At 51.6% G+C, this 57671-nt stretch carries 44 protein-coding genes and 2 pseudogenes (1 of these 46 running past the window's edge); 5 read left to right on the top strand and 41 right to left on the bottom strand.

Translation table 11 applies throughout. The features are described from left to right. Window positions 1-327: 327 nt before the first annotated feature. From P1S59_00005 to P1S59_00025, 5 genes and pseudogenes are all read right to left on the bottom strand, one after another. Window positions 328-825 (bottom strand): redoxin domain-containing protein, encoded by a 498-nt coding sequence (locus P1S59_00005; protein ID MDF1524648.1) that lies wholly within the window; start codon window positions 823-825, stop codon window positions 328-330. Between the two features lie 623 nt (window positions 826-1448). Continuing rightward, window positions 1449-1544, bottom strand: a pseudogene (locus P1S59_00010) (glutamate synthase-related protein). Window positions 1545-1620: 76 nt separating this feature from the next. After that, window positions 1621-1770: a glutamate synthase-related protein gene (locus tag P1S59_00015; protein ID MDF1524649.1), complete on the bottom strand. Its 150-nt coding sequence runs from the start codon at window positions 1768-1770 to the stop codon at window positions 1621-1623. Further along, a complete protein-coding gene (locus P1S59_00020; GenBank protein MDF1524650.1) occupies window positions 1701-2414 on the bottom strand; it encodes a glutamate synthase-related protein in 714 nt (237 codons plus the stop codon). The genes P1S59_00015 and P1S59_00020 overlap by 70 nt, the downstream gene beginning before the upstream one ends. Further along, a pseudogene (locus tag P1S59_00025) lies at window positions 2414-3145 on the bottom strand (glutamine amidotransferase family protein). The gene P1S59_00020 and the pseudogene P1S59_00025 overlap by 1 nt, the downstream one beginning before the upstream one ends. A 1165-nt stretch (window positions 3146-4310) precedes the next feature. On the opposite strand from P1S59_00025, the gene P1S59_00030 reads away from it, so the two are divergent. The 4 genes from P1S59_00030 (at window position 4311) to P1S59_00045 (ending at window position 11321) form a co-directional block, all read left to right on the top strand. Further along, window positions 4311-5993 carry an NAD+ synthase gene (locus P1S59_00030; protein ID MDF1524651.1) on the top strand — a complete coding sequence of 561 codons (1683 nt, stop codon included), beginning with the start codon at window positions 4311-4313 and terminating at the stop codon, window positions 5991-5993. 69 nt (window positions 5994-6062) lie between these two features. Next, complete coding sequence (locus P1S59_00035) at window positions 6063-7118, top strand: peptidylprolyl isomerase (GenBank protein MDF1524652.1); 1056 nt, start codon at window positions 6063-6065, stop codon at window positions 7116-7118. A 155-nt stretch (window positions 7119-7273) separates the two neighbouring features. Further along, window positions 7274-8320, top strand: coding sequence for a peptidylprolyl isomerase (locus tag P1S59_00040; protein MDF1524653.1), 1047 nt, complete (start codon window positions 7274-7276; stop codon window positions 8318-8320). 394 nt (window positions 8321-8714) lie between these two features. Continuing rightward, on the top strand, window positions 8715-11321 hold the full coding sequence (locus tag P1S59_00045; GenBank protein MDF1524654.1) for a bifunctional aconitate hydratase 2/2-methylisocitrate dehydratase: 2607 nt from the start codon (window positions 8715-8717) through the stop codon (window positions 11319-11321). A 2510-nt stretch (window positions 11322-13831) separates the two neighbouring features. Here the strand turns inward: P1S59_00045 and P1S59_00050 are convergent. The 8 genes from P1S59_00050 to murJ all read right to left on the bottom strand — a co-directional run bounded on the left by P1S59_00050 (window position 13832) and on the right by murJ (window position 26472). Further along, on the bottom strand, window positions 13832-16573 hold the full coding sequence (locus P1S59_00050; protein MDF1524655.1) for a BamA/TamA family outer membrane protein: 2742 nt from the start codon (window positions 16571-16573) through the stop codon (window positions 13832-13834). After that, window positions 16573-20475, bottom strand: coding sequence for a translocation/assembly module TamB domain-containing protein (locus P1S59_00055; protein MDF1524656.1), 3903 nt, complete (start codon window positions 20473-20475; stop codon window positions 16573-16575). The genes P1S59_00050 and P1S59_00055 overlap by 1 nt, the downstream gene beginning before the upstream one ends. 63 nt (window positions 20476-20538) lie before the next feature. Continuing rightward, window positions 20539-21213, bottom strand: coding sequence for a uracil-DNA glycosylase (locus P1S59_00060; GenBank protein MDF1524657.1), 675 nt, complete (start codon window positions 21211-21213; stop codon window positions 20539-20541). Window positions 21214-21923: 710 nt separating this feature from the next. After that, entirely contained in the window at window positions 21924-23150 is a 1227-nt protein-coding gene (gene coaBC / locus P1S59_00065) for a bifunctional phosphopantothenoylcysteine decarboxylase/phosphopantothenate--cysteine ligase CoaBC (protein ID MDF1524658.1), read from the bottom strand. A gap of 39 nt (window positions 23151-23189) precedes the next feature. Next, entirely contained in the window at window positions 23190-23822 is a 633-nt protein-coding gene (locus tag P1S59_00070; GenBank protein MDF1524659.1) for an MBL fold metallo-hydrolase, read from the bottom strand. A 106-nt stretch (window positions 23823-23928) separates the two neighbouring features. Continuing rightward, window positions 23929-24369, bottom strand: a complete 441-nt coding sequence (gene dtd, locus P1S59_00075) for a D-aminoacyl-tRNA deacylase (protein MDF1524660.1) — start codon at window positions 24367-24369, stop codon at window positions 23929-23931. Continuing rightward, window positions 24366-24830 (bottom strand): MGMT family protein, encoded by a 465-nt coding sequence (locus tag P1S59_00080; protein ID MDF1524661.1) that lies wholly within the window; start codon window positions 24828-24830, stop codon window positions 24366-24368. The genes dtd and P1S59_00080 overlap by 4 nt, the downstream gene beginning before the upstream one ends. A gap of 106 nt (window positions 24831-24936) precedes the next feature. Beyond that, window positions 24937-26472 carry a murein biosynthesis integral membrane protein MurJ gene (gene murJ, locus P1S59_00085; GenBank protein MDF1524662.1) on the bottom strand — a complete coding sequence of 512 codons (1536 nt, stop codon included), beginning with the start codon at window positions 26470-26472 and terminating at the stop codon, window positions 24937-24939. A gap of 157 nt (window positions 26473-26629) precedes the next feature. On the opposite strand from murJ, the gene rpsT reads away from it, so the two are divergent. Beyond that, entirely contained in the window at window positions 26630-26911 is a 282-nt protein-coding gene (rpsT, locus tag P1S59_00090; protein ID MDF1524663.1) for a 30S ribosomal protein S20, read from the top strand. Here the strand turns inward: rpsT and holA are convergent. The 28 genes from holA to P1S59_00230 all read right to left on the bottom strand — a co-directional run. Further along, window positions 26900-27823, bottom strand: a complete 924-nt coding sequence (gene holA, locus P1S59_00095; GenBank protein ID MDF1524664.1) for a DNA polymerase III subunit delta — start codon at window positions 27821-27823, stop codon at window positions 26900-26902. The genes rpsT and holA overlap by 12 nt on opposite strands. Before the next feature lie 47 nt (window positions 27824-27870). Continuing rightward, window positions 27871-28344: a hypothetical protein gene (locus P1S59_00100; protein MDF1524665.1), complete on the bottom strand. Its 474-nt coding sequence runs from the start codon at window positions 28342-28344 to the stop codon at window positions 27871-27873. A gap of 64 nt (window positions 28345-28408) precedes the next feature. Then, complete coding sequence (gene leuS / locus P1S59_00105) at window positions 28409-30892, bottom strand: leucine--tRNA ligase (protein ID MDF1524666.1); 2484 nt, start codon at window positions 30890-30892, stop codon at window positions 28409-28411. Between the two features lie 217 nt (window positions 30893-31109). Further along, window positions 31110-31484: a response regulator gene (locus P1S59_00110; protein MDF1524667.1), complete on the bottom strand. Its 375-nt coding sequence runs from the start codon at window positions 31482-31484 to the stop codon at window positions 31110-31112. Window positions 31485-31519: 35 nt separating this feature from the next. Further along, on the bottom strand, window positions 31520-32374 hold the full coding sequence (locus tag P1S59_00115; protein ID MDF1524668.1) for a GAF domain-containing protein: 855 nt from the start codon (window positions 32372-32374) through the stop codon (window positions 31520-31522). Between the two features lie 55 nt (window positions 32375-32429). Next, window positions 32430-33557 carry a chemotaxis-specific protein-glutamate methyltransferase CheB gene (cheB, locus tag P1S59_00120; GenBank protein ID MDF1524669.1) on the bottom strand — a complete coding sequence of 376 codons (1128 nt, stop codon included), beginning with the start codon at window positions 33555-33557 and terminating at the stop codon, window positions 32430-32432. Next, on the bottom strand, window positions 33554-34420 hold the full coding sequence (locus P1S59_00125) for a protein-glutamate O-methyltransferase CheR (protein MDF1524670.1): 867 nt from the start codon (window positions 34418-34420) through the stop codon (window positions 33554-33556). Before P1S59_00125 ends, cheB begins: the two co-directional genes overlap by 4 nt. Then, entirely contained in the window at window positions 34421-36457 is a 2037-nt protein-coding gene (locus P1S59_00130; GenBank protein ID MDF1524671.1) for a HEAT repeat domain-containing protein, read from the bottom strand. It abuts the gene before it with no gap. A 192-nt stretch (window positions 36458-36649) separates the two neighbouring features. Further along, window positions 36650-37555 carry a response regulator gene (locus tag P1S59_00135; protein MDF1524672.1) on the bottom strand — a complete coding sequence of 302 codons (906 nt, stop codon included), beginning with the start codon at window positions 37553-37555 and terminating at the stop codon, window positions 36650-36652. A gap of 5 nt (window positions 37556-37560) precedes the next feature. Continuing rightward, window positions 37561-38334, bottom strand: coding sequence for a chemotaxis protein CheW (locus tag P1S59_00140; protein ID MDF1524673.1), 774 nt, complete (start codon window positions 38332-38334; stop codon window positions 37561-37563). Window positions 38335-38535: 201 nt separating this feature from the next. Further along, window positions 38536-39348, bottom strand: a complete 813-nt coding sequence (locus tag P1S59_00145) for an AAA family ATPase (GenBank protein MDF1524674.1) — start codon at window positions 39346-39348, stop codon at window positions 38536-38538. After that, on the bottom strand, window positions 39348-41387 hold the full coding sequence (locus P1S59_00150; GenBank protein MDF1524675.1) for a chemotaxis protein CheA: 2040 nt from the start codon (window positions 41385-41387) through the stop codon (window positions 39348-39350). The genes P1S59_00145 and P1S59_00150 overlap by 1 nt, the downstream gene beginning before the upstream one ends. A gap of 13 nt (window positions 41388-41400) precedes the next feature. Further along, window positions 41401-41769, bottom strand: a complete 369-nt coding sequence (locus tag P1S59_00155; protein ID MDF1524676.1) for a response regulator — start codon at window positions 41767-41769, stop codon at window positions 41401-41403. Between the two features lie 15 nt (window positions 41770-41784). Then, window positions 41785-43782, bottom strand: a complete 1998-nt coding sequence (locus tag P1S59_00160) for a DUF4388 domain-containing protein (protein ID MDF1524677.1) — start codon at window positions 43780-43782, stop codon at window positions 41785-41787. Beyond that, complete coding sequence (locus P1S59_00165; GenBank protein ID MDF1524678.1) at window positions 43779-44507, bottom strand: metallophosphoesterase family protein; 729 nt, start codon at window positions 44505-44507, stop codon at window positions 43779-43781. The genes P1S59_00160 and P1S59_00165 overlap by 4 nt, the downstream gene beginning before the upstream one ends. Before the next feature lie 3 nt (window positions 44508-44510). Beyond that, the gene (locus P1S59_00170; GenBank protein ID MDF1524679.1) at window positions 44511-45014 is read right to left on the bottom strand and encodes a M17 family peptidase N-terminal domain-containing protein; all 504 of its coding nucleotides are present in this window, start codon (window positions 45012-45014) and stop codon (window positions 44511-44513) included. After that, on the bottom strand, window positions 45014-45427 hold the full coding sequence (gene nusB / locus P1S59_00175; GenBank protein ID MDF1524680.1) for a transcription antitermination factor NusB: 414 nt from the start codon (window positions 45425-45427) through the stop codon (window positions 45014-45016). The genes P1S59_00170 and nusB overlap by 1 nt, the downstream gene beginning before the upstream one ends. Before the next feature lie 10 nt (window positions 45428-45437). Beyond that, window positions 45438-45908, bottom strand: coding sequence for a 6,7-dimethyl-8-ribityllumazine synthase (gene ribE / locus P1S59_00180; protein ID MDF1524681.1), 471 nt, complete (start codon window positions 45906-45908; stop codon window positions 45438-45440). A 139-nt stretch (window positions 45909-46047) separates the two neighbouring features. Further along, window positions 46048-47250: a bifunctional 3,4-dihydroxy-2-butanone-4-phosphate synthase/GTP cyclohydrolase II gene (locus tag P1S59_00185; GenBank protein MDF1524682.1), complete on the bottom strand. Its 1203-nt coding sequence runs from the start codon at window positions 47248-47250 to the stop codon at window positions 46048-46050. A gap of 10 nt (window positions 47251-47260) precedes the next feature. Further along, window positions 47261-47917 (bottom strand): riboflavin synthase, encoded by a 657-nt coding sequence (locus P1S59_00190; protein ID MDF1524683.1) that lies wholly within the window; start codon window positions 47915-47917, stop codon window positions 47261-47263. A gap of 7 nt (window positions 47918-47924) precedes the next feature. Next, window positions 47925-49022 carry a bifunctional diaminohydroxyphosphoribosylaminopyrimidine deaminase/5-amino-6-(5-phosphoribosylamino)uracil reductase RibD gene (gene ribD / locus P1S59_00195; GenBank protein ID MDF1524684.1) on the bottom strand — a complete coding sequence of 366 codons (1098 nt, stop codon included), beginning with the start codon at window positions 49020-49022 and terminating at the stop codon, window positions 47925-47927. Next, window positions 49019-50132, bottom strand: a protein-coding gene (gene prfB / locus P1S59_00200) for a peptide chain release factor 2 (protein MDF1524685.1) whose coding sequence is annotated in 2 segments (ribosomal slippage) — window positions 49019-50056 and window positions 50058-50132 — 1113 coding nt in all. Because the reading frame shifts where the segments join, the coding sequence is not laid out codon by codon here. The genes ribD and prfB overlap by 4 nt, the downstream gene beginning before the upstream one ends. Before the next feature lie 130 nt (window positions 50133-50262). Next, window positions 50263-51918 carry an apolipoprotein N-acyltransferase gene (gene lnt, locus P1S59_00205; GenBank protein MDF1524686.1) on the bottom strand — a complete coding sequence of 552 codons (1656 nt, stop codon included), beginning with the start codon at window positions 51916-51918 and terminating at the stop codon, window positions 50263-50265. A 7-nt stretch (window positions 51919-51925) separates the two neighbouring features. Continuing rightward, window positions 51926-52753, bottom strand: coding sequence for a hemolysin family protein (locus P1S59_00210; protein ID MDF1524687.1), 828 nt, complete (start codon window positions 52751-52753; stop codon window positions 51926-51928). Window positions 52754-52903: 150 nt separating this feature from the next. Further along, window positions 52904-53278: an rRNA maturation RNase YbeY gene (gene ybeY / locus P1S59_00215; GenBank protein ID MDF1524688.1), complete on the bottom strand. Its 375-nt coding sequence runs from the start codon at window positions 53276-53278 to the stop codon at window positions 52904-52906. Next, window positions 53235-55727: an HDIG domain-containing protein gene (locus P1S59_00220; protein ID MDF1524689.1), complete on the bottom strand. Its 2493-nt coding sequence runs from the start codon at window positions 55725-55727 to the stop codon at window positions 53235-53237. The genes ybeY and P1S59_00220 overlap by 44 nt, the downstream gene beginning before the upstream one ends. Next, window positions 55728-56672: a PhoH family protein gene (locus tag P1S59_00225; protein ID MDF1524690.1), complete on the bottom strand. Its 945-nt coding sequence runs from the start codon at window positions 56670-56672 to the stop codon at window positions 55728-55730. A gap of 2 nt (window positions 56673-56674) precedes the next feature. Then, window positions 56675-57671, bottom strand: partial view of a DUF4388 domain-containing protein gene (locus tag P1S59_00230; protein MDF1524691.1) — the 3' portion only. The gene runs 212 nt beyond the window's last position; only the last 997 of its 1209 coding nucleotides appear in the window; its start codon lies off the right edge, out of view; the stop codon is at window positions 56675-56677.

The following is a 57671-nucleotide window of genomic DNA, read 5'->3' on the forward strand; positions in this document are numbered from 1 at the left end:
GGCCCGTGGATTCCGCCGGTTCAGCTTCCGCGGGTTGGATCATTGTCAGGCCGAGTGGGATCTGGTGTGCCTGACCCACAATCTGTTGAAGCTCTTCAGGCATGGGGATTGGAAACCGCGATTAGCCTAAAGAAGCCCATCGGGTCGTTCACCGTGACGGTTCCCGGGATAATAACCCGGGTTGCAAATTACGAAACAGGAAAAGCGCGTCTTCCGACAAACCAGCTAGCAGCGTGCGCAGGTTTCCCGACACGCTGCTAGTAAAAAGAAAAAAGGGGCAGCCTCAAGGCTGCCCCGTAATATCCAGGCACGGTCAATTAGTCAATTTCATTGATCCTTTCGCTCCTGCAGAAAGGAAACGGAAACGGCTCTATCCAGTGAAGCGCTCACCCCATCTGTATCGCCGTTGAAGAAGTTAGGCTGACGGTAAGTGATCGTTCCCGAATAATCGATCAACAGGCTTGTGGGTAGTGCGGTAACATTATATAGCTCCGTGACTTCAAGGTCCCTGTCGATGAGAATCTTCGCATCAATATGCCACTCTTCAAGAGACCTTGCGATCCTTGTGAGGGACCTGATGCTTGGAGTTCCTGTTTCCGAGTCCACTATGGCGATAACAACCTCCGGGTAGTGGTCGCTTACCCTCTTGAGGAAGGTCAGTTCCTGTCGTTCCGATGAACACCAGTCGGACCAGAAGCTCAGGAGAACATTTTTGCCTTCGATCCCCGAAAGGTTAAAAAAGCGCCCTGATGTTGAAAGGGAAGAAAAATCAGGTGCCGTATCGCCAACCGAGGTTCCACCAGCGAAACAGGGTGCCGCGATCATAAAACATCCAAGGACAAAGCCTGTCAGTTTCAATGTTTTCCATAAATTGAGGGTTTTTGCGATAATCATCAGGGGCTTTCCTCCGGGCATCAATTTTCGTTAAGAGTCTTTGTCGATCAACTAAATATTTTGCGTCTCATTGACGGAATCTGTAACATTTGTAATTTACAATCTGCAACATCAATGCCACAAATAACATTCATGCAACCTTAAATTAATCATACATATCAGTATGTTGTGGGTTTATGAATATTCAGGACGTTTCTGAAGTGCTTAGTTATTTCAAGAATTTGCGTCATAAGACTATTTTTGAGCTATTTGATGCAAATTGGAGCATAACAATTTGTGCATTTTTGTTTTGCGATGACCTTGTCAAGAAGTTCGCATACCTTCTGATAGGTTAATTTCTTGTCCTCAGGGAAATCAGGGTCCGTCATCCCATACTTCAGGCCAAGGACAAGCATACCTACTGAAATAGCACCACATATGTGCCCTGATCTTCCCATCCCCGATCCGAGTCCACACGCGACCTTCATAGCTGTGTCCCTGTCCATTCCGAACTGCGGGGCGAACTCGGAAAGGACACTCTGCGCACAATTAAACTCGGTACTGCTATACATTTCAACAGGAATCATCCTGGTCTGGGATATGTGCTCCGAAACCTTTTCCCCGGGAAGGTGCCCGCCAATGCCGGGCTTGGCGCCCTGTCCAATTTTGATAGAGTCGCAAAAAGTCCAATCCGGGACTTTTCGTTCCACGGAAAGGGAAAAGCGTCGTTTTCCCTTTCCTTACAAATCAATGACTTACGGAGTGAGTCATTGATTTGGGCGCCCCGCGCGGGGCGCATTGATGACTTTTTGCGAAGTCATCAATTTTTATTTCCACAACAGACGCATCGTTAAAGTAATCCAGATCGATCCCGAACCGTCCAGAGGCACACTGCACGATGGTGGCTTTGCCGTACTTCCTGAGCTCCTTGGGCCAGCCCCCTCCCCCGTATTGAAAAGGGTCCCGTATTCGTGGGCCGCCCGAGCAAGGGATGAAAAAGAGTTATAGGAAATAGCTCCGTAGGACATGGCGCCGAACATGATAGGGGTGGTCAACTCTACGCCGGGATATTCTATTTTCTGAAGCTTGCCCTTCTCCATTTTCAGACGATCCGGCTTGCGGCCCAGAAAGGTCCTTAACTCCATGGGCTCACGGAGTGGATCAATGGAAGGGTTGGTCACCTGGGAAGCGTTGATCAGGATGTGGTCCCGGTAGTTTTTGTGGGGTTTGTCGCATCCCATGCCGGTAAGCAGGACACCACCCGTTTCAGCCTGTTTCTTCAGGTCCTGGATGTGTTCCCTGGCCCAGTTGGCGTTGGGTTTATAGGTATAGTCGTTGTTCCTGATGGTCAGGGCGTTGGTAGGGCAGAGTACGGCACAGCGCTGGCAGGCGACACAGTTTTTCTCTTTGTGCACCATGACGTCGTTGTCATCGTCGTGTGTGTACACATCGAAGGAACACTGCCGCTCGCATACCCGACACTGGATACACCTATCCTCGTCCCTGTCCACCGTGAATTCGGGAAGTAGTGATGTAAGCATTATTTTCCTGCCTCCAGAAGTTCGCTGCCGCCGATAGGCTTCCCGCCCTCTACAATATCGTGCCCGGGACTCCCTTTGAGGCGGGCGATGACCGGATACCCACCCACATAGATCCAGACACGGTCAAGGTCAGGTGATATCAGGCGAAGAGCCGATTCCTCCGAGGAGGTGTAAACGATATCGCCGCTTAGTCCGGCCACCATTGGCCTGAGCCGGATTCGGTCGGTATGGGCCACCATCTCCCCATGGTGAGCGACGATGATGGCAAAGGGCCCGTTGAGCAGGAGGGGCCCGTAGACTCTTCGGAGGGCCTCGAAATATTTTCTTTCCTCCTTGGGCATCCTGTCGATCTGTTCCCATACTGGTGGGGAAAAGATGTCCATCACCGTTTCAATGGGAAGTTCGTGTTTTCTTGCCAGAAGGTCCACGGCGTAAGCCACGACCTCTGTATCGGTGTGCATGGTGCAGATATAGTCGTACATCTCCAGGAAGCGTCGGTTTGCTTCATAGGAGGATATTTCCCCGTTATGAACAACGGTCCAGTCCAGGAGACTGAAGGGGTGCGCTCCGCCCCACCATCCCTTCGTGTTGGTAGGGAAGCGTCCATGGGCCGTCCAGATATACCCGTAATAGTCCTCAAGTCCGAAAAACGCTGCGATCTCTTCAGGGAAACCGACCCCTTTGAACACGCTCATGTCCTTGCCGGATGCAAAGACGTAGGCATCCTCTATGGAGATGTTGATCTTGAAAACTCACCTTGCAACAAGGTCATCGTCGCTGATGATCTCGTGAACCACCTCCCGTTTCGGTTGAACGAAGTAGCGAAAGAGACAGGCCCGGCCTCTTCAACCGTGATCCTGAAAGGCGGCGGGACTTCATCCTTGAAGATCTTGATGATATTTCTGGACCTGGAATGCTCCACCTGACAATGGACCTCGCAAAGATGGCACCCTATACAGACCTCTTCAATTGAATAAATTCTTTTCACTTCGTTCTCCGATTCGCCTGTTTAATGAGCAGTTCCTTGTCCAACACAGGATGGACCTTCCACCAGACCGATTATAACGCGCCCGGCTCTGTCTAAAAAATTGGGCCCTTGATCCCCCGTTGCCGCTCCAGGTAGCACTTTCTGTGCTGAATAATGCAGAATAAATGGCAAGTAACATGCCAATAGGGTTACTTGTGAAGACACCTAATATCTAAGAAAAATGATTTCAGAGGATCCTGCTGCAGGAAAAAGTGTGTAACATATAGACACCCATATTTCAAAATTTGACACATGAGTGCGGTTTAGGCTGTCGGGGTTCGAGGATGCTCGTAGGTACTTAAAACCTGAAAGCGAAGAGTCCGACGACGCCACGCCTCGGATCTCGGGCGCAGGCTCGGGCTCGGGATTTTACCGATCACCGATTACTGATCACCGATCACTGCCCGCCCTTTGGGCTTTGGAGTACCCTTCCCCTTACTGCTTTTCTCCTGGCTCCAAGGTACTGAAATAATAGGTACTGCCCTTTTGCCAGGTCACTCAGTCGCCCAGTCGGAAGTTTCCCCGCGTCCCCGTGTCCTCGTGTCTATTTCAACCTCACGGCTACTGGCTAATGAATTCCGGGTACTGATTCAAACCTACTGGCTTATTGACAGTCTCCTGTTTATGACAGAAGATGCCGATTTAAACCAAAAAGTTGATGGCTTTGTAAAAAGTCATCAAGGCGCCCCGAGGGGGGCGCCCAAATCAATGACTGCGGATGTAAGTCATTGATTTGTAAGGAAAGTGAAAATGACACTTTTTCCTTTCCGAGGAGCAAAAAGCCGATTACGGACTTTTTGCGACCCTATCAAAGTTAGGTATTTTCAGGTTTATCAAACCCAATAAACAACACGGACCCGGTGAACCCATTGATCGTCACTCTTCATCAGATCAACACAACCGTCGGAGACTTTGACGGTAATCTCGAAAAAATACTTCGTGGCGCACGTCAAGCGGAGGGAAAAGGCGCTTCCCTGGCTGTTTTCCCCGAGCTTTCCCTTACAGGTTATCCTCCTCTGGATCTTCTTGAAAATCGGACATTTATTCTTGAAGCCAGCCAGGCGCTTAGCCGCCTCATACTTGAGTCAAAAGGACTTGACCTCACAATCCTGGTGGGAAGCATTATGCCCAGGGATGAAAGCAACGTCGGCAAGTCTCTTAATAACGCGGCCATCCTCATCCGACGGGGGGACATCCTTGCGACTCATTTCAAGGTCCTCCTTCCTACTTACGATGTTTTTGACGAAAGTCGCTACTTCGAGCCCGGCGCAACCCTCACAGTGGCCCAGGTCGACGGTAGGCCCATCGCCATTTCGGTATGTGAGGATGTTTGGAACGACAAAACCTACTGGACCAGACCCCAGTACCATTTCGACCCAGTGGAAGATGTGCTCACGTCAAACCCCAATACTCCTCTGATCAACATCGCTGCCTCACCTTATAGTCACGGCAAGGGACCCATGAGATATGAGATGCTGGCCAACACAGCCAGGCGTTTCGGGGCTACGGTACTCTACGTCAACCAGGTTGGCGGCAACGACTCACTGGTGTTGGACGGGCGAAGCCTTGCATTGGACCCCGCAGGCAGCATCATCGCCCTCGCTGATGATTTTCGTGAACAACTTCTGGTGATCGATCTTGACGATATATCGCGCGCCGACTCAGCCTCCGACTCAAAACGCCCAGTCTCCAAATACAACCCTATCAAGGATACGATGGGAACAATGTTTAAGGCTCTTTCAACGGGACTTGCAGATTACGCTGGCAAATGCGGATTCAGGACTTGTGTGCTGGGACTTTCTGGTGGGATCGATTCGGCGGTTACAGCCGTTATCGCATGTGAAACCTTAGGTTCAGCAAATGTTCATGGTATCCTCATGCCGTCACCCTATACCTCTGTCCAGAGCGTAAACGACGCCGAGCTTCTGGCTGCCAATCTCGGTATGAAAACCACCACTATCCCCATTACGAGAATCTACGAACAGTACCTGAAAGACCTGACTGAAGGCCTTGATGGTCTTCCCGGCAACACAACCGAAGAGAACATTCAGGCGAGGATAAGGGGCAACATCCTTATGGCCCTTTCTAACAGATTCGGTCATCTCGTTCTTTCCACCGGCAATAAATCGGAGTTGGCCACAGGATACTGCACCCTTTACGGGGACATGTCCGGCGGGCTTGCGGTTATCAGTGATCTCTATAAAGGTGAAGTTTACGAGATGGCTCGCCACATCAACCGGACGGTTGAGGTCATCCCGGAGAGCATTATAACAAAGGCCCCCTCCGCTGAACTCAGGCATGATCAGAAAGATTCTGATACCCTTCCCTCCTACGATCTTCTTGACACAATACTGAAAGCTTATCTTGAGGAGAAAAAAACACTCCCTGAGATCGTCGAAATGGGATACTCCTCCGAGCTTGTTAAAAACATACTCAATATGGTAGAGAGCAATGAATACAAACGTCAACAGGCGGCACCAGGTATCAAGGTCAGCTGGAAGGCCTTTGGACTTGGTCGACGATGTCCTATCGCCAAGGCCGACCTGTTCTAGAACCCGTCTTATCCCGCACCGGAGCATCAAGATACCCGCGGTGATAACTAGCATCTGAAAGGATGGTTTATGCGTACAGCCAGGATTACCACAGCACTAATAGCAATGCTCCTGATACTGTTTACTTATTCCTGCAGCCAGGGACAGCAGTCCACAGAATCAGCTCCTCCTGAGGCTGCCGCCACCGGCGATGCAGCGGCCCTGGTGAACGGTCAACCGGTCCCCATGTCTGAACTTGAGACCGCCGTGCGCAACGTAGTCATGCAGAACGGCATGGATGGCGGCGCTCTGGATTCCTTCATGGTTCAGTTCGGGCCCAGGATCCTCGACCAGCTCATCGATGGGGAACTTCTCTTTCAGGCCGCAGAAAAGAGCGATTTTAAAGCAAGCAAGGAAGATATAGACAAAGCTTTCGGCGAGCTTTCCGGACGTTACGAGGCCGCAGAGGAGTTCCAGGCAGAAATGGAGTCCCGAGGGTTCACAGAGGCCTCTCTCAAAGCCAATATAGCCAAGCAGCTGACCATACAGAAATTTGTGGAGGGAACTATTGTCACGGAGGCAGTAGTCCCGGAGGAGACAGTACGTAAAGCATACGACCAGAATCCTCAGAATTTTTCCAGCCAGGAGGAGGTCAAGGCCAGCCATATCCTCATCAATTCAGCTGAAGCTGATCCACAGGAGAAAAAGGATGAGGCCCTTAAAAAGGCTAAAGAAATAACTGCCAAAGCCAAAGCGGCTGGTGCCGATTTTGCGGAACTTGCCCGCACATATTCGGAAGGTCCCAGTGCTTCTTCGGGAGGAGACCTGGGCTTCTTCGGCAAAGGCCGAATGGTTCCAGCCTTCGAGGCAGCGGCCTTCTCCATGAAGGTGAACGAAGTCAGCAACCCGGTCCTCACCCAGTTCGGATATCACATAATAAAGGTGACCGATCGAAAGGATGGTTCCACCACCCCCTTTGAGGAGGTAAAAGATAAGATCGCCCAGGACCTTAAGAACCGTATGATCAATGAACTCATCGGCCAGAAACTTTCCCAGTTGCGGGAAAAGGCAAATATCGAACTTCTTTTCACACCGGAACCCCCGGCGGCACCGGCGACCTCGCCCCATGGACAGCCGATGAAATAGACCTACCGAAACAAGACCATGGCTTCATTGACATTTATTGGCAAGGATGTATATTTAGAAGGCTAAGGGGGGGGCGGCTTCATGGGGCCGCCCCTTATTTTGTCCACAGCATGAGAGTGTCCACAGTAATGATGTACATCCATTCCGAAGAACCTATGCAAACTAAATCCAGATTATACCTGCGCTTCCTACCTGCCAGATACCTTGCAACAATCACAACTATCCTCCTGACTGTTCTCGTGACCGGTACCTGTTGGCCGGCTGATCCAGGGGAGCCGGTGGCCCACGTAAACGGAGTCACGATCTTTGAATTGGACCTTTCATGCGCTATTGAAGCCGCTTTGGTCAGGAACCTGATATCGCAGCGCGGGGATATTGAAAACCCTGGTTTCGACAAGGATCAAGTTGACAATGAAATAGCTCTGCAGCGACTGGTCGACATCGAACTGCTATACCAGGAAAGTCTCAAACACCGGTTTCACGGGCTTACGGAGGAGAGCGTTCAACGTTATCAGCAGGAGGTTAAACGTCTCGGCGGAGAAGACAAATTGATGTCCGTCCTCCAGTGTAACAATATGTCCCCCGAAGAGTTTCGCAAAACCATATTCAGACGACTATCCATAAAACGTCTTCTGGATAAAGAGGTTTACTCCAGGATCCATGTCACCGAGGACGCGATCAGGGAATATTACGAACTGAACAGGGACAAATTTCAAAAACCTGAATCGGTCAGAACCAGACAGATAGTTATCCGCGTTTCGTCTGGGGCAGGTATCGACGAATGGCGGGAGGCGGAGGGCCGTGCTTATGCCATATACAGGGATGCTTCAACAGGCACCGATTTTATTCGTCTTGTAAGAAGGCATTCTGAGGATCCTGCAAGTGCCAGCGTCGGTGGAGACATGGGACCTATCCAGAAAGGGGATATTCAGGGCGTCCTGGATACCAGGATTTTCACCTTGAAGGAGGGAACAGTGACCGAACCTGTTCGCTCACGCAATGGGTTTCATATAATCAAGATCGTATCCACTACCCCGTCCACCACGAAGTCAATTGAGGAGATGAAACCACATATCATCACGCGGATAAGACGGGAGCGAGCCCGTGAAATGATCTCACAACTGGTCAGTGATCTCCGACAACAAGCGGAAATAGAGATCATTAAGAGCAGTAGTCAGGAGCCGGGAGCCGGGAGTCAGTAGAAAAGCTAAATTTAAACCTTCCGAACTGGCTACCCTTCGACGCGCTTTGCTTGCTCAGGGCAGGCTGGGCGACTGAGCGACCTGGCGAAAAAACGGGTGTGCCTTAATTCCACCTTCCATATTCACTATTCCTTCTCCCAGCCTTTCTGAGTATTTGGAATTAATCATTTCATTTTTTTCCCGAATCACGAGTCCCGAATCACGAATCACGGCCCTTCCCACTTTACATAGCGGAAAAATTGTATACAATATTCAGGTTACTGTGCAGCCAGCTTTAAGTTACAAATTCCAAGTTCCATTTTAAAACCTTTTATATCAATTATTTATACAGCTTCACCATCAAATTAAGCGGTTCATTTTCACAATTACACATTTTTAATTTCCGGAGGACTTAATGAGTAAATTAACCGATTTTGCCCACGACTATTTCAAGAGCGCATCCGAACGGAATGCACTCGGAATCCCGCCTGCGGCACTGGATGACAGGCAGACCTCCGTACTTTGCGAGCTACTTCTGGAAAAAGACCTTGATCCGAAAGGGTTTGTCTTTGAAAACCAGGAGGATGCCGCAGACAAGCTGATCCACTTTCTTACCTACCTTCTTACCGAAAGGGTGCCGCCCGGAGTTACGGACGCATCCTTTGTAAAGGCCCAATTCCTGGGGGACATCGTCAAGGGCAAGGTCCAAAGTCCTTATATCACTGCCCTGGACGCAGTTCGGATCCTCGGACAGATGGGCGGTGGGGCCAATATCCTGCACCTCGTTGATGCCATCGAGCTTGATGGAGATATGCCCGCGACGGCCGCAGCAGTCCTTTCCAACCTCATCCTGGTTTCACCCCTCGTCCTGACCCAGGTCGCAAATCTTGCCGGGTCGGGCAACACCCATGCTGCCGACCTGCTGCGTAGCTGGGCAGAGGCCGACTGGTTCGGCAATGCCGAGGCCCTTCCCGAAAAGACAACCTGTGTGGTTGCAAGGACAACCGGGGAGATCAACACAGATTTTTTCTCTCCAGCCCAGGAGGCGGGGACGAGGGACGACATCCCCCTGCACGCCCTGTCAATGCTCTCCACAAGCCCTCACGACAGGGAGTTCCTGTCAAGGGTTGAAATGCTCAAGAAAGCGAATCCCGAGCTGCCCATACTCTTTGCGGGTGATGTCGTCGGGACGGGCAGCAGCAGGAAGTCGGCGTCCAACAGCCTGGTCTGGTGGATCGGAGTGGACATACCAAACACGCCCAACAAAAGACGCGGTGGCATCGTCATGGCCTCGAAGATCGCTCCCATCTTCTTTAACACCCTGCGCGGCTGCGGAGCTGTTCCTGTACGCTGCCAGGCAGGGGCACTGAAGGAGGGAACGGTGGTCGAGGTGGATTTCCAGTCAGGAAAGGTCCTTGAAAAGGGGTCGGGCAAGGTCCTGGTGGAGTTCGCTATCGAACCCGGGTCCATAAAGGACGAATACAGGGCCGGAGGCAGAAACCTTCTCATCATCGGCAGAAAGCTCACGCAACGGGCCATAGAGCACTGCACTAAACTAGGTATCGATTTCGGCCCTTCAGCAGTCCACTTGCCAGAAAAACCGGATATCCCTGAAGGTCAGCTTTTCTCTCTGGCCCAGAAGCTTGTGGGTAAAGCCAGTGGTGTCAAGGGAGCCCTTCCCGGCTCCTACGTGGAACCCCAGGCTAACCTGGTCTTTTCCCAGGACACAACAGGTAAAATGACCAGGCAGGAGCTCGAAGAACTTGCCTGTACGCACTTTGCCACAGTCTTCATCCAGTCCTTCTGTCACACGGCAGCCGGACCGCGCAGCAAAGACGCTCTCATGCAGCACACCCTGACTGACTTTACCAGCAGGCTTGGCGGTATTGCCCTCAAACCGGGAGATGGGATCATACACACCAACGGTAACCGTTTCTGTCTCCCCTACTTCGTGGGCACAGGCGGGGACAGCCACACCCGTTTTCCCATAGGGATCAGTTTCCCGGCAGGTTCAGACCTTGTGGCTTTTGCGGCCAGCCAGGGGTACCTGCCTCTTGACATGCCTGAGTCAGTGCTGGTGCGCTTCACAGGAAAGATCCAGCCAGGTATCACCACCAGAGATCTCGTCAACGCCATTCCCTACTCTGCCATGAGGCAAGGCAAACTGAACCTTGAAAAGGGGGACAACAAGGTTAATGTATTTGCTGACCGGATCCTGGAGATTGAAGGTCTCGAGGGCATCAGCGTTGAGAGTTCCTACAAGTTCACCGATACCTCAGCCGAAAGATCAGCCGCTGCCAGCGTCTTTTCCCACGATCCCGATAAGGTCATAGAGTACGTCCGGAACAACATGACCTTCCTGCGGGAAAACTTCATTAAGAGAAACCCGTCCAAACAGATACAGGTCATCATCAGCCTGATGGAAACCTGGCTGAAAAATCCTGGGATCCTCACGGGAGACAAAGGCGCTCCCTACGCTGATATTATCGAAGTGGATATGACCTCTATCACCGAACCGCTGCTGGCCGCCCCCAACGATCCCGATAAGATCGTAACCCTTTCCGAGGCTGCCGGTACAACTATCGACGAGGTGTTTGTTGGTTCCTGTATGACGGATGTCACCGATTTCAGGGCGGTTTCCAGGATCATCGGGAATGAGCAGCTGTCCCCGACCATGCGGTTTTGGGCCGTGCCCCCCGACAGGGAGAGCAACATTGCCCTGGCCAATGAAGGGGTCCACCAGACAATGATGTCGGCCGGAGCGAACGTACACGTCCCGGGCTGCAGCCTGTGCATGGGAAACCAGGGGCAGGTGGCCTCGGACGCCACCGTGATTTCCACCAGCACGAGGAACTTTGACAACCGTATGGGCACCGGCGCCCAGGTGTACCTGGGATCTTCCCACGTTGCCGCCCTGTGTTCCCTCCTCGGGCGCATCCCCACTGTGGACGAATATATGAAGATCTACATGGAGAAGATCAAACCGGTGGAGGAGGAGATCAAGGTACCGATGAAGTTTTAAAAGCGGTGAATCGTGAACCGTGAACCGTGAACGGTTACAATCATTAAACGTGAAAAAGGCTCCCCGATCGGGAGCCTTTTTATATCGAAGAACAACCACTCTCATCATTCCGGGCTGAGCGAAAGCGAAGACCCGGAATCCAGTTTCTTTAAAAGCGTTGTTTTTACCACTGAGCTCACTGAGAACATAGAGAAAGGCTAATTCTTGGGATGAATCGCGGTTCCTTCAAAAGCGTTTAAAGCTAATTTACCACAGTGCAGCCATTCCCAGGCTGCTCCACAGGGTTACACTGGGGAAACTTCGGTATCCTCAGAGAAAACCTCCCCGAAGGGCAGGTACTCACCTCGCCAGACAACTGTGCCTGAAACATCCGTCAGGAACAAGGGCGTGCCGAGGTGGTCGGAGTGATACCCTTCGGCAGGCTCAGGGCCTTCGGGAAATGCAGCCTGGTTTTCAAAGAACGAAGGGCGCTATATGCGCCCTTGTAAATCTGAGAAACTGAGGTTCGGTTCTATAATTTACCTTAACCAATAAACCTGAAGGTTTTGATGAATTGGCCCCACCAGATATTTCCTGTTACAGATAGGTAAATATAAATGGACAAGACAAATAATACTATTATGTTAAGAAACAATGGCTCATCCAAATTTTTCCGCCATAATCTTAGAAATAAGACAAAGATGAAAATAAAACTGAACAAAGGAAATAGCACAAAATGGAGACCTGTCCAGATAATACCTCCTAAATCCCCAGGTATGTTTAATGCGAGGATTTCTCCAACCAAAATTGAAAAAATTAGAAAGATCCCGGCTTGTACATTGATCTTAGAAGTATTTTTTTCACTTTGAGACATTTTCCTCCCTTTCTAATAGGGGTTTTCACCTGTCACTTTCCCAGCAAAGCATTCTAGATAACACTTGGTATGGCAGTTGGTGTGTATTGGATCGAGGAAATCATCTACTTGCTCAACATCCTCGCATTTAGAAAACCTTGGATGCTTCTGACCTGCCCCCACGCACCAAGGGTGTCAGGCAGGCAGTGAATTGTGGCATACCCATACTCCCAGCAAGTTAATCATACCAGCTATTCATACCATGGCAAAGGGCCTGCTAAAGGAGCTTTTCAACGGGGACGAGGAAGGGAATCTAAAACCAGAACGCAGAACGCAGCACGCAGAACGCAGGAGAAGATCAAAAGTTGGCTAACCGCAGGGGACGCAGCGCGGCCAACTAAAGGCCGCATCGCAGGTAAAACCTTTAAGCTGAGTTTAGGCGCTGTAATTATAAAAGCGATGTTTTTTTACCACTGAGTCAACTGAGGTCACAGAGAGGGGCTTTAATCTTGGAAAAATCTCAATCCCAGGCCGGTTTTGGCTGAACTTTTCGCTGGTTGTAAATATGGCGATCTTGATACGAGAAACAAGATCATCCAGGACGCCTTTAAGCTTTACGCATACACTCAGTCCGATGTAGCGGCGTTCCTTAATCTCAGCAGGTCAGCCATAAGCAAGATCATCTGCAAAACCAAGTGACAATGTCATAAATTGCTAAATTCCCGCCCTGACCCCCAGAATTCCCCGACAAGGAACGAAAGCTGTCGCATTGTAAATTAATCTAATTTTTCCTTCTGTTATTTACTATCCCCTTTGAGCCTTTAGAAAACCTTGGATGCTTCTGACCTGCCCCCACGCACCAAGGGTGTCAGGCAGGCAGTGAATTGTGGCATACCCATACTCCCAGCAAGTTAATCATACCAGCTATTCATACTATGATAGAGTCGACTGGATTCCGGACAATTACGCCGAGGGGCGTAATTTCCGGAATGACGCAAGTAGAGGTTTCTCCAGATTTCATATTTCCTCAGCGGCTCTCTGCGATTCGGCCGCACAATGGCCGACCTGCGGCCCTCCGCGTTAAAGCTCTGATCGCTTTTTTTGAAACCGGGATCGCTTCCGTCTTCGCTTTGGGGCGTCGCCGATGGCTATGCCCTCACAAGCCAGCTTCACCGTGACTAGTCACATGGGTAAATTCCAATCACCCCCACCTCGGTCCTCCCCCCTCAAGCCGTCTTCGCATCAAGCTACGCCGTGCCAAGCAGGGGGAGGAAGAGTAAGGAACGGGACCTTTTTTATGCCGGAATGACGGCACATCGCACTTGGATGGAATGCGCTTATCGGCGCGCTAGAATGGGTGAGATGCAAGGCCGGAGTCCTGAGGAATACCGTGAGTCCCGCCCTCGGCGGGATGAGGATTTCCGAATAAGCCCTTATCGCACTGGATGGAACGTGCTTACCGGCCGTCAAGAGTGCATTAGATGCAAGGCCAGAATCCTGAGGAAACCGGAGGCGTATATGCCGACATACGTCGAGGCTTTCCGAAGGGTGATAACGCAGCAGATGATGTGCTATTGAGGGCCGAACCCGAACTTTAGAATCACGACATCGTACGTTCGGATTGTCGAGGAGGGAGTTACGAAGTAGATGGCGTGTTATTGACGGCCGAACCAAAGAATTAAAATGCGTGCCCTATAGAAAAGTGAATTAGTGAGATGTCTTCGGTATCTGTGGCCGGATTAAGCTTATACCCATAATCCAGGCTCAAAGGCCCGATAGGCGATGTCCACCTGATTCCCGCGCCAGCCGAACTCCGCAGTTTGAGCTCCTCATTCTCGGGATCAACTGCGTTCGCAAGCCAGACACTTCCGGAATCAAGAAAAATGACTCCGCGAATACTCCTGAAAAGCGGATACCTCATCTCAATATTTGCGTTCAACAAGTAATTACCACCTACAGGATCACCGTTGGCATCCACAGGACCAAGGCTGTCCAGCAGGTAGCCTCGCACTGAGTTCTGTCCTCCAAGGAAAAACCTCTTACTGATGATAACCTCTTCGCTTTCTCCGTAAGCCGTTACCGCACCCAACCTGAGCAGCCCCGCGAATACAATTGAATCTTTCACATTGATATACCGGCGAACCGCTAATTCAGTTTTAATATACTCGGCCTTGGACCCCAGGATCGTTGAAGCGTATTCCAATGTAATATCGGCAAGCACCCCCGACCAGGGATCCAGGAAATCATCGCGGGCGTCGTGGAGGACCTCACCGATTACTGAAGCAACGTCTGTTTTCCCCCCATCATCAGGGGAAAGCTGGGCATTTTGGGAAACATTAAAAAGACGTAAACCTTCAAAAACATACCCGACCCGTGATTCCGTTCGTTCAGAAAGAGCTCTCACGAACTGTACACCCACAGAAAGGGAGTCCCGGGAATAGCTCTCTCTCTTTTCAACCAGATCGCTCAGGGAAAGGGCCATGTCGATGGGGAGAGACTGGAACCACGGATGGGAATAGAGCAGTGTGGTACTTCTCTCTATATCGCTGGCCTTCCCCCTCAGGGAAAGGGATCGTGCCATTCCCATAAAGTTCCGGTTGGTCACTGAAACTTCGCCCCTCAATTTGTCTTCGCTTCCATAACCTGCCCTGACCCCCACAACATATTTAGCTCGTTCCTTGACCCTTACCATTAGATCCTTGTTTACACCGGGGATCTGCGGGTCGGCCAGCTCTACATCCACAGAACTCATCACCTTCAGGCCATAGATCCGTTCCTGAGCTTTCAGTATTTTGTCCTGGGTCAGAATTTCGCCCCGATCCAGATCCAGAGCCACACGGATGATCTTCTCTTCCACAGATTCATTTCCGGAGATGATCACGGTGCCCAGGCGCACCAACGGTCCTTCACTCACCGTTAAAACCAGATCAACGGTGTCGTCAGGGTGAATTTCAGGCTCTGCAACTGTAACGGAGGCGTAAAGATATCCCATGCCGCCCAGTTCCTGGAGAAGAGCATCTCTCCCTTTGTTGATAAACTCCGGTACATAGGGATCTCCTGCCTTAATACCAAGGAGTTCCCCTGTCCGTTTTTCCGGAATTGGGCTTCCTGCCACACTCAGGCTTCTTATTATGTTACGGGATCCTTCCTTCACCGTTAGGTGGATCACGACCTCCTGGTGCCCTTCCTGGTCCACAAAATTAAGGGGTTCCCTGGTGAACGCAGCTGAAAGAAAACCTTCTCGCCGATACTCTATCCCGAGATTTTCGATACCTTTTTCCATTCGGGTTTTGATGAAAGGCTCTCCCGGAACAAGACCCAATGCACTGTTTACCCTCTCCATCGGGAGGAACCAGGCACCCTCGACCCGCAGTTCTCCAATAATGGTTTTAGGACCCCTGTCTATCCTGAAAGTAATGGACCGGGTTCCGGGTTCTTCCACCAGATCTTCCAGATCTGCGGCAATGAACGGATACCCCTCATTCAGGTATCGATCCACAACGATTTTATTCATGGAAAGTTTGGCTTTTTCCGGAGTCGCTGACTTACGAAAAACAGATCTCATTTGTTTAGAAAGCTTCCCGGCCTCCTTTGTATCATCCATCAGGACCTGTAACCTGAATTCAGGGCCCTTTTCGATATTGAATATGATGACCACCCCATCGGGAAAATCCACAGCCGGCTCAACGCTATAGGTGAGAGATGGAGTCAGATACATTCTTTTGCGCAGGTGATCCCGAACCCTTTTAATATCGGATTCCAGGTCAATCCCGTCCAGCCCGGTACCTGGCATGGAACTTATAATGGAGAGCAGCTTTGTACGGGAAATACCGGCACTACCCGACAACCGCACATCGGAGATGAACCCTCTTTTTCCTTCCACTATTTGAAAAACCACCTTTGTCCGGTTGTCCTTCCCCAACTCAACACGATAGGTGATCTTTGTACCGTCAACCCCCCTGAACTTGTAATATTGGACCAGCCTTTCCACATTCTTAACCAGTTTGTCATCGGTGATCTCCTCGCTGTTCCTGAGATCCACCTTGCTGAGAAGTTCTCTGTCATCAAGTTGGAAGTTACCCTGGAACTGGATCTCCTCAAGCCAATTTTTAGCTCGAAGTGAATATTTTACAGTTACACCCCCGGGTGATTCCTTTAATAAAACCTCAACCATTTCATAAAGTCCGGTCTGATAAAAATTGACAACTCCTTCTCTGACAAGTTCCGGTCTCAATATGGAACCTTTTGAAAAGGGAATCAGTGCCTTCATTTCCCCTGAAGAGAGCTGAGCACCTTCAACTTCCAGCCCCAGAACAGTCCTGCCGGCAGATAGAACCAGAGAAGTCCCTTCGGGGAAGGCAATCCCTGGAAACAGTAAAAAGATGAAGATCGCATGCGCAACTATCAGCCGGAATCGCATCAGTCTATTTCAAACTGGAAATCCAGGTCCAAACCGTAATCCCTTTCACCAAGCTGCTCCCCTATAAGGGAAAAGGATTTCGTTATCCTGTATTTAACCAGTACCTCCTGTTCCTCGCTGGCAAGAATTGGAGTTGAATAGGTAAGGTAAATTTTTTCGCTCAATTTTTTGTCAACCTGGATCCGCGTAGTTCGCTCACCGCTCGATGAAACGGAGGAAGGGTTGATCGTGAACCGGTCAAAACCGGTTACTTTCTCAACCTCTGTCTCCAGCTTTCCCTTCAGCTCCCTTGTGATCAAAAGGGTTGCCTCCGCCGCGGAAAGCCCTCCCCTGGAGGCAAAGGCCTGCTCACCCACCGCACCCCATGTCAGGAGAGCTGCAATATCGGCCTCGCTTAGAACAGGGGATGAAACGAGGTCCAGCTCGAATTTTTCCGGGACACCGCTTGCCAGCAGTTCCACCGTATAGTCAGTAACCGTTCCCTCCCGGTCGAACCCGGTTACTTCAGTTCTGCCGGAAAAATTAAAATCAGGTTCGATGCGCCTGGGGTTAACAAACCCTACTGACCCGCCGGTGATCTCAAAAACATGACCCCTGTACTCCAGGGAACCTTCCGTCATTTCAAACCGGCCCGTCAGCACGGGAGCTGCAGCCGTACCTCTCAGGTGGAGGTTGCCGGCGGCCTCACCGCGAATAAGCTTGATATCAACCAGCAGGGGAGAAGCGGTAACCATTTCCACATCCAGGTTGAGCCATTTACCATTAGCGCCCTCACTTCCCTCAACTTGCGGCTCGTCTCTCGTAATAGTGCCTTCCCCAATGAGGGTGAGGAGGTTTTCGATATCAACTTCCCGGGTATAGGCACCCTGGTCCATATTGATCGTTCCCCTAAGGAATCCCCGCCCGTCGGAGAATTTGAGACCCAGATCAGCCCGATTTACCGTATTCAGGCCTTCAGGATACTGGATCGGGATGTCCTCTGCTTTCCATAAAAGTGACCCTTGAACAGGCTTGAAACCGGACATGAACAGTTCACCCGACATTAACAAACTGCCCCCCTCCGCATTTCCCAGGATCTCACCGATATGAAGCCGGTTTCCAACGATTTCAAGCTTTCCTTTCAAATCACTTACAGGGAGATCAAAGGGCAGATGAGCCACGCATTGGTTGCCAAGCAGTTCGATGGAACCGTTCAAAACAGGTTCTGTAAGGCTCCCAGCGACCTTGAGCTGTGTAATCGCCTGACCGGAGAAGGAATCTACCGTCGGCTCGAGGAAGGTGAGGCCTGCCAGGTCTATACTTCCATCCACACTACCCTCGATACCTGCGTCCGGGGCGATGCGGAGGATGCCTCTGATCACCGATTCACCAGAACGCAAAAGCAATTTCATGAACCGGATGCCGGTTTCAGGAAAGTAGTCAAAGGGTATCTGTTCCTGGGATATAAAGTGTATCCCGTTGATCGTAAAATCGGCGTCAGTAATGATCCCATCCACGTATGTCTTGTTGACGTTGGCGAGTATGCCGCTGGCATTCGCCCGGACCGAAATATCACCTGAAACTATATTACCCGGAATGCCGACGCCAATAAAATCGTTGATCCCCATCTGGTCTATGGTGGCTGGAGTGAAGATCGAACCTGAAAAGGGAAACTCCCCGCGCAGATCAACGCTGGCCACAGCGGATAACTCCCCATCAAACAGGTCTGCTTTGGCCTCCAGTTTAGGTCCATTGAAAAGAAATGTTCCCTTTCCGGAACGCCATGTTCTGCCATCATAAGTTATCTGATCCCATGCAAGATCGGTCCTGGCACGCAAACGGCTGCCGTCCAGGTTGCCTGACGCTTCCCCTGAAAAGGAGATCTCACCTCCCAGGGGCACCCTTATGATCTTGACGTACTCAACGCCCGCCACCAGTATCGGATCCAGAGTACGAACCTTCACCCGATACTCACCCCCCTCTATGGATCCGGATCCTTCCAGGCGCCTCCCATCTTTTAAAATGGACAACCTGTCGGTGGTGAAAACATCTTCCGTAAAGTTTCCAGCCAGGTAAATTTCCTCAAAGGGCTCTGCCAGTATCCGACCGGACAATAAGGTCAACGCCCCTCCGCCTTCCCAACCTGACCCGGTGAAGGAGGCGTGCAGATCCCCCCCCAGTTTCCCCCTTATCTCGAAATCAACTCCTGCAGCCGACAGCAGATCTTCGACCTGTCCATCGGTAACACTGACCTTCACCCAGGGCTTTTCACCAGCGAGGTTCCAGGGCAGGGATGCCTGTCCCACCAGGACACAGGAGCCGGCCTTCAGGGTGAGCATCGGGAGGGTGAGCCCGGACCTGTCTATATCCACGTGGCCCTGCAGCAAATCACCCATGAACCGGTTCCAGGAAGGTTTCAGATACTCCAGATCAAGGTTGGCCTCCACATTTTCCCAACCCCCCTTTACGATCCCGGAAAGGGCTAGCGAACCACTCAGTTCCTCCAGTCCCGGCACCGTATGCCAGTTCACAAGGTCCTCGTCCACGAGGGACAGTTTAAGAAGAGGGCCATCGCCGGACAGCGTACCTTCCAGATTCAGATCCATACCACCCGAACGGACATTCAGGAGCAGGTCCTGAAGTGAACCCTTCTGATATCGGCCTGAAAGATCAAAATCCATGGTGCGGAGAACACTTCCACTAACGGGAACCCCAAGAGCACCCTCCATGGTAATGGCGGATGCACCACCGGATAGCTGACCTTTGACTATCAGGTCGGCACTCACATAACCGTTGGTAAAATCTGTTTTGCCCCCAACCTCTTTCAGAACCTTGTGAAAGGGATACTGTTTTGTCCGGAGGCGCATGGCGAAGGGGAGGAACCTCTTGAAAGACAGGTCAACCTCTGACAGCAGCTCCTCACCCCTGTAATAGACCTTTCCTTCCCTGAGTGTACAACCTTTGGGATCCATAAAAATATCCGCATTTAACCTGTCCGTTGCCCGCCCTGTAACACGAACATCAACCCCGTCCAGCTGTCCCCTGAAGGAGGGAGAGGACAGGTCACCGCCGACATTGCCATTCAGTGTGATTCGCCCCGCACTATCCGGGATCAGCCATGGAAGTTTACCGATATCCATGCTGACAGACAGCTCGCCGTTTACCGAAGCCCCGCGTCTAAAAGGAAGGGTACCGGATAGCTCAAGATTGATCGGACCGGTGTCGATCCTGAATTTCGACACATGTAACTCTTCAGGGGTCACTGAAAAGACACCGGAGAGGGAATTTATGGTTACCGTACGGTCCTGGGGAAAGACCCGCCAGGCAATGTCTCCCTCCTTTGCCCTGAGGTTGATGGTTCTCCTGTCAGGGGGATCAAAACGGTTATGCACAAGAAAAATGAGAACCTTACCCAGCTTCAGTTGAACACCAGCCTGGATATCTTCGTATGACAGGTCCACATCCGTAAAAGCGATATTTTCTATCTCAAACCCCAACCTCGGTGATCTTGACCGGGTCCGGGGCTGTGCCTGCCAGAAAGGGAAAAGAGGATCCACTGCCACTGTACCGTCTGCATGACGGACGATATCCAGGGACATGTCCTCGAGCTTGAGATCTTTGATAACGACCTTTCCACGGAAAAAAGCATAGGGGTCAATGACCACAACAAGTCGTGACATCGATATGGATTTGCCCGAACCTTTGAGATCTCTCAAGGTCACATCTGTGAGGGTAATGCGGGTCAGGAGGAAATTGCGATCGAGCTTTCCAAGTTCAACATTGACACCGAGGTGCTTTGCGGCCTGCTCAACGATACTTTCCCTTAGCCATTGGTCTAAAGCCGGACTTGACGTGACCTTCATCCCGACAGTGATCCCTGTGAGGATGAGAACTATGAAAAATGCCAGGATGCGTCTTTTCAAGGTTGTCTCTGATCCCGGGAGCCCGATAGAACTCCCCTTCTGGCTCCTGGTGCCGGACCCCGGTCAGCTATTGTCACGCCTGGGTAGGGGAAGATCAAGTAGTTCCATCACTATCTTGATATCCTCCCAGACATCCCGTTTGGCTTGGGGATTTCTCAGGAGATAGGAAGGGTGGTAAGTAGGCATCAGGGGCACACCGTTATAGGCATGAAACTGTCCGCGCAAGCGCGAGATCTTCACCTCTCTCTTAAGCAGTGTCCGGGATGCGAAGCTTCCCAGGGCACATATGGCACGGGGGTTAATGATTCGGAGCTGTTCTTTAAGAAAGGGCTCACACATTTCGATCTCGGCAGGGAGGGGGTCCCTGTTGTCCGGTGGCCGGCATTTGATGACGTTGCAGATGTATACATCACCACGGCTAAGTCCCATTGCAGAAATGATCTTCGTGAGCAGCTGCCCCGCTTTGCCCACAAACGGCTCCCCCTGCTCATCCTCGTCCCGCTCCGGGGCTTCCCCTACAAAGACCAGATCGGCATCGGGGTTTCCCACACCGAATACGATGTGATGTCTGTCCTGCGACAGGGGACATCTGCGGCAATCGCCGATCTCATCCCGGAGCCCCTGCAGAGTCGCAAACCCCGACCCTGCATCCGACCCTTGCTCAATGGAGGGCGGCATACCTCTGGGGAGATAATCGATGCCAATGCTTTCGAGGTACATTCTTTTCAAATATTCCATTTTTAAACCTTAAAGGCTATCTAAACGCAGAGGACGCGAAGGGACGCAGAGAAAACCCAAAAACAAAAAAACTTTAAACTCAGAAATAAGTTTAACTCCTGGAAGTCGAGGTGAATAAAGCATTCAAACGACTGGTTTTCCCCCGACTTTCAGGATCACCTCGGCGTTCTGCCGTCTTCACCTTCAGCTTCGCCGTGACCGCTGCGTTCAGAAAAAATCGCATTTAATAGTAACCGGGATCGCTTCGCATGGTATCGGCTCGCGATGACAACAGGGAAAAGCGAATAGATTCCGGGTCATCGCTTACGCTCTGCCAAAAATGACGGTGTTGGAAGTATTCCCATAATCAAATTTGCTCTGCCTGTCTCAATGTTTCAACGTCTCCGTGGTGAAAAAACATCGCCTTTATTTAAACCGTCCTTAACCCGGTTCACCGGTTTTCTCCGCGTTCTTCGCGTCCTCTGCGTTCAGAAAAAATCGCTCTTCTGGAAACTGCGCCTTAACCCTCATTGAAGCTTTCCTCAGCGTCCTTTGCGCACTCTGCGTTAAAACATATCGCCTTCATAGCAACCGCTCTTTCCCCAGTCTTAAGGTTTTCTCAGTGTCCTCAGTAACTCTGTGGTAAAAACATCGCCCTTTATAGTAACCGTTTCTTAACCATATTTAAGATTTTACTCTGCGTACTTCGCACACTCTGCGTTTCAAAGGTTTTATTTTGTCTTGTCCTTCCAGACGCGGAGTGTAGTATCCAGGATCCTATCGGCCATCTGGATCTTGGACATCCTCGGTATCTCCTCAGCAAGATCCCCCTGATCCAGGATCACTCCGCTGTTCTCATCCGACTCGAACCCCGTTTCCTCTCCGGAGACATCGTTGGCTACGATGAGGTCCAGGTTCTTTTCCTTTACCTTTTTTCTGGCGTTTTCCACCAGGTTCCTGGTCTCGGCTGCAAAACCGACGAATAGCCTGTCACCCTTCATGGGTCGGACAGCCTCAAGTATATCCGGATTCCGTGAAAGCTCGAGAGTGAGCTCCTGTTTTGTACCTTTCTTAATTTTGTCTTTCCGGGCACTTGCGGGAGCGAAATCTGCCACAGCGGCAGCCATTATCAGCCAATCCGTTTCCGGCAAAGCCTCTTCAATGCCAGCCAGCATCTCCCTGGCAGTAGTGACTTTTTTAATTTCGGCAGCAGCCGGAACAGGGATTTCTACAGGTCCGGAAACAATCAACACCTGAGCCCCTCGCCTGGCTGCGGCAGCAGCCAGAGCGTACCCCATCCGACCCGAAGACCTGTTACTGATGAAGCGTACGGGGTCCACCGCCTCCCTCGTCGGGCCAGCTGTAATGAGCACCCGAATGCCGGACAGATCCCTGGCCCGGAAACTTGCGACAACCGCCTCTACAATGCGCTCAGGTTCTGCAAGGCGACCCGGGCCCTCTTCTCCGCAGGCCAGTTTGCCCTCACCGGGCGAAACCACAATAGCGCCCCTTTTCAGCAGGGATTCAAGGTTCTCCTTTACCGCCGGATGGGCCCACATCCGTGAGTTCATGGCCGGTGCTACGATAACCGGGCATGTCACTGCCAGGGCAATGGTGGTAAGAAGATCGTCCGCTATACCACCGGCCGCCTTACCAAGATAGTTGGCAGTGGCAGGTGCCACAACGAACACATCCGCCCAACTGGCCCGATCAATATGGCCTATGGTCCTTTCTTCTGTAAGGGAGAACATGTCCAGCCCCACCGGATACCCGCTGAGGGTCTCCATCGTGAGGGGAGATATGAACCTGGTGGCGCTTTCAGTCATTACAACCGAGACCTGTGCTCCCTCACGCTGGAGGTCACGCAGCAGCTGGGCAGCCTTGTAGGCACCAATCCCTCCTGTTACCCCCAGAAGAACATTTTTTCCGGTCAAAAGTCCGGCCTTACCGTTCTTCATGTGCGTGCCTCCTCGTGTCTGCCCCATCCACAGCCTGTATTACCCCACCAGGAATTGGTTATAGGTCCTTTCCCGGCCGACGGTTGTAGCAGGACCATGTCCAGGATAAACAGGGGTGTCATCGTCCAGTACCAGGATTCGGGTCTTGATGGAATTGATGAGGGTTTCATAATCGCCGCCAGGCAGATCGGTGCGGCCAATAGAACCGGCAAACAGGGAATCGCCGGGGAAAATACCGATAGATGTCACAAAGGTAGCCCCCCCAGGTGTGTGACCGGGAGTCGAGATCATTTTTATTTTCTCATCACCAAGGTCAATGGTGGCACCATCATCCAGGAGCTTGTCAGGTTCCGGTGAAGCTTCCACTTCAAGGCCGTATATTCTTGCAGCGATATGTGCCCCCGTCATATAGGGAGAATCACCCTTTGGAGCCAGAAGAGGTGCACCGGTACCTTTTACTACAGCTGCGTTGGCGGCAATGTGATCAAAATGGGCATGGGTGTTCAGAATCGCTGTCACTTTCCAATGTTTTCGACTGACCGTGTTGAGGATCATATCCCCATCACCCCCTGGATCAATAATGACCGCCTCGCCGGAGACTTCATCTCCGACGATAAAGCAGTTGGACTGAAGGGGACCGACCATCAAGTGTTCAAGAACGAGCTTCGCCATGTTGTTGTTCTCCTGTGTAAATCCGTATGTGCGTGTTTGCGTAGAGCGTTCTTGCGTAAAATCCAGTGCACATACTCACGTACGCTCAACTCACAAACGCTTATTATCACTTCGACTCCAAAAGGATGGTGACGGGCCCATCATTACAAAGCGACACAGCCATATCAGCTCCGAAAACACCCGTCTTTACTTTTACTCCAAGTTTCCCCAACTCCCTGACAAAACGTTCGTAGAGGCGCTCTGCCCGGTCTGGAGGTGCCCCGCTGCCAAAACCAGGTCTGTTCCCTTTCTTCATATCAGCTACAAGGGTAAACTGGGATATAACCAGAACCTCACCGCCAGTCTCCCCGATGGAGAGGTTCATCTTTCCTTCTGAATCCTTGAAGATCCTGAGGGAGGCTGTTTTTGCGGCCACATATTCAGCGTCCTTTTCCTCATCCAGGTCAGCCACACCCAGCAGTACCAGCAAGCCAGGGCCGATGGAGTTTACTTCACGACCATCCACCTCAACCCTTGACCAACCAACCCTCTGGATAAGAGCCCTCAAAGATCAATACCTTCCAACCTTAAAAGATACCGTTTCAGGTCGATTCCGGAGGAAAAACCGCCTATGGCCCTTTCCCTTGATATTACCCTGTGGCACGGCACAACCAGGGGAAATCTGTTGCCAGCCATAGCCTGCCCAACGGCCCTCCCACCACCACTACATCCCATATCCCTGGCGATCTCTCCGTAGGTTGACATTTGTCCGTAGGGGATCCTGGCAACTATGTCATACACCCTGCGCTTAAAGTCCGTTACCCCCGTAAGATCCGGTTCAAGTTCCCAGGTAACTTCATTGCCTTCAAAATACCTTCTTATATCGTCCCCGAGTTTTAAGGTTGTTCGTTTCTCCTCATAGATATCTTCAAGGTCGAAATCGATAGCTGTCACACTTCCATCCGCGCTGGTGTGGACAACGACCTTACCCATTTTAAACGGCACGGTGAAATAGGATTCCGATAACATTATCATTTTACCTAAGTGTCTGAGTGTCTAGGTGTCCAGGTGTGGTACGAAAACACCTCGACACTTACCTACGTAGTTACGTAGACACCCGGATACCTGCTTACAGTCATTTAAACACTCGGTTTATCAACGTTTTCATGCCTTTACAGCCGAACATCCACGCCGTGACCGAGTATACACCAATCCCCAAACCCATACAACCAACCAGGTACTTGACCCTGTCCAGGGTGGTCCGTTCCATCCAGTTGATTGTTCCGGCAAGGAAACCGGTTGCAAGGAGCATGAGTGTGGCCGCGGCAAAGGAAAACAGGATCTCCTTTCTCAGTTCCAGGTTAAGCCAACCGGACCCCGTATCCCGCGTAAAATATCCGGCAAGGATGATAAGGTTCACCCCTGATGCGAGGGAGGTGGCCAAGGCAAGTCCGGCATACCCCATGGGACCCATGAGCAGAAGGTTTAAAATGATATTGACGACAAGAGCGACACCTGCCGCAAAAAATGGGATCCGGGTGTTTTCAAGAGCGAAAAAGCCTCGCCCGAGGATCTTGATGCTGATGAATAGCGGAAGACCGATAGAATAATACAAAAGGGCCTGGGAGGCTCCCGCCACATCACCGGCACTAAATGCACCCCGGCCGAACAGGGTGGCAATGATCGGTTCTCTCAGGGCTATGAGTCCAAAGGCTGCCGGGACACCAATAAAGGCCGTCAACCCCAGTGAAAAGGATACGGTCCCTCTAAAGTCTTCCATACGGCCTTCGGCCACCTGGGTCGACAGGGTGGGAAGTGCGGCAGTAGCCAGGGCTATCCCGAAAACCCCCAGAGGGAACTGCATCATTCGGTTGCCGTACCAGAGGTAGGTGATACTTCCGGTAGCAAGAAAAGAGGCAAGCAAAGTATCCACGAGAACGTTGACCTGGTAAACGGCTACACCCAGAACGGCGGGGCCCATGATGAGGGCCATTCTCCTTACTTCGGGAGACAGTTCTGGGATCCTCAGCACCGGCATCACTCCCCTGCTTTTCAGTGGGGGCAGCATTACCATAAACTGCAGCACACCACCGACAACAACCCCCCAGGCAAGAGCTGTGATCGGTACAGTCAGGTTCGGGGCGACTAAAAGGGCCGCTGAAATGATCGCCACGTTCAGAAGCGCGGGAGCAGCGGCTGGTGCGAGGAAATGCCGGTGACTGTTGAGTATCCCCATCCCCAAAGCCGCCGCGCAGATAAATACCATGTACGGAAGCATCCATCGGGTAAGAAGGACTGTCAGGTTGAAAACCTCCGAACCCGGGGAAAAACCAAGGGCAACAACCCTTACCAGATAGGGGGCGAATACTACACCCAGACCGGTAAGGATCGTCAGAAAAATGACAAGCAGGGAAAAAAGGTTGCTGGCAAACTGCCCTGCTCTTAATTTTCCTTCCTTTTCCAGGATATCCGTGTAAACAGGAACGAAGGAAGAGGCGAGGGCTCCTTCGCCAAACAGCTGTCTCATCAGATTGGGGATTCTGAAAGCTACAAAAAAGGCATCAGCAGCGGGGGTTGCCCCGAAAATGGCGGCCATGACAGCATCCCTGGCCAGGCCGAGAACCCTGCTCACCACAGTGGCCCCGCCAACAACGCCGGCATCCTTGATCATCCTACCTCTGTCAGTTGTCCCGTTGCCTTGACGCATTCAGACCTTTCGGTTATCGTGGTGATTAATTGAGAATATATTTATTTGACAAAAATACCCTTTTCTGGGTAATAGCAGGGTTCTGCGGTATCAAGCATGATATTGAACCAGGAGGTTATAATTGGCAACACACAAATCCGCTATAAAAAGAAATCGACAGAACGAAAAAAAACAGCTCATCAATCAGATGAGGCGGACCAGGGTTAAATCCCTGACCAAGGATGTCCTTGCTGCAGTAGAAGCCGGAGACAGGGAAACAGCCCAGGAAGCTCTTGGAAAAGCCGTTCCGGTCATACACAGAGCAGCCTCGCGAGGTACATTACACAGGAATACTGCTTCCCGGAAGGTTTCAAGGCTGACCAAAAGGGTTAATACTATCCCTTCCGCCCCTTCAGAAGAGTAGTTCCAGAACCAGCCGATCCAGCAGGACTCCAGAGGGTATCTGTCCGCTTTTGAGATTTCGATCGCAATGAGCCAGAGCCTCCAGAGCCCGGACAAGATTTTTTTCAGTAGCCCGCCCTATCTGGCGGGCGAACTTTTCCTGCATACCAGAGTACTTCTTTCCCATTTTGGCAGCGGCCTGGGTTGGTGAGAGTCCGGACTGTTCCAGCTCCTTCCCCCTCAACAGCTGCCTGTAGTGCCAGGCCATCATGTGAACCAGGTATTCAGGCGGGCTATCGTTCATCAGCAATGTTTTCAGGGATGACATTGCCTTGGAGCCGTTATGGTCTCCCAAGGCATCCAGGAGGCTGAAAACGATCTCCACTCCCCCCGGAACGCTTACGGAAAGATCATCCTTTGTAATCTCATCCCCGTCCCCCGAACTCAGCACCACCTTGTCGATCTCCGTGGCGATGATCCCCAGATCTTCCCCTACGATCTGTATCAGTATTTCGCTGAGTCGAGGATCGATAAATTTCCCTGACTTCCTGAACCGGTCACTCACCCATTTTATCAGTGCTTTGCCGTAGGGCCGCCTGAGCTCAGAAACCTCAGAGTAAGAGGAAAGTGTCTTGAACGGCGCGCTGGATCTTTTCAGCTCAGAGGAGGTCATGAGGAGCAACGAAGCGGGGTTGGGATCCTTGAGATAATCCACCAGGTGTTTCCATCCCTCAAGCTTCTGGATCTCCCGGATCACAAGAAGGCGACGTTTCCCCAGGAAAGGCAGTGTCTGGAGAAATTCCAGGACATCGGCAAGTTTTGCATCCCAACCGTAATACATCATGAAGTTGAGATCCTGTTCCCCTTTTGGGATCAGACGATCTTTCAGATCTCTCTCAGCCTCCACCAGAAGAAAGGGCTCCGGCGATATCATCAGAATAGCGGTTGAATCCGCTTTCTTGTCTGTACTTCCAGTGTGGCTCAGGGTTGTTCTCCAAGATCTGCGAGAATGCGGCTGGCAGCTGTTTCTGTAAGGAGACGAACAGCAGCACTGCGGTTCCAGTCAAGGGTGGAAAGGTTTGTGGACCAGGGGTAGATCAAAGAAGCAGTCTCACTGCCAAATACGGCCTGAGCGGACTGTTTTCCTTCAACTTTCCAGGCAACGTCAATTGTCAGCTTCTGTCGTACCGGGAAGCCACTGGAACTGATGGAATCCACCGATTCGGTGAAACCTGTGACCGTTACGCTGAGACGGCTGGCTGAATGTTCCTTAAACCCTCCGAGTTTCCTCATCTCCTCTTCGAGCAAAACCGCCAGTCCGGCTTCAGCGGTAAAGTTGCGCACCGATACAAGAGCGTATTCGTAAGCCGGGAACGGATCCACAAACCTGTAACTGCATCCGGCCGGGAAAAGGACCAGGATAATTGTAAAAATGATGAGGTAACGATAGGTCATTTGACATTCTCTTAAAAAATATCTGGAGCCTGAGTGGGTTTTCCAACAGACTCCTGGTCCATCATCATTTAACCACGATGGAAACAAGCCGCCCAGGAATGACCACGATCTTGACAAGCTCTTTTCCCTCGGTCAACTCCTGAACCCGCGGCATACCAAGGGCTGTTTTTTCAAGAGATTCTTTCGTCGTCTCGGGAGAGGCCTCAAACCGCGCCCTGACCTTTCCGTTGACCTGTACCACCATCTGTACCATTTCGCTTACAACCAGTTCCTGGTCGTAGGAGGGCCATTGGCACTTGAAAACACTTTCCCCCTGGCCAACAGCTTCCCAAAGTTCTTCGGCGAGATGGGGCGCGAAAGGAGCCAGCAGGAGGATGGTCGTCCTGAGGGCGTCAGAGACCGCTGATGCCGCTCCCTCCCCTTTTGTACCGTTCCCGGCAATGAACCGCTGGATCTCATTCACCAGCTCCATAATCGCTGAGATAGCCGTATTAAACTGGAACCGTCTCTCTATATCCTCACGGACCTTCTGTACGGCCCTGTGCCGAACACGGATAAGGGAACGGACATTTTCATCCCCTTGCCCGGTGACCCCAGACTCATCAGCAAACAGGGACAAATTTTCCATAACAAGCCGGTGGACACGGTTGAGAAACCGGAAAGACCCGTCCACACCCTGGTCGCTCCACTCCAGCTCTCTCTCGGGCGGGGACGCGAAAAGGATAAATACCCTGGCGGTATCAGCCCCATATCGCTCCATCATCTCATCAGCCGGCACCACGTTCCCCATGGATTTAGACATCTTGGCGCCATCCTTGATGACCATCCCCTGGGTGAGGAGTCGTTTAAACGGCTCATTCGCGTCGGTGAGTCCAAGGTCCCTGAGTCCCTTGGTGAAAAATCGTGCATAAAGCAGGTGCAGGATCGCGTGTTCAATCCCGCCGATGTACTGGTCAACAGGCATCCAATAAGCTGCCTTGGCCGGATCAAAAGGAGCCTTGTCGTATGCGGGATCCGTGTAACGGAAAGGGTACCAGGACGAATCGATGAATGTGTCCATGGTATCGGTTTCCCGCCGAGCCGGACCTGAACAGTTCGGACACGGTACGTTCAGGAATGTCTCCGAGGTTTCGAGGGGGTTTCCCTCCCCGGTAAATTCAACGTCTGAGGGAAGGATCACCGGCAGGTCTCCCTCAGGCACCGGCACTTCTCCGCATTGGCTGCAGTAAATGATGGGTATGGGGGTACCCCAGTAGCGCTGCCTGCTGATCAACCAGTCCCTGAGCCGGTAGCTCAACGCTTCCCGCCCCCATCCCTTCTCTTCCATATAGCTGATAAAATCGGGCATGGCCTCACGGTTTGGCCGGCCATCAAAGGGTCCCGAGTTGACCATCAAACCATTCTCAACGTAGGCTTCGGTCATGGTGTTGCCGTTAAGCAGCCCCGTGTCGTCCTGGATCACCACACGGACAGGCAGACCGTATTTTCTCGCGAACTCAAAATCACGCTGATCGTGGGCCGGGACACCCATGACAGCTCCAGTGCCGTATTCCATCACCACATAATCGGCTACGTATATGGGGAACTCCTCCCCGGTAGCCGGATTAACAAAGGTCCGGCCGGTATCGACCCCTTCCTTCTCCCGGGTTTCATCAGTCCTTTCGATAAGGGTCTTTTCCTGCGCTTTCTTAACGAACTTCCTCACCTCATCGGCACTTTTGCCACCCTTCACCAGTTCTTCCACGAGGGGATGTTCAGCAGCAAGAACCATGTAGGTTATTCCGAATACGGTATCGGGCCTGGTCGTGAAGGTGGAGATCACCTGGTCGGAATCCACCACTTTAAAATCGATCTCAGCACCTTCGCTTCGACCGATCCAGTTTTTCTGCATGGTCTTGACCCTCTCGGGCCAGTCCTCAAGGTGCTCGAGGTCTTCAAGCAGTTCATCGGCATAGGCTGTTATCTTGAAAAACCACTGATTGAGATCCTTCTTCTGGACGGTAGAGTGACAGCGCCAGCAGCCGCCTCCCTCAACCTGCTCGTTGGCCAGGACCGTCTGGCACGATGGGCACCAGTTTACGGGAGCCGATTTGCGGTAGGCTAACCCCTTTTCCATGAATTTCAGAAATATCCACTGATTCCACCTGTAATACCCGGGCTCACAGGTGGCAAGAGTCCTGCTCCAGTCGTAGGAAAGCCCCATCCTTTTCTGGACATCCACCATCCGTTTGATGGAAGATCTTGTCCACTTACCTGGATCCACCTTCCGGGTAATGGCTGCGTTTTCAGCGGGAAGACCGAAGGCGTCATATCCCATGGGATAAAGGACGTTGAGACCTTTCATCCTGAGGAACCTGGCGTAGGCATCCCCTATGGCATAGTTCCTCATGTGACCCATGTGGAGATCACCCGAAGGATAGGGGAACATCTCCAGGCAGTAGAACTTCTCACGGGAAGGATCTTCAACAGACCTGTAAAGGCCGGTTTTTTCCCACCGGTCCTGCCATTTCGGCTCAATATCGCGTGGCGAGTACCTGGACGCGGACAATGAGACACCTCCCGCCTGCTTACCAAGAAACACGTGACCTGGCGATCACGTGCCGGGTTTAAAGTTGATGGCTTCGCGAAAAGTCATTAACGCGCCCCGGCCGGGGCGCCCAAATCAATGACCGTCAACATTATTCATTGATTTGTGAGAAAAGCGAAAATGACACTTTTCGGTTTCCGTGGAGCAAAAAGTTCCGCCTGGACTTTTTGCGACCCTGTCAAAGTTTAAGGAGTTCCTTGACCGTTGAGAGGAGTGCCGTGGACTGTATGGGCTTGGTGATATATGCGTTAGCGCCCAGGGCCATAGCCCTTTCCTTATCTTCCTTGGCACCTTCGGTCGTGATCATGACGATGGGGACATCTTTGTATGCCTCGTTGGATCGAACCAGGCTTACCAGTTTGAGTCCGTCCATGATAGGCATATTGATGTCTGAGAGGATAAGGTCTACCTGATTGGAAGACAGCTTTTTCAGACCATCTACCCCATCAGAAGCCTCAACAACCTCAGCACCCGGGATCCTGTTGAGAGCAAAACGGATCAACTGTCTCATGGTAGGAGAATCTTCAATTATCAGGAAAGTTAGAGACGCCATGTAACGATACCTTTCTTTCTATCGGTCCTTTATCTCTATTGGCTTAAAAGGTCCAGGAACCCCTGATATGTGCTCAGCTTTCTCTTCGATTCTGTGAAAAGCCGCGAACTGAATATGGCTGTCGCAGCATGCCCGGCAAGAAGGGTGAAGAGTTCAAAATCCACCGGCGCAAAGGTAACCTTCTGCTGGAGCAGGCGAAAAAGGACTATGGTTCCGATAACATCGTCCTGGATAGTGAGGGGAATACAGACCAGAGGATCCTCATACAACTCCTTGAGTTCCTCTGAGGGGCTTTCGTTGAAATAGCTCTCATTGGCCATAACCGCTTTCCCGATAACCCCTTCCCCAAGCAGAACATGGGGGATCTCGGAGAACAATACACCTTCAGAAGCTTCCGGATTGAGTGTCTTGGTCTTTTCATCCAGAAGGTAGATAGCGAAGGCTTCCCCCCCGATGAGGTTGATAATGATCTCAAGTATGATCTGGAGCACTTCCTTGTATTCAAGTGTGGAATGGAGCTGGAAACTGGCTACGTAGAGGTTAGCAAGGTTGTTGTTCTGTTCCTCTACATCGATGTAGCGTTGGGCAAAATCAATATTTTCAGCTTCGACCTCGGTGAGTTTGGATTTCAGGTCCTCAAGCCTCATCTCGTATTGTGCCAGTTTTTCAACCATATCCTGGGACAATGAGTTTGCCTGAGCGCTGTCCGGGGTTTCCAGCCTCTTCTTCATCTCTTCCTCAAGATGGACGACCTGAAATCGCAGCCGCTCGTTCTCCTTGAGGAGGTCCTGAGTAAACTCCTGCCCCTTCCGGAACATTTCGAGAAACTCCTCCCCCTTTTCCAAATGTTCCGATCTTTTACCTTTGTCCCCAGTTTCCTTAATACTCATTATTTACTCCACTGATATGTTAGCTCGCGTATTTAATAAGGGATTAATTATAGGGTTATGGCTTCTTAGTACCACCGCCACCTGTATTTTTCAACCCGGTGACTCCCCTGGTCAGTTCAACTATCCGGGAACCTATCTTGTCCAGGTGAAGCACCTCCTGGGCAGCACCCTTTAGAACCGCCGCTCTGGGCATGCCGTATACCACTGAAGACTCCTCCGATTCAGCGATCGTATACCCTCCCGCTTCCTTGATCCGGTTAAGGCCATCGGCTCCATCGTTGCCCATCCCTGTAAGAAGCACACCTATCGTCCTGTCGCCATACACCCCGGCCGCTGAAGACATTGTCATGTTCACTGAGGGCACAAACCTGTCTGCTTGCTTCCTTTCCACAACCTCCACACCCCTACCCATATTCCCACTGATAACTATATGGTGACCACCGGGAGCTACAAGAACGGTTCCGGCCTCAAGCTTGTCGCCATCGGCGGCTTCCATACCCCTGAGAGCCGTGTTCCTGTCCAGTCTCAAGGCAAATTGACGTGTGAACACCGGGGGCATGTGCTGGACCACGATCACCGGCAGAGGATAATTCTCGGGAAGTTCAGACAGGACCCTCTGCACTGCCGAAGGCCCCCCTGTTGATGCCCCGATAACAAGTATGCCAGTTTTTGGAGACAGGATATTGGAAACTTTTACATTTTTTGAATGAACCGGTTTAGCCGCAGGTTTTTTCAATTTCAGTCTGTTCAGGTAGAACCCCATGTCCTTCCCGGCGATGGCCCTGATCTTTTCCTGAAGTTCGCCCCGGATCCCCATAATACGTTCAGAAGCGTAACGCACCGGTTTAACGACGAAATCCAGTGCCCCGAGATCCAGAGCCTTGAACACGTTCTTTTCCCCTCCTTCAGCGCTCACAACGATCACCGGGATGGGATTATTGCGCATCAACCATCTCAGAAAGGTAAATCCATCCATCCTGGGCATATTTAAATCGAGGGTAATGACATCCGGAGGATTGGTCATGACGGTTCGTATGGCCTCTTCCCCGTCAGAGACAGCCTCTACCGTATCCACCTCATCCATATCCGTAAGCATTCCCCGGATCATCTTCCTGTTGTAAGCCGAGTCATCTACCACAAGGACAGTGAGGTGCCCCTTTTTTCCGTTACCGCGAGTCGTCAAATTTTTTCCTCCCCCGGCTTTTGGTAGACCATGACCTTGGTGAGATGTTTGAGTTTGAAAACAGTAGTTAAGTTCATAAGTGATTCCGAATGACCCAACAGCAGGTATCCTCCGGGGCCAAGTTTTCTGAAAAATGAGTCCACAACTTTTGCTTTGGCGTTCTTGTCGAAGTAGATGATAACGTTCCGGCATATAATGATATCACACTCGCGGATCAGGCCCATCATCTTATCATCCATCAGGTTCAAATGGCCGAAATGAACCATTTTCCGGATAGATTCATCAAGGGCATATTTGCCATCTTCAGTCCTCTTAAAATATTTTTTTAGCGAGCATTCTTCGGTGGCCCTGAAGGATGACTGGGAAAAAACAGCCTTCCTTGCGGTCTGAAGGACCCTTTGACTGATATCAGTCCCGATTATATCCACCTCCCATGTGCCGTCGAACAGGCCCGATTCACTGCAGAGGATCGCGAGAGTGTAAGGTTCCTCGCCGGTAGAACATCCTGCGCTCCATATCCGGAGACGCTTTTTCTTCCCGTTGCGCCGGGCCAGTTCCGGCAGGATCTCTTCCGCGAAAGCGTCCAGTTGTTTTTTTTCCCGGTAGAAATAGGTTTCATTGGTGGTTACGATATCTATCATCGCATTGAGTTCAATAATACGATCCTGGTGATAAAGAAGATAATGGTAGTATTTGAGAAAAGTTTCGAAATGGTGCTCTTTCAGGCGGTTCTGGAGGCGGCTTTCCAGGAGGAATCTACTGGGCTCGTCGAAGTAAAGACCAGCATGTTCATAAATGAAGGAAGCAAGTAGCCTGAACTCCTCGTCGGTAAGCTCTATGCGCCCGGAGGTCTCAAACAACATCTAGTTACGGCCCTCCAGGGCCGATCGGATCGCTTCGCGGACCTGTTTGTCTGGATCTTTTTCCCCTGCCTCATGAAGAATGTCCGGAACCTGGGCTTCCTGGCGCTGGGAAAGGGCGTGGACCGCAAAAACCCGGATGCTTGGATCAGCATCATCCATAGCTTTCCTGAGCAAATGGAACGCTCTGTCATCATCAACCTTGCCCAGGAGCCGGCAGATACTCCGCTTCATCTCCAGAGACCCTGTCTCGAACTTTTCAATAAGCATTCCCAGAGCCTCTTCTATACCTGAAGCAGCCATCCGGCCCAGTGCGTCCAAAGCGGAGGTCTGCATCATCAGATCTTCGCCTTTGAGCAGTTCCTCAAAATCAGCAGGGGTGGCCGCCGGTTGAGCGCTCAAGGCAGAAACCGCTGCTGATCTGACCCACGGGTCCTGATCATACATGGCCGCCTTCAGGGGTTCGATGCTCTCGGGGTGCTTTAACTCTTCCAGGGTCACAACGGCCTGAACACGGACCTGAGAATTTTCATCCGTGAGTGAGTTGATGATTGTTGCCATAGCCATGGAGCTATCGGAACGTTTCAGACAGCTGACAGCTGCCGCTCTCACCTCAGGGTCCGTATTCCGGGCAGCCCTTAAACACAGTTCCTCCCAATCCGGAGCCTGTACCTCTGTGAGGATCATGATAAGGAGCGTATAAAGGGATGAAGCGGCGTTTGAAAGCATGGGGATGATCCTGTCGGCAAGATCGCCGGGTGACCTTTGGCCGAGAATCACAAGAGCGTGAGCCGCCGATTGGGCGACATCGCTGTACTCGTCCTCAAGCACCGGGAGCAGTCTTTCAACGGACCTGTTGTCGCCAAGAACGGATACAGCCATGGCTGCATCTTTCCTGACATGACCGCTCTCATCTTCGAGCAGTCCGTATAGCACATCCAGGGACTCCACACTCCCCAGGGTTTTCAAGGTTCTGATGGCTCTTTGCCTGACGAGAGAATCATGATGCTTCAAAAGCCCTGATATAATACTGATATCCTTTTTTCCCAGAGTTAGTAGTGCCAGATCCACATCCCAGGCAAGGGCATCATCCTCAACAAGGTCCAGGATGAAATCTGTTGACTCCTTCGAACCGATCATCCCCAGGGCGGCGAGGATATCCTTGCGGTCATCAAGAGCATCCGACACATCCAGCTGGGCTATCAGAGATTTTAAAATAACTTCATCTGACGCCTCGGAAACAGCCCCTCTAAGATCTTGGGCAGTATCGATGTCCTCATTAAAAACACTTCTGCGATAGATGGAACCGATTGCCAGGAATGCTGATTTGGTGGGTCCTTTTGCAAGGGTAGGCACCGCTTCCATCAATCTGATGCCGTCCTGGATGCTTCCCATGGCTCCAATCCCGCTCAAGGCCGGTTTGGAAAGAAGCTGGTTTCCCAGGTACCTGAAAAACACAGGCAATGCTTCTCGGCATCTTAACTTGGCAAGAGAGCCAAGGATGCTGTAGGTGACCCAGTCGTCCGCTCCCTCCATCGCCATCAAAAGCTCCTCGCAAACAGATGGATCACCAATGGCAGCCAGAGCTTCAGAGGCGGCGGATTTGATGTTGTCCTCAGGGTCTTTCAGCAGGACCACCAGCGAGGGAAGAGTCTCTGGGTTGGCGATATTCCCGAGAATATCAACGAGAAACTTTCTGACATCAGTCTGCTTTACATTAAGGTGTTCAACAAGTAAGGTCGCCGCTTCGTGGCCGATCCTTTCCAACACCTCCACCACCGAATTTCGAAGTGTCAGTTCCATCTCCGGGTGCATCAACGGTACCAGGGTGGCAACGAGCTGAGCGGTTGGTGGAAGCTGGGATAGTCCCTCTATGCTCTCCTTGCGAACCCGCCAACTCTCGTCAGACAGGGGACGAGTCAACCAGTCAAGGTCGGATTCCGAGAGATCACCCTTTAACGCCTCCATAGCGAGACGCCTCTCCTCCTCTTCAGGTGAGGAAAGTTGGACGATGAGAGCCTTTCTTTTATCGGACTCCATTTCGACCTCCAAGCTTCCTTTCACACAAATTGCGAAACGAAGCTGAAGTTGGTGGGGAAAGCGCTCTCTCGTTCGGTTATGAACACTCAAGCGATGAACCTGGAAATTCCCACGGGTTAAATTCAATTTCCTATAACAACAGCCAAATGCAATCCATATTTTAAAATTCGGGCGGGTATTCCAGAACGAATTTCAAGATACTTGGATACCCCTCGAATTGAGCAGCCGAAGCATCTCTCCCCTTAAAAGAGGGGAAAGCTGATCTTCCATCTCAGGGAACTTATTCATAAGTAATGATTCCCCTTCTCTGAGATCGGAAGCTATGGCATCGAGCAGACTCTCAGGTGATGTTGAGGAGATGACATCTTCGTTGTAAAGAGCTATATCCCCCACGATCACCCTGCACATCCGCTGGATGGCTCCCATCTGGTGGACTTCAGGGGGCTGGATCGCATTTTCCATAGTTTCCAGGTCACGTCTATCCTGAACCTGATCGTCTGTGGGCGGAGGCACATCTGCCGGGGTGATCTTCCCGGGAGTGTCGTCATTCGGCGAGAGAAGCCGACGAATCTTGGGAATGAGCAGGTCCGAAAGATGATGTCTCTCAAGGTAGTCGTCAGCTCCGTAAAGTGTGGTTGGTGCTCTCTTGTAACGTGCCACATGATGGACTGCGGAAAGCAGAATAGAAGGAATCCCCGGACCAAACTCTCCACTGGAAACCTTGTCAAACAGTTCATAGCCCATCATGTCAGGGAGATAAACGTTTGTGAGAAGCAGATCCATCTCCCCCTCTTTGAGAACATTGAGGGCCTCTTTTCCTGAAAAGGCCAGATGCCCCCGGTAACCGTTGCCGTCAAGGATCCTTTGGATAAGCTTTCCCAACTCCTCCTCTTCAACAACAACCAGAACCCTTTCGGCCCCTTGTTCTGGAACATTTTCCACCTGGGCCTGGGGTATGGGAATATGTGTACCGCATGCGCGGCAGGGGAATGAACTGATCCCGGACGGAAGCTTTTCGCGGTGGATCTTGTAGGCTTTTTCGCAACCTTCGCACTTGATGACAATGCTGGAAGGTCCTGTGTGTGAAGCAGAACTCATAGATCTTATTCTCCTGACGGGAGTTTCAGGTTCCCGGAACCCTCCCCATCGTCCAGTCTCAAGACTATTTCAAGGTTTAACAGGATGATCAGCCTGTCATCGATCCGTCCGATACCTCGAAGGAACTCTCCTTCCACTCCACCGAGGATCTCGGGCGGTGGCTCGATCTTGCTGAGTGGGATATCAAGGACCTGTACAACGCTGTCCACATAAAGGCCGAAAAAATTTTCCCTGGATTTAACGACGACAATCCTGTTCTGCGACCCTCTCTCACCCCGAGGCAAACCCAGTCTCAAACTCACATCAAACACAGGAATGATCGTACCCCTCAAAGAAAAGATACCCAGGATAAAATCAGGTGTTCTGGGCACCTCCGTCGCTTCCTTGGGTCTGATTATTTCCTTTATGTCCATAATATTGAGGGCATACTCCTCCCCGCCCAGTTTGAAAGTCAGAAGTTGAAGCTGCTCTTCCTCTTCCTCCTTTACCTCCTTACGCTGACTCATGAAGACATCGTCCAGGCTGGTAAGAGTTTCGGGGATCTCTTCCACCTCCACAACAGAGGTTGCTTTTTCACTATCCATGGGAACAGCCTCCTCGCTGGTTACGATCTCCTCCGGCAGGTCACCTGGATCGGGAGAGTCCACATCCTCCAAAGGAACAGGGGGTTGTTCCTCTATCAATGCTGTCTCCTCGACAGTATTATCAGGTTTTTCCCTTACTTTTCTTCCCTTTGGCTTCCTGCTCTTGGCCTTTTTTCTGATCTCAACAAGATCCATCGCGATCTCCCCGCAGACTTTATTCGCTGTTAACCACACAAAAAATCTCTTCAAGCCACTTTACGAATGGCCCCCACCCCAGTCCCGCCGCTAGCGAGATGGATGGAATCGTAAAAAGTCATTGATTCGTGAGGAAAGTTAAAACCGCGCTTTTCACTTTCCGTGGAGCAAAAAGCCAATAATGGACTTTTTGCGACCCTGTCAATAGCCCGGTTCTAAATCGAGGTCCTCGACGACATCCAGAATAATGTCAGGGCCGATTTTTGAAAGATCCTTCGAAAATCCCATCAGGAGGGCGTTGGCCATAATGTTGTTAATGACCCTCGGAAGACCGCCTGAGTAACGGAAAACCACGTCCACCGCTTCCTCGCTAATGATCTCCCGATCCCCCTCAGCAGTCAGCAGTCTGTGAGTGATATACCTTCCCGTATCTTCACGCCCTATAGGCCCGAGATGATAACGGATGCCGATCCGCTGCCTGATCGCCTCATAGGATCCATGTTTAAGCCTTTTCCGCAATTCCGGCTGCCCAATAAGGACAAGGGAAAGAAGGTTCGCATCATCAAGTTGAAAGTTCGTCAGGAGCCTGATTTCATCAAAAGTTGACTTGGATGGTATCAATTGCGCCTCATCAATGATAATCACCGGGAAAATATCATTCTCGTAATAGCTGTAAAGAGCAGCGTTGATCTGGTCAAGAAGATCCGTCCTGAAATAGGAAGGAGATTCGACGCCGAGGCGCCCGGCAACGGTCTTCAGGAACTGGTTTGGAGACAAGCGAGGATTGATGATCAGAATCGGGAGATAGTTTTCCGGAAGGGTATCTATAAGGGCCCTGCTCAGAAGCGTCTTACCTGTACCGATCTCTCCCGTCAACAGAGTGAGTTCTCTCTCCTCCGTCCCGTACTGAAGTCGCGCGAGAGCCTCCTCATGAATGGGACTTTTATAAAAAAACACCGGATTTGGCGTTTTATCAAACGGTTTCACGCTGAAACCGTAATGTTCAAGATACATTAATGAGCCCTCTTGCCCATGGCACCAAGTCGGATAGCTTCCGTCATAAGACCGGCTACATCCAGAACGAGGATCGTCGATTGATCACCCAGCTCTGCTGCGCCGGCAAGACCTACGCTCTTGGAAAAAGAATCACCCAGAGGTTTTATGACCACATCCTGCTTGCCGATGAGGTCTCCCGTCACAAGCCCCATGCTTCTGTTGGCCATAGCTACAATAACCACATAGATGGATTTTCCCTCGGTAACAGGGGGGAGGCTGAAAACCTTCTCCAGTCGGATCAGAGGCAGCGTTCGGTCACGGAGGGTTATCACCTCCTGCCCCTGCATCGTTTTGATCACTTCCCTGGTAAGTTCGATGGTTTCCTGAACAGATCCCATGGGGACAGCGAAGATTCTGTCTCCGTTCCTGATGAGAAGCGCCTGAAGGATGGCCAGGGTGATCGGCAGGGTCAGGATCACGCGGGTACCCTTATCAACGGTTGTGCGGATTTCCACCGCTCCGCCAACCTTTTCCAGCTCTTTCCTGACGACGTCCATCCCTACTCCGCGGCCGGAGATTTCGGTTACACCCTCCTTGGTGGAAAAGCCGGGTTTAAAAAGAAAACCGAGAACTTCGTCTTCAGTATAAATCTCATCTTTTTTAACATCACCCCTCCTGACTGCTTCCTTTTTGATCCTGACGAGGTCAATTCCCTTACCGTCATCCTCCACTTCGAGGATGACATGATTCCCCTGCTGATACGCCGAAACCTTGATATTTCCTGTATCCGGCTTCCCTTTGGACCTTCTAACCTCGACATCCTCGATCCCATGATCCAGAGAATTCCGCACTATATGAAGCAGAGGGGAGACCATTTCTTCCATGATCATTTTGTCCAGTTCGGTTTCATGACCCACAAACTGAAGGTTCACCTTTTTCCCAAGATCCTTCGCAATTTTTTTTGATACCCTCTGGAGACGGTTATAAAGTTGTCCCATGGGTACCATCCTGATATCCATAACTCCGTCACGGAGATCTACGAGCTTCTTCTCCATGTTGGTGGTACTCTTCCCAAAATCCATCATGAGGTCGGAGGGAATAGCGTCCCCCAAGTTCCTGAGACGTTGGGCGATATTGACGAAACCGGATTTCATGATGACCAGTTCCCCCACGAGGTTCATAAGGTAATCAAGTTTTCCTATATCCACTCTAACGGTCTGACTGACACCCCTAATTTCGTCCTCGAAGGAACCTTCTTCAAACCTTGCCGGGGTGTCAGTATCAATCACCTGATTTCCGGGTCCCGATGGAGTTCCTCCCAGGTAAGGGACCGATTCCAAAGTTCTCTCGTCGCTCCCCACGGTTTTCATGACCTCACCTTCGGGCTCCCGAGAGGTGAAATACAGGGTGAACCCGATGTTACCGTCCCCACCCAGGTTCGTTTGCGGCAGTGTTGTGAGCAGCTCGCCCATTTCTCTGATGGCGGACCCCAGTGCCTCCAACTGGACATCGAAAGTATCCAGAGGAAAACTGCAGCTCACGCGGAAAAAAGGCATACCCCTTTTTATATTGTCCCTGAAACGGTGTTCCTCATATTCGGACAGTATGTCAGTGATACCGGAAGGGATGCCGATGAAGGTGGAAAGGTCATTGTCCTGCGTATTCTCTTCACCCTTCTCCAGTTGTTCCAGTTCCTTGAGATAATCACCCAGCTCAACAGATATGTCCCCACGCCCCTCACTTATGGCCCTCACCATCCGCACCAGGTTCTGAAAACCCTGTCCCAGGAGCTCCACCACATGGTCCGAGAGAGGGATCTTATCCAGTCTGAGAGAGTCCAGAAGGTTTTCCATCTTGTGTGAAAGTGAGGAGACCCCTTCCAGATTGAACATACCCGAAAGACCTTTGATGGAGTGAGCGTGTCTGAAAACAGCGTTAATGATATCAGGCTTGCGATGATCGTCCGGATCAATATCCATTAGCAGGCTGATGGACTCATCCAGGTTGTCCAGAATGTCCTCCGCCTCGGCGACGAAATCTTTCAATGACTGGTCCACTTAACCTCCGCTGCTAACCCAGGAGTTCCTGAACAAATTGCTGAAGCTGGACAGGTTGGAACGGTTTAACGAGGTACTTATCCGCGCCCAGACGCAAACCACGCTCTTTATCCACATCCCGGCCCTCTGTGGTGACAATGATCACCGGTATATGTTTGAAGTTCTCACTTTGTTTGACGAACCTGACCACCTCTAACCCGTTGATATCAGGCATATTGATGTCGGTGATAACGAGATCGGGGGACACTTCGGGCAGCTTTCTCAGCGCCTGAAACCCATTGGCAGCCTCGATGATGATAAAATCCCCCACCTCCTCAAGAGAGGAGATGATCAGGGATCGCGTCATCGGGGAATCTTCAACTACAAGGATCTTTTTAGCCATTATCCCATTCCTCCATTAGGATCTCTGGGATTTGAGCTTCATCTCCAGAAAAGCCCGGTCCAGGGCAAGGCCCACATGGCTCAAGAAAATGTCCAGAGTGTGAGTAGGTTCCAGCCCGTCACGCTGTGGATAGTTATCACCGTACAGCAGGACAGCCACCTTCCCCATGCTCACAATGGGTCCCAAAAAAATCTCGCCCGGCACACTACCGCCCAGTGCTTCAAAAAGCGCGAACTCTGTACTGGAACCTGTGGGTGGTCCTTTATAGCTCTGCCGGTTTTCCGTTACCCATTGGAATATGGAGTTTTCTTCCAACGGAAGGTTCAGGGAACGTACAACGCTATCGGCATTAATATCCTGACCCAGGTCGACCCCGAACTGACCCAGCCCCTTAATATCGTTCTTTCTTATGAGAAACAGTATGGCTCTGTTGGCAAAAGCCGAGGCAAAACGAAGGGCAAGTAGTGTTATTTCCCCGCTGATATCCTGTCTGTTCAGCTCATTAACGTATGAGCTGAGCCTGGCCATGTAGGGATCTGAAGAAGCTTTCTGAGGGGGCGCCTGGGTTTGCTGGGTACCGTCCAGGGGGAGATCAATATCGCTCAACTCATCGCTGAACTCCTGTTCGATGTCGTAATATTCCTCCCCATTATCCACCGGCTCTACAGCCATTTGTACATCCTGCTCAACATCCTGCAGGACACCCGGCGTATCATCGGCGGGGGACTCCACAGGAACAGCAGGCGGATGTTGGTGCCCTTGCGGTGTCTGTAAAGATAACACCTGAACAGTTGAGATCTCTGGAGTTGAGGCCTCCTCTATCTCTTCCTGGAACTCTGGAACATTGCTCATGGCTCCGGTTATCGTTTCAACAATTCGCTGAACACCGCTTTTGTCAATCTTTTCGGAAGCAGGGAAAATCGTCAGGCCGGTGACAGTTTGGAGCTTGGCTCCCAGCTCCTCCTGGATCTCCCGTCTGCAGACAAGACCCACGGGCAGGTGAAACCCGAAATCCCACATTGTGGAAACGATCTCCAGACCTCCAAAGGCTCTACCGTCTGTGATACCAGAGGCTTCCAGATCAGTCAGCAGATAGGGGTTAATACCCTGCTGCCGAAGCTCCTGTATTTTCACCAGGGCATCAGCACCGTTTTCGTAGAGCAGCAGCTCGATCCCTGCACGGACAAAGCTGCCGGTGATTTCAACCACAAAGGGGACTTGAAGACCAACGGCCACAACTTTGCCGGATATCACGCCAGGGAGCTGCGGCAGAGTTTCAGGAACAACGAACTCACCCAGCTCTTCCGCCAGACCCTCTTCCGGCGTCGCCTCCTCAAAACTACCGGCTGATCCGGTCAAATGCTGTTCGAATTCATTTTCCCAATTGTCTCCCAACACACTTCCGGGATCCACCATTGAGCTCCTGTCCCGGACCTCTTCTGAGACGGCATCTCTCAGCATTTCATCTTTTCTTCTCGCCCCTTCCATAACCAGGAACTGGGCCCCGATACCTTCATCCAGAAAAAAGGGCGCAACTTTGAAAAGGAGGGGATGGGTATTCTCATCCTCAATAAGCTGAAAACTGAAGGTACCCTCCTCCCACATGAATAAAGAGTAGGTCAGCTCTTCAACCCTTGTTTTTAAAACCTCCTGAAAACTATCATGGCCGATCCCAAGCAGATCACGGAATTCCTGCGGCGAGGATGCTGAGTCCAGCTTCTCCCTTATGGATTCCAGCTGGTTCGCTTCGATAAGGCCATTTTCAGCTAACAGGGTTAATACACTCTCTTTTTCGTCAGAACTTGCCGCATAGATCACCTTGCCAGCCCTGATGTAGAGGCTTGCTTTCCCATCCGGGGCTTCGAGACGCAGAAGACCGGACCTCTTACTGAGGCTCACTATCTGGAGGATCTCTCCAAGGGAAAGATCTTCCAACCTTCCTACCAGGCTCATTGTGGGGTCTAAAACCGCACTGGATGAACCTTGGGTTCCACTGTTCTGTTCTCTGTTCACCTGCCCTCCGCCAAACGGTCCGCAAGGGGTTTGGGTAGCCCTGCACTAAGCATTTTTTCCTGGGTTATCTTGAATTCATAGGGGGATCGAAGTATTGAAAATTCCCCCTTGTCGGTGTCCAGTAGCCCAAAACATGCATCGGGATTTCCGTCTCTGGGCTGCCCAACGCTCCCCACGTTAACAAGATATCTGGCTCCATCAGCTACGGTGAATGAGTCACCAGGAAGGACCGATACCTGTCCGGACTTTCCCTTTTCTACTGTCACAGGTTGGTGGGAATGACCAACGAAGCAGAATGTGCTCTCAAAATGGGAAAAGTTTCTCTCGGCATCCCACAGGGAAAAAATATAGTTCCAGCTCTCCGGTTCCTGGGGATTGGCATGAACAATGGTCACACCATCATGTGACATCACCATAGGAAGAGTCGTGATAAAATCAATCGCCCAATTTTCCATCTGGGCGGAATTCCAGGCAATGGCTTTTTTCGCATTTGGGTTAAAGCTTTCAATATCTATTTTTCCCAGCGCCGCGATATCGTGGTTCCCCATGACAGCGATGTCGGCATTTTCCATAACCCACCTTGTACATGCGTTTGGGTCCGGGCCATATCCCACAACATCCCCTACAAAGTAGATCTCGTCCACTCCGATCCCGTCAATAGTCCCTTGAACAGCTTCCACTGCCTCGAGATTGGAATGTATATCTGAAACAATTGCTATTTTCATTCTCTATTCCGGCGATGCCACCGAACCGTCTCCGGTTCTAAGAGAAAGGGTGAAATCCTTATCGGTTGAAAAAAACGATACGTTAAACTGCCCATTTTTTTCAAAAGGTTGGGCAACTGCAACAAGGTCGTCCAGAACTCCCTTTTCGTGAACCCCGGCCAGTGGGATACCCTCAACGGCGAACTTCCCTCCCTCAATTCTTACAGCGGCATCGAGGGCAAGACGATAGGCCTCTTTTCGCAAATCCCGGCCGAACTCCTCCCCGGAACCAAGACCCGTCAGTATCACTTTTGGGGTCGGAACCTTGCCCTGAGTTGCCAAAACGGTGAGCTGTCCGAACTTGAACAGATCAGGTTTCCTCTTCCACAGAATGCTGACCGCCGCGTTGCAGCGCCAATCAAGCAGAGCCAGGGTCCCTGCCAGGGGTTTGACATCCGAAGGGTGAAAGAGCAGGAGGACATCCCCTCGGTAATTTAAGGCGCTGCCGCCGCGGATCTGGATTGGCATCAAGACTCCATTCCAAGGTCGATTCGTACCCTGTCCAGTACACCGTTAACAAAAGTCCCCGACTCCTCACCACCGAATTTTTTAGCAAGCTCAATGGCCTCGTTCAGCACTACCCTGACCGGTTTAGGTGTCTTGCCGGTCAACTCCGATACGGCCAATCTCAGTACGTTGCGGTCTACGGCCGCCATCCTGCTGAGCTCCCATTTCAAGGACGCTTTCCGGATGTGGCTGTCGATCTCATCCAGACGTTCCAATGTCTCCTCCACCAACTCCCTTGTGAACGCCCTGGTATTTTCAGGAATTTCACCGAAAGTGAGGACATGCATACAGGCCTCTTTCCGGGAGACCGGATTCAGGTCCATGCTGTAGAGGATCTTGAGAGCGTTTTCTCTTCCCTTTCTGCGGACACCCATAAGCAGCTATTCAGATCTGCCTGAGCAGATTTGCCATTTCCACTGCACCCAGGGCAGCCTCGAAACCCTTGTTGCCAGCCTTTGCACCGGCCCTGTCGATGGCCTGTTCCAGGGTGTCGGCAGTGATTACGCCGAAGGTGACCGGCAGCCCCGTGTCCAGCGAAACCTGGGCGATACCCTTGGTGACCTCGGCTGCGATATAGTCAAAATGCGGGGTCTGGCCGCGAATCAGCGCTCCAAGGCATATAACAGCATCATATTTGCCCGAAGAGGCCGTTTTTTTGGCCGCAAGTGGAAGCTCGAAGGATCCAGGGACCCTGATAACGGTAATATCTGTCTCCCCGGATCCGTGCCGCAGCAGACAGTCAACAGCACCCTCGATGAGCCTGGCAGTCACGAAATCGTTGAACCTGGAGGCTATGATGGCGGTTTTCAGTCCTGAAGCATCCAGTTTGCCTGCTATGGTATTGTATCCGGACATAATGTCTCCTTTCGCACTCTGATAACCCCGGAAATCCCTGCCGTTCTTTTTCCAGGCATCGAGGTTTTGGAATATCCAGGTGTCGTTTTTAGACTTTACACACCGATACCCCGGCACTCCAATACCAAGGTGCTTGCTTTTACAGCTTTTTCAAAAGGTGCCCCAGCTTTTCCTTCTTGGTTCTGAGATAACTGATATTCTCCCGGCGGGCTTCCATCTCAATAGACACCCTATCAGTGATTTGAAGCCCATACCCTTCCAGACCTACTATTTTTTTCGGGTTGTTGGTAAGCAGCTTGATCTTTTTGACTCCAAGATCCACAAGGATCTGTGCCCCGATGCCGTAATCTCTCAAGTCAGGTCCGAAACCCAGTTCAAGGTTAGCTTCCACAGTATCCCGACCTTCATCCTGCAATTGGTAGGCTCGAAGCTTGTTCGCAAGGCCTATTCCTCTGCCCTCCTGGCTCATATAGAGGAAAACACCACTGCCCGCCTTCTGGATCATGGCCAGGGCGCTCTCCATCTGCTCACCGCAATCGCATCGCAGGGAGTGGAAGACATCACCTGTCAGGCATTCAGAATGGACTCTGACCAAAGTGGGTTCGTCCGGGTCTATGGACCCGGTGGTAATGGCCACATGTTCCTGACCGTCGATCTCGTTGCAATAGGCGTGGGCCGTGAACTCGCCAAACCGTGTGGGAAGTTTGGTCTGGGCCACATTGGTGACCAGGCTCTCATGGTTCATCCTGTATTTCACCAGGTCCTCAATGGTCACGATCTTCAGACCAAACTTCCTGGCCACAGCCCTTAAATCAGGCATTCGTGCCATAGTACCGTCATCGTTCATGATCTCGCATATCACACCTGAGGGGTTCATTCCTGCCACCCTGGCCAGATCAATCGATCCTTCTGTCTGGCCGGCTCTTACCAGTACACCCCCTTTACGGCCGCGAATGGGGAAAATGTGGCCTGGCCTGTCTATATCATCCGGCCCGTTATTCTCATCAATGGCCGTGAGGATCGTATGGGCACGATCTGCTGCGGAAATACCTGTCGTCACACCCTTTTTAGCCTCGATGGATACCGTGAAAGCGGTGCCGTATTTTGCTGTGTTCCTGTTAACCATTTGTGAAAGGTTCAACTCTTCACAGCGCTGCTCCGTCAAGGAAAGACAGATCAGTCCCCGACCGTGAAGGGCCATAAAATTGATGATCTCGGGGGTAATCTTCTCAGCAGCGACCATGAAGTCACCTTCGTTTTCCCGATCTTCATCATCAACCAGGATAATGATCTTACCTTCCCTTATATCTGCAAGCGCATCTTCAATAGTTGAAATAGGCATACCAACCCCTTCAGTCAGCGATAAAACCGGCTTCTATCAGCTTGTCGATGGTTATCGTCTCGCTGCTGGCCTCTGCCGTTAGATTCCGGACAACGGACATCACGTATTTTAAAATCAGATCGGGTTCCAAATTAACAAAATTACCCGGTGTTTTCAATCTAAAGGTCGTTTTTTCAAAGGTTTCCGGAATCATCGCCACGGAAAACACCTCCCCCATACCTTCTACTATGGTCAGGCTCACACCATCCACAGAAACGGAACCTTTCGGCACAACATAGGGAGCAAATTCGGAGGGGCAGGAGATCACCAGATGATAAGCCTCGCCGTCCTTTCTCAGCTCCCGGATCTGCCCTTTTGTCTCCACATGACCGGAAACCAGGTGCCCCCCCAGCCTGCCACCTAAAACCAGTGCTCGTTCCAGGTTGACCCGAAAACCAATAACGGCATCTCCAAGTGTTGTTTTCTCCATCGTCTCTGAGGAAAGAAATGCCGTGAACACACTGCCCGTAACCTTCTCAACTGTCAGGCAAACCCCGTTGACCGATATGCTGTCTCCCGGCCTGGTCCCTTCAAGAACAGCAGATCCCTCCACATCAATCCTCAACCCGCCGGACCTGAGTTCCGTACGCCGGACCGAGCCGATCTCTTCCACTATCCCTGTAAACATAGATCCCTCACTTTACATCCGCAGTGATCTGAACGTCTTCGCCGATCCGGCGTATCCGGTGAAAGGACAGACGAGCCGCTTCTTTCATACAGTTTATTCCCATGTCTCCCACCGCGGGGATTCCGGACGCTCCGAGCACTCTTGCGGCCATGAAAAGTTCAAGCCGGTTCACTGCTCCTGTTTTCAGCATCCAGGCAGCCGTTTTCCCACCCCCCTCGGCCATGACATGCAAAATCCCCATGTCCGCCAGGGACCCGGCCAGTGCGCTCCAGGCAAAGAGCCCTTCTTCCACAGGGAGCCTGAGCAGCCGCACCCCCTTGTCCTGGAAGGCTTGATATCGAACTTCAGGAACCTCTTCGCCGATGACGAGTAAGGTGGTACCTGCCTGATTCTCCCTTACTATTGTCGAACCCGGGGGAGTCCGAAGGGCCGGGTCCAGGACAACCCTCACAGGCTGGATCTTTCTCCCCACATCCCTTGCGGTAAGCTTTGGGTCATCGGCAATGACTGTCCCCACACCTACCATAACAGCATCAACCTGTGCCCTGAGCCTGTGGACAGCTCTTCTGGCCTTTTCGCCGGTTATCCATTTGGAATCACCGTCAGGGGCCGCGATACGGCCATCCATAGTGGAGGCAAGCTTGAGTGTCGTGTAGGGAGTCCCCTCCCTGGAAAAATGGAAAAAAGCCCTGTTGAGTTCCTCCGCCTCCCGGCCCAGGGTTCCGGTAGTTACCCCGACACCAGCCTTGCCGAGAGCCTTAAACCCCTTACCGTCAACCAGGAAGTGCGGGTCACCGCAAGCAGCGAAGACATGGGTGATACCGGCATCGATTATGGCTTTGGTACACGGTGCCGTACGTCCAACATGGTCACAAGGTTCCAGGTTGACGAAGAGGACTCCTCCGCGAGCGGCCGATCCGGCCCTTTCAAGGGCCAGAGCCTCCGCGTGAGGTTCCCCCGGCCTTCGATGCCACCCTTCCCCGACGATCCTGCCGTCAGCAACAACAACGGCACCGACCATGGGGTTAGGATGTGTAGTGCCCGCCCCCCGGGATGCCAGGACCAGTGCCCGTTTCATAAATTTCAGTGCCCTAGCCGGATTCACTCATCCCTCCGACCCATAAGGTAGGCCTGGATAAAATCGTCCAGATCTCCATCCAGCACAGCATCAACGTTACCTGCCTCGTACCCGGTCCTGTGGTCCTTAACCATCCTGTAGGGCTGAAGAACATAGCTGCGGATCTGGCTCCCCCAGGCGATCTCCTTCTTCTGCCCCTGCACCTTCTTCATCTCTTCCTGTTTTTCCCTCATTATCCGATCGTACAGTCTGGCCCTCAGGATCCTCATGGCATTTGCCTTGTTCTTGTGCTGTGACCTTTCGTTTTGACAGCTGGCAACGACACCGGTGGGGATGTGAGTGATCCGCACAGCAGAATCGGTGACATTGACATGCTGGCCGCCAGCGCCGCTTGAACGGTAGGTGTCTATCCGCAGATCGTTGTCATCAATATCAACCTCGATATCATCTTCCACTTCCGGATAGGCAAAAACGGAGGCGAAGGAGGTATGACGCCTGCTGCTGGCATCGTAGGGAGAGATGCGAACCAGACGATGGACGCCGCTCTCTGCCTTCAGGTAACCGTAAGCATAAGGGCCCTCTACCGCAACGGTGGCTCCCTTGATCCCGGCCTCTTCACCGTACTGGTGGTCCAGGATCTCTGCCGTGAAACCGCGTCGTTCGGCCCAGCGCAGGTACATGCGGAGGAGCATCTGGGCCCAATCCTGGGACTCCGTTCCACCTGCACCGGGGTTTATGCTTATTATGGCGTTCCTTAAATCCGCCTCGTCACCCAGGAGAGATTCCAGCTCAATGGAATCCAGTGATCTCTCAACTTCACGAAGTTGTGGAATGGATTCCTTTAGCAGCTCCTCCCCCAGTTCAGCATCCTCCTGGATCAGTTCAACTGCGGCCTGAAGATCCCTCAACGCAGACTCGATCCTGGTGAACCGATGGATCTCGTCCTTCAGGGAACTGATCCTCCTGGTGACTATCTTTGCCTTTTCGGGGTTGTTCCAGAAATCTGGCGAGGAAGCTTTCTTCTCCAGTTTCTCTATCTCGGTGGTTTTACCTGCGGGGTCAAAGATGCCTCCCCAGGGCATCTAATCTTGCGGCTGCCCCGTCCAGAGCGCTCTTGAATGCGTCCAAATGGTCCATCTTCGTAACCTCCATGAATTTGATGGATTCACAAAGAATCCACCAAACAGTCCCGCCATCGGCGGGACCGGGGTAGGAGCCACGCCGGCGGCGTGGGACGGATTCACTCCGTCTGGCGGTGGATCACGCCCTAGACGTGACCGCCCTTCAAACGCCTCGAAGAGACATTCTGCGAGGTTGTCAAAGCAAGTAATAAAACAAAATATACTGATACCACAGCCATACAGAGAATGACAATCCAGTCCCCATATCGAGTATAAAAGGTCTGTCCTCCTCCGGTTTCTATATCGGCCACAACAACACCTCTTTCTTCCAGGGGTATGCTTTTGACAATTCGGCCCCTGCGATCGATAATGGCTGATATCCCGGTATTGGCTGCCCGGAGAACCGGAACTCTATTCTCCTTGGCCCTGACAGCAGAAACGGCAAGGTGCTGGAAGGGGCCCCAGGAACGTCCGAACCAGGCATCGTTTGTCACGTTTATGAGCATCAATGAACCATCACGCACTTCCTGCCGACTGAGGGAGGGGATGGATATCTCATAACAGATCAAAACTCCCGAAGGCACGGGGGTCTTAAAGGGGCCATGCCAGGCACCCCTGGAGAACTCTCCTTCTCCAGGCACCAATTTGTCCACAAAAGACAGCAAGCCGGCCAGGGGAACATACTCCCCGAAAGGTACAAGCATGATCTTGTCGTAAAACTCATCCTTCCCACCGGGAGATAAGTGGTAGACACGGTTATAGAGGAGGATCTCCCGCCCTGCTATCTCGTAACCTGGACTTCCGAAAATGAGATGGATGTCCAGCTCTGATGTTAACCGGGCCAGCCTTTTTATCAGCTCAGGCTCTGCCTGGTAGAATGAAGGCACGGCGGTCTCCGGCCAGACAACCAGTTGCGCACCCTCCTGAACCGCTTTTTCTGTAAGGGACAAATATGTGTTCAGCGTTTCTTCCCGCAGGTCTTCCTCCCATTTGAGTTCCTGCTGGAAGTTTCCCTGGACAACCGCCACTCGCACCCTTTGCCCGGTATTTTGTGTCTGGAGGGGGTACAGGATCAAAGGCAGGAGGAGCAACACCGCCAGCATCAATCCGACACGAAATTTTTTTTCCTTCTGAACTCTGAACACTGTCCAGATCAGTACATTGACCAGGATGACCCAGAAGGACACACCGTGGACACCAGCCAGCCCATAAAAAGCTGTTAATAAAGGTATTTTCCATGTTGCTGATCCCATCAGCAACCACGGGAAAGGTGCCGGGAACCAGGACCTGGCAACCTCGAGCAGGACCCAGGCGGAGGGAAGGACCAGTATTGGCGTAAATGTGTGTGTGAGTAAGTGGGTAAGGGAGTGAGGGAGTAAGGGAGTGAAACCCTCCGGTCTTTCCTCAACGCCTTGACTTTGGACTTTGGACATTGGACTTTGGACTGCTCCTGCACCCACGCTGCCCTCCCCCGCTCCCGTCACCACCGGTATCAGCATGGCGAACAACCCCACATAAAAGCCATGTATGCCTGCCAGGAAGAGGATCACTCCTTCGGCAAGGGGAAAAGGGATATTTCCGAAACTGGTTAGTGAATGGGAAACCCAATTATAGGAGATAAAGAACCAGGCGGTGCCGGCCCCCCATCCGGCAAAAAAGGCTTGACCTTTGCCGGTATCGGAAAGACCCATAAAAAGGGGAACGAGAGCAACAAGGGACAGGATTCCCACATCCGGACGAGGGAAGGAAAGTATAAGGAGGATCGAGGATGCAAGGACCCGCAGGAATATACCCGGCTGCATGTGTGGGCTAAGCTCCCTCCTCCTCAACACTGACCCTGATGGTGGACACCTTCCTGGAGTCAGCTTCCTCCACAGTGAACAGCAGGGTTCCATACCGGCCCTGCTCCCCCTGAACGGGAACATGACCCATGAGATGGCTCAGGAAACCACCGAGTGTGTCATATTCACCGCGGGGCAATTGAACATCCAACTCATCCTCAACATCCTCAATATGGGACCGGGCATCGAGAATATAACTTCCGTCGTCCAACCGTGATATACCAGACTGCTCAACAGGATCATGCTCATCCTGGATCTCCCCCACGATCTCCTCCAGAATATCCTCAATAGTGATTATCCCGGAAGTACCACCGTACTCGTCAACAGCCACCGCCATGTGGACCCTTCTCACCTTGAACTCCTTCAGCAGGTCGGCGGTAGTTTTCGTCTCGGGGATAAAATATGCCTTGCGGCATACGGATTTGATGCTGATCTCTTCCGGGAGCTTACCCCAGAGCTTGAGCAGGTCCTTCGCATAGAGAATACCAGTGATATGATCGATGTCTCCCTCGTAAACAGGTATCCGGCTGTGGCCGGCTGCGATGATGGTTTCCAGAACTTCGATGATCGGTGTTGTTATCTCCACCGCCACCATCTCAGTCCTTGGAACCAGGATCTCCCTTACCAGGGTATCTCCCAGATCCAGAACAGCGTCGATCATGGCATGTTCATCCCGGTTGATCACCCCTTCCTGTTCGCCTACATCGATGAGGCTGTGGATCTCTTCCTCAGTGACGCTGGTTCTCGCTATTTTCCTGAACAGATTCTTGATGCTGTTAAAAATGCCTTCTGCCATTGTTATTGGGTTACTCCCTGTTTAAGTTCTCATCTCAAATCTCAGATCTCAAATCTCAAAATAGATCCAGGACCCAAAAGAGAATCAATAAACTATTTGAATTTTATTCTGTGTTCTGTGTTCTGTGTTCTACATTCCACATTCCACATTCTACTCCGATGATACATACCTTTCTTCCTCTTCCCTCATAGCCCTGGCAGCTTCCTCGCCCCTTTCATGGTCGAACCCCAGAAGGTGCAAAACTCCGTGGACAAGCAGCCGTTTCATCTCCACAGGGACTCCATGTCCCAGTTCAGAGGCCTGTTTTTGTGCAGTTTCCCAGGAAATGACCACATCCCCAAGCAGCTGGTGAGTACCTGCCGGCCCTTCACCCTCCAGTTGAGAGAAGGAGAGAACATCTGTTGGTCGGTTCATATCCCGGTAAAGATGGTTTAATGAACGGATTTCCTCATCATCAGTGATGAGGATGCTGAGTTCCGCTTCACTCCTGCCCGAGTCGTCTAATATTCTGGCTGCCAGGTCCATCAAGGTCTTCCGATAAAAGTCCATTTCCGGATTCCGGCTCAGCAATTGTATCATCCTTTTTTTTCTTATCCTTCCTTCGATCTTCACCAGAGATCTGAACCTGGGGATAATCGATGCGGTGATGGAGAATACCTGTCACGGTCCGTGTAAAGCTGCGCGCGATCTGATGGAGATCTCTCAGGGTGAGGTTTGATTCGTCCAGCTGTCCGTCAATGAAAATATCATTGATTATCTTCTGTACAAGCCCTCTTATCCTCGCCGGGGTAGGCTCGGTGAGGACTTTGGAGGCTGCTTCAACAGCATCGGCCAGCATGATCAGTGCTGCTTCACGGCTTTGGGGTTTTGGGCCCGGATATCTGAAGTCTCTCTCATCCACCGTCTGAACCGATGGATCCTCCATTTCCTTGGCCTTGCTGTAAAAGAAAGTTATAAGCCTCGTACCATGGTGCTGCCTGATTATATCCACAACCCTCCCAGGCAACCTGTGATCTTTCGCCACCTCCGCCCCATCCTTGACGTGAGAAGCGAGGATAAGAGCGCTCATGCTGGGGCTCAGCTTTTCATGACGGTTATCCCTGGTTTCCTGATTTTCCACGAAATATTCGGGTTTGGTCATCTTACCGATATCGTGGTAGGTGGCCGCCACTCTGGCAAGTAGAGGATTGGCGCCGATATCCTCGGCCGCTGCTTCGGCCAGGGACCCCACAAGCACACTGTGATGATAGCTGCCCGGAGCCTTGAGGATCATGTCCTTCAGTGCCGGCTGGTTGAGGTTAGCCAGTTCCATAAGCTTCATATCAGAAGCCACATTAAAGGCAGATTCAAGTGCAGGGATCGCCACGGAAGCGAAAAGAGCCACAAGGATACCGCTTCCAGCTGCCGAAAGCAGCTGATGTGTTGTCTCACCGGAAAACAGGTCTCCACCAATCAGGAGGAGAACCGCAACCATAATCATGCTGGCTCCGCTTACCGCAAGTCCTGCACGGAGAATGGAGGATCGCTGACGGCAGTGCACCACACTGAAGGCAGCCACAACACTCCCGATAAAGGAGTAAAGGAAAAGGGTATGGCTCCAATCGAAATAAAACGCTGCCAGAACGGAAAGGAGAGCAGCCATCACAACAGCCACCGTCACCGGAAAGAGCGTACCCGCAATCATGGTCCCGAGAGCAAAGGGAAGCACCATTCTTAAGGTTATCTCGGACAGGCCTGTATAGGTCGTCGTCATGGCTGCTGAAAGAATGAGGACACCCCGTATGGCCACAACCTGAAAAACTGTGATGACCGCCAGAATGAACAGCTCTCTCAGGTCGGTTGCCACCGGAGGAAAAACGACCTTCAGGATCATGAAAAATAAGAAGATAGTAATGGTTACCAGGAGAAACATCCCGAGAACGAGGGAGGTACGACTCACCTCTGGAGAGAGTCTTTTGAGTTCGCTGATCTTGAGGATCTGATCCCCTGTCAGCCGATCCCCCGCCCGCACAATAACTTCCCCTTTACCCACCTGATGATAAACAGCACTGGTCTCTTCGACAGCCTTCATTTTTCGCTGCTCGGTTTCAGAACGGTTGAATGTCATGTTAGGCCGGATAAGATCCTGAACCAGTGTTTCAATCAGCCTTCTGAGAGACACCTGCTGTCTTGTCCATCCCTGACTTGCGACTCTCTTCCTGGCAAGATCACGGGCTGTCTGCAGGGAAAGGATCTCTGAGAAATCGTCAAGGACCATCTCCTCGGAGAGGGCGTTAAGGGTCCTGAGAGTGACGCCCTTCCCCCTTTCCCTCAAAAGGGTCTCCCGGTTCTGGACAACACCTCGGCCGAGAATAGGCTGGAAAGAATCCACAATAACAGCTTCGATCTTTTCACTAAAACCATCGGGGAACAACGGTAGCATTTTTTCAACATTAATATTTATTGCCAGTTGATCAATGAAAGCCTTAAGGGATTTCTGCCTCAGAGAACTCGTCTCTTCACGAAAAAGATCCAGTTCCCGCTGGAGAGAGGCCCTTGCAGCGTTCTGGCTGGACTTTACTTCCTGTATGAGGATTTTTTCATCCTCAAGCTGGGACGCCAGCATCTCCCTCATCTGGAGAAAGAAGGTGCGGACCTTCTGCAGGATCTCATATTCCTGATTTCTTTCGAAATCGTACACGGCAAGAACAGAGGCCTCAGCTTCCATTTTTCTGGCTCTTGTGGAAGAGGGATCCTCCACAAGAAATGATTGGGTGGCCTTGATGGCCCTGATTGCAATGTCGCCGGGTTGATAATCTTCTGCTGTGAAAGGCTTTGTAGGAACGAGCAGGTAGGTCAGCAGGATCACTGTAACCCAGAACAGAAGTGATTTCTGCGTGTCCCTGTTCCAACGGAGCATTTTCCCGTTGGCAGGACGTTCTCCCCTTGTGGCCTTTGATTTTTCCCCCGGTTTGGCAGCGGGTTTCTTTGCCACTCAGATACCTCTATTCTCGTAGGCCTTGATGATGGCCTGTACAAGAGGGTGCCGAACGACATCCTTCTCGTTGAAGATGACGAAACTGATCCCCTCAATCTCGTCAAGGATATCCATTACTTCAACCAGGCCGGAGGTGCTGTGGTGGGGAAGATCTATCTGGGTGATATCTCCAGTAATGACGGCTCTCGAATCAAAACCAAGCCGGGTCAGGAACATTTTCATCTGCTCCGTGGTTGTATTCTGGGCTTCATCAAGGATAACAAAAGAATCGTTCAGCGTGCGACCGCGCATAAAGGCAAGAGGAGCTATCTCGATCACCCCTTTTTCCACCAGTTTCATGGCCTTCTCGGTGGTTAACATTTCAAAAAGAGCGTCATAAAGGGGTCTGAGGTAGGGGTTGACCTTTTCATACATATCCCCAGGCAGGAACCCCAGCTTCTCACCCGCTTCCACAGCGGGACGCGTAAGTATGATCCTGCTGACCTCTTTGGAAACAAGTGCCCTGATTGCAGCCGCCATGGCAAGGTAGGTCTTGCCGGTACCTGCAGGCCCAACCCCGAACACAATATCGTCAATCCCGATACGCTCCAGGTACAGTTTCTGATTCAGGCTTTTGGGCACCACCCTCTTTCGGGGAGTGAGCACCACTGTTTCACCGGCGAGTTCCGAGTAGTCAGTGGTTGTCCCGTTGATTAACTGCCGGAATATGTTCTCGATCTCATCATTTGTTATGGACCTTCCCTTCCCAAGGTTGGCAATGATGTCAACAACCAGGCGCCAGACATCCTCAACCTTCTGGGCCGGTCCATCGAAGAAAACCTTTTCCCCTCGAACGCCGACTGTTACACCGGTCAACTGTTCGATCATTTTCAGGTTCCTGTCCATGTCACCGGAAAGAACTCTGAGATGTCCCTCATCCTGTATTTTGAGAGTCTTTTTCACGCCTAATCCCCTGGAATGGAGATCGTAGGGCCCTTATCACTCCACACGATCTGATAGGGGTCTTCAAAAGGGTAGGAGGTGTCAGACTCAAGGATGAAACCGGTCTGGGCCAGATCATCAAGGGAGAGAGGATAAGACCCCTTCTCCAGCCGGTATGTTTCAAGAGCGAGCATCAGGCGCTGTATCTGGGAATTAACAATAGTCTGCCTGACTGTGATCGCTTTTTCTGACGTCATCTGGGCAAGGAGGTTGAGTTTGCCGCCGGAGCGGGCAATGGTACTGAAAAGAACGAATATCAGTATGCCCGCGAACAGGAGACCGGACAACAGGGTAAACACCCCCTTGCGCCTTCGGGTTTCCTGGGCAGTATCCGCAGTTTTGGGAGTTGAAACAGGGATTCTCGTCGGTTTTATCAGGCCGAACCCGATCAGGTCCACCAGGGTTTTGGACGCTTCGAAATCTCCAGTAAGAGACCTGTAGGCAATATCCGAAACAGTGAACTGTCCGTTAACCAGATCAAAAACCCGATCCTGAACAGCTGACAATACCGTCCTGTCGCTGTCAAAAGGTTTTTGTGGGGTTTCATCCCCCATCATGTCAAAATTAATATTATCCTCATCCGCTGTTTTCCCGGCGAGCTCAGAATTTCTGACAATCTTCTCTTCCGCTCCCGGGACCTTGCCAAACACGATCTCCATGGAAGGTATCTTGGCTAGTACTCCTGGCCATTCGTCAATGATCCTGGCTGCTTCCATGAGGATGTACTCGGCCGGAAGGGGAGAAATGAAATGTCTGTCAAAGGATATCTTTGTCGTGTCGAATTTATAGGTCCCGCTGCTCCATTGAAAAATCTTGTATAGGGTTTCCTTGATCTGGAAAGCAAGGGCTGCCCTGAACAGATCCTCGGTAAGAAAGTTTTTCTCAGTGAGGACTACACCAAGCTTCTTTGCGGTCCTCTTTTGCTCCTGCAGACACTCTTCGAGCATTACCATGTCTACA

Source organism: bacterium, from assembly GCA_029210965.1.
Taxonomy (GTDB): Bacteria; BMS3Abin14; BMS3Abin14; order BMS3Abin14; family BMS3Abin14; genus JALHUC01.

What these genes read in the sequence shown, in the direction of transcription:
- P1S59_00045 (MDF1524654.1), top strand. Translation starts at nt 8,715, where the DNA reads ATGAGTAAATTAACCGATTTTGCCCACGACTATTTCAAGAGCGCATCC.
- ribE (MDF1524681.1), bottom strand. Translation starts at nt 45,908, where the DNA reads ATGTCCGGATACAATACCATAGCAGGCAAACTGGATGCTTCAGGACTG.
- P1S59_00005 (MDF1524648.1), bottom strand. Translation starts at nt 825, where the DNA reads ATGATCGCGGCACCCTGTTTCGCTGGTGGAACCTCGGTTGGCGATACG.
- P1S59_00135 (MDF1524672.1), bottom strand. Translation starts at nt 37,555, where the DNA reads ATGAGTTCTGCTTCACACACAGGACCTTCCAGCATTGTCATCAAGTGC.
- P1S59_00070 (MDF1524659.1), bottom strand. Translation starts at nt 23,822, where the DNA reads ATGGCGAAGCTCGTTCTTGAACACTTGATGGTCGGTCCCCTTCAGTCC.
- P1S59_00115 (MDF1524668.1), bottom strand. Translation starts at nt 32,374, where the DNA reads ATGAGTATTAAGGAAACTGGGGACAAAGGTAAAAGATCGGAACATTTG.
- P1S59_00020 (MDF1524650.1), bottom strand. Translation starts at nt 2,414, where the DNA reads ATGCTTACATCACTACTTCCCGAATTCACGGTGGACAGGGACGAGGAT.
- P1S59_00125 (MDF1524670.1), bottom strand. Translation starts at nt 34,420, where the DNA reads ATGTTGTTTGAGACCTCCGGGCGCATAGAGCTTACCGACGAGGAGTTC.
- P1S59_00155 (MDF1524676.1), bottom strand. Translation starts at nt 41,769, where the DNA reads ATGGCTAAAAAGATCCTTGTAGTTGAAGATTCCCCGATGACGCGATCC.
- P1S59_00110 (MDF1524667.1), bottom strand. Translation starts at nt 31,484, where the DNA reads ATGGCGTCTCTAACTTTCCTGATAATTGAAGATTCTCCTACCATGAGA.
- P1S59_00100 (MDF1524665.1), bottom strand. Translation starts at nt 28,344, where the DNA reads ATGACCTATCGTTACCTCATCATTTTTACAATTATCCTGGTCCTTTTC.
- P1S59_00140 (MDF1524673.1), bottom strand. Translation starts at nt 38,334, where the DNA reads ATGGATCTTGTTGAGATCAGAAAAAAGGCCAAGAGCAGGAAGCCAAAG.
- P1S59_00210 (MDF1524687.1), bottom strand. Translation starts at nt 52,753, where the DNA reads ATGGCAGAAGGCATTTTTAACAGCATCAAGAATCTGTTCAGGAAAATA.
- P1S59_00185 (MDF1524682.1), bottom strand. Translation starts at nt 47,250, where the DNA reads ATGCCTATTTCAACTATTGAAGATGCGCTTGCAGATATAAGGGAAGGT.
- holA (MDF1524664.1), bottom strand. Translation starts at nt 27,823, where the DNA reads ATGATATCGCCGGAGCCCTTTCTTCTGGTGGAGGCTGAGAGAGATCTG.
- P1S59_00040 (MDF1524653.1), top strand. Translation starts at nt 7,274, where the DNA reads ATGCAAACTAAATCCAGATTATACCTGCGCTTCCTACCTGCCAGATAC.
- coaBC (MDF1524658.1), bottom strand. Translation starts at nt 23,150, where the DNA reads ATGAAGAACGGTAAGGCCGGACTTTTGACCGGAAAAAATGTTCTTCTG.
- P1S59_00060 (MDF1524657.1), bottom strand. Translation starts at nt 21,213, where the DNA reads ATGGAATATTTGAAAAGAATGTACCTCGAAAGCATTGGCATCGATTAT.
- nusB (MDF1524680.1), bottom strand. Translation starts at nt 45,427, where the DNA reads ATGGGTGTCCGCAGAAAGGGAAGAGAAAACGCTCTCAAGATCCTCTAC.
- P1S59_00145 (MDF1524674.1), bottom strand. Translation starts at nt 39,348, where the DNA reads ATGTATCTTGAACATTACGGTTTCAGCGTGAAACCGTTTGATAAAACG.
- lnt (MDF1524686.1), bottom strand. Translation starts at nt 51,918, where the DNA reads ATGCAGCCGGGTATATTCCTGCGGGTCCTTGCATCCTCGATCCTCCTT.
- P1S59_00050 (MDF1524655.1), bottom strand. Translation starts at nt 16,573, where the DNA reads ATGCGATTCCGGCTGATAGTTGCGCATGCGATCTTCATCTTTTTACTG.
- P1S59_00080 (MDF1524661.1), bottom strand. Translation starts at nt 24,830, where the DNA reads ATGTTATCGGAATCCTATTTCACCGTGCCGTTTAAAATGGGTAAGGTC.
- ybeY (MDF1524688.1), bottom strand. Translation starts at nt 53,278, where the DNA reads ATGGACCTGGCAGCCAGAATATTAGACGACTCGGGCAGGAGTGAAGCG.
- P1S59_00170 (MDF1524679.1), bottom strand. Translation starts at nt 45,014, where the DNA reads ATGCCAATCCAGATCCGCGGCGGCAGCGCCTTAAATTACCGAGGGGAT.
- P1S59_00165 (MDF1524678.1), bottom strand. Translation starts at nt 44,507, where the DNA reads ATGAAAATAGCAATTGTTTCAGATATACATTCCAATCTCGAGGCAGTG.
- P1S59_00190 (MDF1524683.1), bottom strand. Translation starts at nt 47,917, where the DNA reads ATGTTTACAGGGATAGTGGAAGAGATCGGCTCGGTCCGGCGTACGGAA.
- P1S59_00035 (MDF1524652.1), top strand. Translation starts at nt 6,063, where the DNA reads ATGCGTACAGCCAGGATTACCACAGCACTAATAGCAATGCTCCTGATA.
- P1S59_00130 (MDF1524671.1), bottom strand. Translation starts at nt 36,457, where the DNA reads ATGGAGTCCGATAAAAGAAAGGCTCTCATCGTCCAACTTTCCTCACCT.
- murJ (MDF1524662.1), bottom strand. Translation starts at nt 26,472, where the DNA reads ATGATCAAGGATGCCGGCGTTGTTGGCGGGGCCACTGTGGTGAGCAGG.